The sequence below is a fragment of the Streptomyces sp. XY431 genome (assembly GCF_001279805.1).
Lineage (GTDB): Bacteria > Actinomycetota > Actinomycetes > Streptomycetales > Streptomycetaceae > Kitasatospora > Kitasatospora purpeofusca.
The window spans coordinates 1-56903 of record NZ_LGDO01000002.1 but is presented as its reverse complement, the minus strand read 5'-3'; the positions used below and the strand labels follow the sequence as shown (position 1 = coordinate 56903).

The 56903-nt window shown below is 73.2% G+C and carries 51 protein-coding genes (1 of these 51 running past the window's edge); 30 read left to right on the top strand and 21 right to left on the bottom strand.

Features of this window, described 5'->3' with window-relative positions:
- From ADK60_RS00990 to ADK60_RS44365, 6 genes are all read left to right on the top strand, one after another.
- Positions 1–81, top strand: partial view of an ABC transporter ATP-binding protein gene (locus tag ADK60_RS00990; RefSeq protein ID WP_079007946.1) — the 3' portion only. The gene continues 789 nt to the left of window position 1, outside the view; the window shows 81 of its 870 coding nt (coding positions 790–870); its start codon lies off the left edge, out of view; its stop codon occupies positions 79–81.
- Positions 78–1289 (top strand): ABC transporter permease, encoded by a 1212-nt coding sequence (locus ADK60_RS00985; RefSeq protein ID WP_053642395.1) that lies wholly within the window; start codon positions 78–80, stop codon positions 1287–1289. The genes ADK60_RS00990 and ADK60_RS00985 overlap by 4 nt, the downstream gene beginning before the upstream one ends.
- A gap of 16 nt (positions 1290–1305) precedes the next feature.
- Positions 1306–1953, top strand: coding sequence for a hypothetical protein (locus ADK60_RS00980; protein ID WP_053642393.1), 648 nt, complete (start codon positions 1306–1308; stop codon positions 1951–1953).
- A gap of 275 nt (positions 1954–2228) precedes the next feature.
- The gene (locus ADK60_RS00975) at positions 2229–2984 is read left to right on the top strand and encodes a response regulator transcription factor (RefSeq protein WP_045938611.1); all 756 of its coding nucleotides are present in this window, start codon (positions 2229–2231) and stop codon (positions 2982–2984) included.
- Positions 2985–3004: 20 nt separating this feature from the next.
- Positions 3005–4573 carry a sensor histidine kinase gene (locus ADK60_RS00970; protein WP_079007945.1) on the top strand — a complete coding sequence of 523 codons (1569 nt, stop codon included), beginning with the start codon at positions 3005–3007 and terminating at the stop codon, positions 4571–4573.
- Positions 4574–4585: 12 nt separating this feature from the next.
- Complete coding sequence (locus tag ADK60_RS44365) at positions 4586–4735, top strand: hypothetical protein (RefSeq protein WP_159400248.1); 150 nt, start codon at positions 4586–4588, stop codon at positions 4733–4735.
- Here the strand turns inward: ADK60_RS44365 and ADK60_RS00965 are convergent.
- Positions 4713–5393 (bottom strand): helix-turn-helix domain-containing protein, encoded by a 681-nt coding sequence (locus ADK60_RS00965; RefSeq protein ID WP_053642391.1) that lies wholly within the window; start codon positions 5391–5393, stop codon positions 4713–4715. The two genes, ADK60_RS44365 and ADK60_RS00965, sit on opposite strands and share 23 nt — an antisense overlap.
- A gap of 57 nt (positions 5394–5450) precedes the next feature.
- On the opposite strand from ADK60_RS00965, the gene ADK60_RS00960 reads away from it, so the two are divergent.
- Positions 5451–6344, top strand: coding sequence for an oxidoreductase (locus tag ADK60_RS00960; RefSeq protein WP_045938600.1), 894 nt, complete (start codon positions 5451–5453; stop codon positions 6342–6344).
- Between the two features lie 154 nt (positions 6345–6498).
- Positions 6499–7875 carry an EF-hand domain-containing protein gene (locus tag ADK60_RS00955; protein WP_053642389.1) on the top strand — a complete coding sequence of 459 codons (1377 nt, stop codon included), beginning with the start codon at positions 6499–6501 and terminating at the stop codon, positions 7873–7875.
- A 22-nt stretch (positions 7876–7897) separates the two neighbouring features.
- On the opposite strand, the gene ADK60_RS00950 is transcribed toward ADK60_RS00955, so the two are convergent.
- Positions 7898–8722, bottom strand: coding sequence for a nucleotidyltransferase domain-containing protein (locus ADK60_RS00950; RefSeq protein WP_234370880.1), 825 nt, complete (start codon positions 8720–8722; stop codon positions 7898–7900).
- 296 nt (positions 8723–9018) lie between these two features.
- Here ADK60_RS00950 and ADK60_RS00945 point away from each other — a divergent pair, with 296 nt between their 5' ends.
- From ADK60_RS00945 to ADK60_RS00930, 4 genes are all read left to right on the top strand, one after another.
- Positions 9019–10569, top strand: coding sequence for a cytochrome ubiquinol oxidase subunit I (locus ADK60_RS00945; RefSeq protein ID WP_053642387.1), 1551 nt, complete (start codon positions 9019–9021; stop codon positions 10567–10569).
- A 31-nt stretch (positions 10570–10600) separates the two neighbouring features.
- Positions 10601–11626 (top strand): cytochrome d ubiquinol oxidase subunit II, encoded by a 1026-nt coding sequence (gene cydB, locus ADK60_RS00940; protein ID WP_053642385.1) that lies wholly within the window; start codon positions 10601–10603, stop codon positions 11624–11626.
- A 4-nt stretch (positions 11627–11630) separates the two neighbouring features.
- Entirely contained in the window at positions 11631–15128 is a 3498-nt protein-coding gene (gene cydD / locus ADK60_RS00935) for a thiol reductant ABC exporter subunit CydD (protein ID WP_053642383.1), read from the top strand.
- Positions 15129–15198: 70 nt separating this feature from the next.
- On the top strand, positions 15199–16425 hold the full coding sequence (locus ADK60_RS00930) for an AAA family ATPase (RefSeq protein WP_053642381.1): 1227 nt from the start codon (positions 15199–15201) through the stop codon (positions 16423–16425).
- 89 nt (positions 16426–16514) lie between these two features.
- Here the strand turns inward: ADK60_RS00930 and ADK60_RS00925 are convergent, their stop codons facing one another.
- Complete coding sequence (locus tag ADK60_RS00925) at positions 16515–16736, bottom strand: DUF397 domain-containing protein (RefSeq protein ID WP_053642379.1); 222 nt, start codon at positions 16734–16736, stop codon at positions 16515–16517.
- Between the two features lie 357 nt (positions 16737–17093).
- Between ADK60_RS00925 and ADK60_RS00920 the strand changes: the two genes are divergently transcribed.
- From ADK60_RS00920 to ADK60_RS00870, 11 genes are all read left to right on the top strand, one after another.
- Positions 17094–18947, top strand: coding sequence for a sensor histidine kinase (locus tag ADK60_RS00920; protein ID WP_079007944.1), 1854 nt, complete (start codon positions 17094–17096; stop codon positions 18945–18947).
- 274 nt (positions 18948–19221) lie between these two features.
- A complete protein-coding gene (locus ADK60_RS00915; RefSeq protein WP_045938594.1) occupies positions 19222–19644 on the top strand; it encodes a DUF1508 domain-containing protein in 423 nt (140 codons plus the stop codon).
- A complete protein-coding gene (locus tag ADK60_RS00910; protein ID WP_053642377.1) occupies positions 19634–20041 on the top strand; it encodes a hypothetical protein in 408 nt (135 codons plus the stop codon). Before ADK60_RS00915 ends, ADK60_RS00910 begins: the two co-directional genes overlap by 11 nt.
- 376 nt (positions 20042–20417) lie before the next feature.
- Positions 20418–21485 carry a substrate-binding domain-containing protein gene (locus ADK60_RS00905; protein WP_052708863.1) on the top strand — a complete coding sequence of 356 codons (1068 nt, stop codon included), beginning with the start codon at positions 20418–20420 and terminating at the stop codon, positions 21483–21485.
- 230 nt (positions 21486–21715) lie between these two features.
- Positions 21716–22300: a hypothetical protein gene (locus tag ADK60_RS00900; RefSeq protein ID WP_045938592.1), complete on the top strand. Its 585-nt coding sequence runs from the start codon at positions 21716–21718 to the stop codon at positions 22298–22300.
- Between the two features lie 407 nt (positions 22301–22707).
- Positions 22708–25431: a hypothetical protein gene (locus ADK60_RS45550; protein WP_199839559.1), complete on the top strand. Its 2724-nt coding sequence runs from the start codon at positions 22708–22710 to the stop codon at positions 25429–25431.
- Positions 25432–25543: 112 nt separating this feature from the next.
- Positions 25544–26563, top strand: coding sequence for a phosphate ABC transporter permease subunit PstC (gene pstC / locus ADK60_RS00890; protein WP_045938591.1), 1020 nt, complete (start codon positions 25544–25546; stop codon positions 26561–26563).
- Between the two features lie 58 nt (positions 26564–26621).
- Positions 26622–27890, top strand: a complete 1269-nt coding sequence (gene pstA, locus ADK60_RS00885) for a phosphate ABC transporter permease PstA (RefSeq protein ID WP_079007943.1) — start codon at positions 26622–26624, stop codon at positions 27888–27890.
- A gap of 65 nt (positions 27891–27955) precedes the next feature.
- Positions 27956–29923 carry a substrate-binding domain-containing protein gene (locus ADK60_RS47375; RefSeq protein ID WP_286185238.1) on the top strand — a complete coding sequence of 656 codons (1968 nt, stop codon included), beginning with the start codon at positions 27956–27958 and terminating at the stop codon, positions 29921–29923.
- Positions 29920–30861 (top strand): sortase, encoded by a 942-nt coding sequence (locus ADK60_RS00875; protein ID WP_053642370.1) that lies wholly within the window; start codon positions 29920–29922, stop codon positions 30859–30861. The genes ADK60_RS47375 and ADK60_RS00875 overlap by 4 nt, the downstream gene beginning before the upstream one ends.
- A gap of 236 nt (positions 30862–31097) precedes the next feature.
- On the top strand, positions 31098–31874 hold the full coding sequence (locus tag ADK60_RS00870) for a phosphate ABC transporter ATP-binding protein (protein WP_199839560.1): 777 nt from the start codon (positions 31098–31100) through the stop codon (positions 31872–31874).
- Positions 31875–31924: 50 nt separating this feature from the next.
- On the opposite strand, the gene ADK60_RS00865 is transcribed toward ADK60_RS00870, so the two are convergent.
- Complete coding sequence (locus ADK60_RS00865) at positions 31925–32764, bottom strand: HAD family hydrolase (protein WP_234370879.1); 840 nt, start codon at positions 32762–32764, stop codon at positions 31925–31927.
- 185 nt (positions 32765–32949) lie between these two features.
- On the opposite strand from ADK60_RS00865, the gene ADK60_RS44355 reads away from it, so the two are divergent.
- On the top strand, positions 32950–33126 hold the full coding sequence (locus tag ADK60_RS44355; RefSeq protein ID WP_159400247.1) for a hypothetical protein: 177 nt from the start codon (positions 32950–32952) through the stop codon (positions 33124–33126).
- Positions 33127–33165: 39 nt separating this feature from the next.
- Here the strand turns inward: ADK60_RS44355 and ADK60_RS00860 are convergent, their stop codons facing one another.
- From ADK60_RS00860 to ADK60_RS00840, 5 genes are all read right to left on the bottom strand, one after another.
- Entirely contained in the window at positions 33166–33567 is a 402-nt protein-coding gene (locus ADK60_RS00860; protein ID WP_053642366.1) for a DNA-binding protein, read from the bottom strand.
- Positions 33564–33812: a type II toxin-antitoxin system CcdA family antitoxin gene (locus ADK60_RS00855; protein WP_053642364.1), complete on the bottom strand. Its 249-nt coding sequence runs from the start codon at positions 33810–33812 to the stop codon at positions 33564–33566. The genes ADK60_RS00860 and ADK60_RS00855 overlap by 4 nt, the downstream gene beginning before the upstream one ends.
- A gap of 87 nt (positions 33813–33899) precedes the next feature.
- Positions 33900–34604 (bottom strand): hypothetical protein, encoded by a 705-nt coding sequence (locus tag ADK60_RS00850; protein WP_053642362.1) that lies wholly within the window; start codon positions 34602–34604, stop codon positions 33900–33902.
- 94 nt (positions 34605–34698) lie between these two features.
- Positions 34699–35505, bottom strand: a complete 807-nt coding sequence (locus tag ADK60_RS00845; protein WP_053642360.1) for a hypothetical protein — start codon at positions 35503–35505, stop codon at positions 34699–34701.
- A complete protein-coding gene (locus ADK60_RS00840; protein ID WP_053642358.1) occupies positions 35502–36047 on the bottom strand; it encodes an RNA polymerase sigma factor in 546 nt (181 codons plus the stop codon). Before ADK60_RS00840 ends, ADK60_RS00845 begins: the two co-directional genes overlap by 4 nt.
- Positions 36048–36133: 86 nt before the next feature.
- Here ADK60_RS00840 and ADK60_RS00835 point away from each other — a divergent pair, with 86 nt between their 5' ends.
- Entirely contained in the window at positions 36134–37045 is a 912-nt protein-coding gene (locus ADK60_RS00835) for a serine/threonine-protein kinase (RefSeq protein ID WP_053642356.1), read from the top strand.
- A gap of 84 nt (positions 37046–37129) precedes the next feature.
- Here ADK60_RS00835 and ADK60_RS00830 read toward each other — a convergent pair whose 3' ends face one another.
- Both ADK60_RS00830 and ADK60_RS00825 read right to left on the bottom strand, forming a co-directional pair.
- The gene (locus ADK60_RS00830) at positions 37130–38017 is read right to left on the bottom strand and encodes an LLM class flavin-dependent oxidoreductase (RefSeq protein WP_053642354.1); all 888 of its coding nucleotides are present in this window, start codon (positions 38015–38017) and stop codon (positions 37130–37132) included.
- Positions 38018–38127: 110 nt separating this feature from the next.
- Complete coding sequence (locus ADK60_RS00825; protein ID WP_079007942.1) at positions 38128–38988, bottom strand: helix-turn-helix transcriptional regulator; 861 nt, start codon at positions 38986–38988, stop codon at positions 38128–38130.
- Between the two features lie 189 nt (positions 38989–39177).
- Here ADK60_RS00825 and ADK60_RS00820 point away from each other — a divergent pair, with 189 nt between their 5' ends.
- From ADK60_RS00820 to ADK60_RS00805, 4 genes are all read left to right on the top strand, one after another.
- Entirely contained in the window at positions 39178–40242 is a 1065-nt protein-coding gene (locus tag ADK60_RS00820; protein ID WP_053642352.1) for an ABC transporter ATP-binding protein, read from the top strand.
- Positions 40226–41137 carry an ABC transporter permease subunit gene (locus tag ADK60_RS00815; protein ID WP_053642350.1) on the top strand — a complete coding sequence of 304 codons (912 nt, stop codon included), beginning with the start codon at positions 40226–40228 and terminating at the stop codon, positions 41135–41137. Before ADK60_RS00820 ends, ADK60_RS00815 begins: the two co-directional genes overlap by 17 nt.
- Positions 41138–41146: 9 nt before the next feature.
- Complete coding sequence (locus tag ADK60_RS00810; RefSeq protein ID WP_053642348.1) at positions 41147–42064, top strand: ABC transporter ATP-binding protein; 918 nt, start codon at positions 41147–41149, stop codon at positions 42062–42064.
- 92 nt (positions 42065–42156) lie between these two features.
- The gene (locus ADK60_RS00805; protein ID WP_053642346.1) at positions 42157–42873 is read left to right on the top strand and encodes an ABC transporter permease; all 717 of its coding nucleotides are present in this window, start codon (positions 42157–42159) and stop codon (positions 42871–42873) included.
- 99 nt (positions 42874–42972) lie between these two features.
- Here ADK60_RS00805 and ADK60_RS00800 read toward each other — a convergent pair whose 3' ends face one another.
- Both ADK60_RS00800 and ADK60_RS00795 read right to left on the bottom strand, forming a co-directional pair.
- A complete protein-coding gene (locus tag ADK60_RS00800; RefSeq protein ID WP_053642344.1) occupies positions 42973–44229 on the bottom strand; it encodes a CynX/NimT family MFS transporter in 1257 nt (418 codons plus the stop codon).
- Positions 44230–44302: 73 nt separating this feature from the next.
- On the bottom strand, positions 44303–45043 hold the full coding sequence (locus ADK60_RS00795) for a FadR/GntR family transcriptional regulator (RefSeq protein ID WP_053642342.1): 741 nt from the start codon (positions 45041–45043) through the stop codon (positions 44303–44305).
- A 234-nt stretch (positions 45044–45277) separates the two neighbouring features.
- On the opposite strand from ADK60_RS00795, the gene ADK60_RS00790 reads away from it, so the two are divergent.
- On the top strand, positions 45278–46042 hold the full coding sequence (locus tag ADK60_RS00790) for a sporulation protein (RefSeq protein WP_045942072.1): 765 nt from the start codon (positions 45278–45280) through the stop codon (positions 46040–46042).
- Positions 46043–46074: 32 nt separating this feature from the next.
- On the opposite strand, the gene ADK60_RS00785 is transcribed toward ADK60_RS00790, so the two are convergent.
- The 8 genes from ADK60_RS00785 to ADK60_RS00750 form a co-directional block, all read right to left on the bottom strand.
- On the bottom strand, positions 46075–47901 hold the full coding sequence (locus ADK60_RS00785) for an LCP family protein (RefSeq protein WP_079007941.1): 1827 nt from the start codon (positions 47899–47901) through the stop codon (positions 46075–46077).
- Between the two features lie 282 nt (positions 47902–48183).
- The gene (locus ADK60_RS00780; RefSeq protein ID WP_045942068.1) at positions 48184–49032 is read right to left on the bottom strand and encodes an HAD family hydrolase; all 849 of its coding nucleotides are present in this window, start codon (positions 49030–49032) and stop codon (positions 48184–48186) included.
- Between the two features lie 54 nt (positions 49033–49086).
- The gene (gene serS / locus ADK60_RS00775) at positions 49087–50361 is read right to left on the bottom strand and encodes a serine--tRNA ligase (protein WP_053642341.1); all 1275 of its coding nucleotides are present in this window, start codon (positions 50359–50361) and stop codon (positions 49087–49089) included.
- A 538-nt stretch (positions 50362–50899) separates the two neighbouring features.
- A complete protein-coding gene (gene pheA, locus ADK60_RS00770) occupies positions 50900–51835 on the bottom strand; it encodes a prephenate dehydratase (RefSeq protein ID WP_045942066.1) in 936 nt (311 codons plus the stop codon).
- Positions 51836–51980: 145 nt separating this feature from the next.
- Positions 51981–53288, bottom strand: coding sequence for an iron uptake transporter deferrochelatase/peroxidase subunit (efeB, locus tag ADK60_RS00765; protein ID WP_079007940.1), 1308 nt, complete (start codon positions 53286–53288; stop codon positions 51981–51983).
- Positions 53289–53302: 14 nt separating this feature from the next.
- Positions 53303–55546, bottom strand: coding sequence for a FixH family protein (locus ADK60_RS00760; RefSeq protein WP_079007950.1), 2244 nt, complete (start codon positions 55544–55546; stop codon positions 53303–53305).
- Positions 55547–55563: 17 nt separating this feature from the next.
- Positions 55564–56070, bottom strand: a complete 507-nt coding sequence (locus ADK60_RS00755; protein WP_045942065.1) for a copper chaperone PCu(A)C — start codon at positions 56068–56070, stop codon at positions 55564–55566.
- Positions 56067–56747, bottom strand: a complete 681-nt coding sequence (locus ADK60_RS00750; protein ID WP_045942064.1) for an SCO family protein — start codon at positions 56745–56747, stop codon at positions 56067–56069. The genes ADK60_RS00755 and ADK60_RS00750 overlap by 4 nt, the downstream gene beginning before the upstream one ends.
- Between the last annotated feature and the right edge of the window lie 156 nt (positions 56748–56903).

Below are 56903 nucleotides of genomic sequence, written 5' to 3'. Positions count from 1 at the left end.
GGCACGATCGTCTCGGACGTCCGGCAGGCCCCGGTGGACGGGCCCCCGCCCGCCCTGCGCCCGGCGGGGGTGCCCGCGTGATCCTCTGGCAGACCCTCCGCTTCGCGGCCGGCGGCCTGGCCGCCAACAAGGTCCGCTCCGCCCTCACCATGCTGGGGGTGCTGATCGGCGTCGCCTCGGTGATCCTGCTGCTGGCGGTCGGCAACGGCTCCTCGGTCGCGGTCAAGGAGTCGATCACCTCGCTCGGCACCAACGCGCTCACCGTCACGTCCGGTTCCTCCTTCGGCGGCGCGCGCTCCGCGAGCGGCACCAAGAAGCTGACCGTCGCCGACGCCAAGGCGCTGGCCACCGAGGCGGACCCGCACGCCGTCCGCTCGGTGGCGCCGGTGGTGACCGCCAGCGGCACCGCGCTGAACGGGGACGTCCCGTACAGCCCCGGCTCGATCGTCGGCACCTACCCGGCCTACTTCGAGACCGCCAACCAGAAGGTCGAGCACGGCGAGTACTTCACCCAGGACGACGTGCTGGCCTCCCGCAAGGTGGCGGTGCTCGGGGCGACCACCGCGAAGCAGCTCTTCGCCACCGCGGACCCGGTGGGGAAGCCGATCGTCGTCGGCGGCACCCCGTTCACCGTGGTCGGTGTGCTCAAGGCCAAGGGCGGCAGCGGCTTCACCGACCCGGACGATGTGCTGATCGCACCGCTGCCGACCGTGCAGAACGCCTTCACCGGCTTCGGCTCGGTGAACCAGATCATGGTGCAGGCGGCCTCGGCGGACACCACCGCGCAGGCCCAGTCCGAGATCACCCGGATCCTGCTCGGCACCCACGCGATCGCCGACCCGGCCAGGGCGGACTTCCGGATCAGCAGCCAGACCTCGCTGCTCAGCGCCCGGGAGTCGACCACGAAGACCTTCACCGTGCTGCTCGGCGCGGTGGCCGCGATCTCGCTGCTGGTCGGCGGGATCGGCATCACCAACATCATGCTGGTCACCGTCACCGAGCGGACCAGGGAGATCGGCATCCGCAAGGCCCTCGGCGCCCCCCGCGGCGTCATCCTCGGGCAGTTCCTCACCGAGGCCACCCTGCTGTCGGTGGTGGGCGCCGGACTCGGCGTGCTGGCCGGGATCGCCGGCTCGCACTTCCGGATCGTCGGCATCGAGCCGGTGGTGATCCCCGAATCGGTGCTCGGCGCGTTCGGGACCGCCGTCGCCATCGGCCTGTTCTTCGGCAGCTACCCCGCCAACCGGGCCGCCTCGCTGCGCCCGATCGACGCCCTCCGGCACGAGTGACCAAGGACCGCAGACCATGAGCAACGAGACCGAGCCGTCCACCCCCGCCGAGCAGGTCGTCCTGCTCTCCACCGCGCCGGACGGCAGGGACGTCACCGCCGAGCTGGCCGCGCCGCCGCGGCGCCGGCTGCCCTGGGTGCCGCTGGTGCTGTCCGCCGCGGTGATCGCCACGGCGGCCTTCGCCGGCGGTGTCCAGTACCAGCGCGACCAGGCCCCCGAGCGGCCGTCCGGGGCCTCCGGCCGGACGGCCGCCGCCGGCGGCGCGCAGCAGCCGCGGCCGGGCGCGACCGGCGCCGGCCAGGGCAACCGCCGCAACGGCCAGGGGGCCCAGGGCGGGGGTCAGGGCGCCAGCGGCGGCCAGGGCGGCCAGGGCGGCTTCACCCGGGGCACGGTCAAGGCCGTGGACGGCACCACCGTCTACCTGACCGACGCCAACGGCAACACCGTCAAGGTGACCACCGGGGACTCCACCAAGGTGCAGCTCAACAAGGAGGGCAAGGTCGGCGACCTCCAGCCCGGCCAGAGCGTCACCGTGGTCGGCACCCCGAGCGACGGCGGCTACGCCGCGACCCAGCTGGTCGAGGGCGGCGCCGGATTCGGGGCCGCCGGCGGCTTCGGCGGCGGCCCCGGCGGAGGCGCCACCCGGAACCCGTCCGGCGGCTGACCGGCCGCCGTACGCCCGCGCGGCCCGGCCCGACCTCCTCCGGGGGCCGGGCCGCGCATCCCCCCGCCGACCTGCGCCGGAGTACCGTCGGGGCGGTACGCACACCACCGAGGGCCGACCTGGGGGTCCGTCCGTACAAAACCGCCCGATAAGGTGTTAATCCAACATTCATCGATGGCCCTTAGCCTCCCCGAGCTAGCCTCAAGCTGAACGCCATCGTCCGACCGGGAGGCGGAACCCCCGTGCAAGGCACTGTGTCGACAGGAACTTCGGCGGTGAACAACGGCGGCCAGGGGGAGGCCTACCTGCTCGTCGTCGACGACGAACCGAACATCCGCGAGCTGCTGTCCGCCTCGCTCCGCTTCTCCGGCTTCCGGGTGGCCTCCGCCGCCAGCGGCGCCGAGGCGCTGGAACTGATCGCCGTCGACCGCCCCGACCTGGTCGTCCTGGACGTGATGCTCCCCGACCTCGACGGCTTCACCGTCGTCGAGCGGCTCCGGGAGCAGACCAGCCGCGGCCTCATCGCCGGCCCCGGCCACGGCCACCCCGGCGACCACCTGCCGGTGCTCTTCCTCACCGCCAAGGACGGCGTCGGGGACAAGGTCCAGGGCCTCGCCGCGGGCGCCGACGACTACGTCACCAAGCCGTTCAGCCTGGAGGAGCTGATCGCCCGGATCCGCGCCATCCTGCGCCGCTCCGGCGGACCGGCCGAGGACGGCCGGCTGATGGTCGCCGACCTCGTGCTCGACCCGGTGGCCCACGAGGTCACCCGCGGCGGACTCGTGGTCGCGCTCTCCCCGACCGAGTTCAAACTGCTGCACTACCTGATGGCCAACGTCGGCCGGGTGGTCTCCAAGGCGCAGATCCTCGACCACGTCTGGGCCTACGACTTCGGCGGCGACCTCTCGATCGTCGAGTCCTACATCTCCTACCTGCGCCGCAAGCTCGACTCCGGACCCAGCCACGGGCCCAAGCTGATCCACACCGTGCGCGGCATCGGCTACGCCCTGCGCCGCCCCCCGCAGAGCTGACCCCGGACCCCGCCGCCCCGATGTCCCTCCCGCACCCCCGCCGCGCGTCCGCGCGCCCTTCCGCCCGGCCGCCCGGCCGCCGCCTCGGCGGCCCGCTCGGCCGGCTGTCGCTGCGCGCCCGGCTGCTGGTGCTGGTGCTCGCCCTGGTCACCACCGGCCTGGTGGTCAGCGACACGGTGGTGCTCGGCACCGTCCGCCACCAGCTGGTGCAGCGGCTCGACGAGCAGCTGGAACGCTTCGGCGAACCGCTGGCCCGCCGCGCGCCGACCCGCAACAGCTGGGCGGAGCCCAGGCAGCAGCCCTCGGTCACCGGCAAGCGGGCCGGCCAGTACCTGGCCGCGCTGCCCAGCCAGTACCTGGTCCAGTACCTGTCCGCCGACGGCAGGGTGCAGTTCGTGGTGCGCCAGCCGATGTCGGAGAACGACCCGGCGCCGCAGCTGGACGGCTTCGACCCGGCCGCGGTCGGCGCCGACACCCCCGTCGACCTGCCCGACCAGCGCGGCCGGGGCAGCTGGCGGGCGATCGTCCTGCCGGTGCAGCGGCAGAGTGCCCCGGTCAGCGTCTTCGCCGCGCCCGCGCCCAGCGCCGCCTATGTGATGGTCGCCGTCTCCCGCGAGGACATCGACGCCACCGTCAACCGGCTGCGCACCGCCTTCCTGGCGATCGGGGGCGTCGTCCTGCTGGTGATCGCGGCGCTCGGCTTCTTCGCCGTCCGCACCGGGCTGCGGCCGCTGCGCCGGATCGAGGAGGGCGCCCAGCTGATCGCCGCCGGTGAGCTCTCGCACCGGATGCCGGCCCTCCCGGCGAACACCGAGGTCGGCCGGCTCTCCGTCGCCCTCAACGGCATGCTGGCGCAGATCGAGGCCGCCTTCGCCGCCCGGGCGGAGTCCGAGGGCCGGATGCGGCGGTTCGTCGCGGACGCCTCGCACGAGCTGCGCACCCCGCTGGCCGGCATCCGCGGCTTCGCCGAGCTGTACCGGATGGGCGCCCTGCCCGCCGAGGCCGACGTCCGGCGCACCATGGGCCGGATCGAGAACGAGGCGATCCGGATGGGCACCCTGGTCGAGGACCTGCTGGTGCTCGCCCGGCTGGACGAGGAGCGCCCGCTCGACCTCGCGCCGATGGACCTGCGCACCCTCGCCGCGGACGCCCTGCACGACCTCACCGCCCTCGACCCGAGCCGCCCGGTCGCCCTCACCGGCCCGGCCGGCAGCGGCCCGCCCGGTCCGGCGCCCGTGCTCGGCGACGAGGCCCGGCTCCGCCAGGTGGTCACCAACCTGGTCGGCAACGCCGTCAAGCACACCCCGCCCGGCACCCCGGTCCGGATCGGGGTCGGCCACGAGGGCGGCCTCTGCCTGCTGGAGGTCGCCGACTCCGGCCCCGGCCTCACCGCCGACCAGGCCGCCCTGGTGTTCCACCGCTTCTACCGCGTCGACGCCTCCCGCAGCCGCCACGACCAGCGCGGCGGCGCCGGCCTCGGCCTCGCCATCGCCACCGCCCTCACCCACGCCCACGGCGGCGCCCTCACCCTCCACACCACCCCCGGCACCGGCGCCACCTTCCGCCTGGAACTCCCCCACCAGCGCTGAAACCCCGATCGGGTGGATCCCGTCCTCTCCGGGCCGGACCCCGAGCGCGGGGCCTACGCCCGGTCGGAGCGGACGCCGTACGGCGAGGACGCCGTGGTCCCCGAGGGCCCCGCCAAGGGGTTCGCGATCGGGCCCGGCATCACCGGGGAGCGGCGGGGCTGACCTCCTCCCGGAGGAGGTCCCGGGCAAGCAGGCCGGCCTGGAAGCGGGAGGAGGCGCCGAGGGCGGCCATCAGGTCGGCGACCCGGCGGCGGTAGGTGCGCAGGGAGACGCCGAGAAGGCGGGCGCCGGTCTCGTCGGTGTGGCCGGCGGCGAGGGAGCGCAGGGTGTCGCGGGCCTGCTCGGTCAGCGGGGGCGGCGGGGCGGCGCAGTCGGCGAGGTCGGTGGCGGTCTCCCAGGTGGCGCGGAACAGCGAGCGCACGCCGTCGACGACCTCCGGGGCCTGCACCACGGTGTACGTGTGCACGCCCCGTACCGGTGCGCCGGCCAGGATCGCGGTGCGCCGGTCGATGACGATCGCCTCCCGGGCTATCGGCCCGTCGGAGATCCGGATCTCGATGCCGGAGGCGGCGATCCGCCGCAGCCGCCGGAGCGACTCGGGGTCGGCGAGGGCCCGGCGGCTGTACAGCTTGCGCATGGTGAGGCCGGGGACGACGTGCGGCCGCTTCCCCTCGCGGAAGGCCGCGTTGACGCCCGCCGAGAAGGTCATCAGATCGGTGGCGGCGACCAGGAACTCCTCGTGGGAGGCGACGAAGAGGTGTCCGGCCCGCTGGACGAGCTCCTGCTCGCCGTGCAGGGTGATGATCCGATCGGTGCTCATGGCAGCAAACTGCCAGATCGGTCGGGGCCGCCGCGAGCCGGGCCGAGGCTTGGGGTCATGACGACGACTCCCGCACTTCCCGCGAACGCCGCCGGCACCTTCCTCCTCGGCGGCGACCTGCCGGTGTCCCGGATGGGCTTCGGCGCGATGAAGCTGCCCTCCCGCGACTGGCACGGGCCCGCCTGCGACCCCGAGCAGAGTGTCCGGGTGCTGCGCCGGGCCGTCGAGCTGGGCGTCGACCACATCGACACCGCCTGGTTCTACTTCTTCCGGGACGTCTCCGCCCACGGCCTGATCCGGCGGGCCCTGCACCCCTACCGGGACGACCTGGTGATCGCCACCAAGGTCGGCCCGGGCCGCGACCCGGAGGGCCGGTGGCTGGAGCCGGCCGACCGGGAGGCCCTGCGTGCCGCCGTCCACCGCGATCTGCGCGAGCTGGGGGTGGACCGGCTGGACGTGGTGCACCTGCGCCGGATGCCCAGTCAGTCCTCGATCGCCGAGCCCTTCGCCGCACTGGCGGAGCTGCGCGAGGAGGGCCTGATCCGGCACCTGGGCGTCAGCAATGTGAACGAGGCCCAGCTCGCCGAGGCCGAGGCGATCGCCCCGGTCGTGACGGTGCAGAACAAGTTCAGCGTGCTGGACCGCACGGCGGAGCAGGACCGGCTGCTGGCGGACTGCACGGCGCGGGGCATCGCCTTCGTCCCGTTCTACCCGCTCGGCGGCACCGGGGTGCCCGACCACCCGGCCCTGCGCGGGGTCGCCGAGCGGCACGGCGCCACCCGGGCCCAGGTGATGGTGGCCTGGCTGCTGGCGCTCTCGCCGTCGGTGCTCGCGATCCCGGGCACCTCCTCTCCGGCGCACCTGGAGGAGAACATCGCCGCCGCCGCGCTGCGGCTGGACGCGGCGGACCTCGCGGAGCTGGAGCTGCTGACGGTGTCCGAGCCCGCCTGACGCTGTCAGAGCCCGCCTGACGGTGTCCGGCGGGCGACGGCAGCGCCTGACAAGTACGACTGTCCGATGAGTTCTGCTCCTGGTTTCCCCGCCGGTCCGCCGGGAAGGGCCCCGCCCGTACCCGAAGGTTCCACAACTCCCAGGAGCGGTCAGGATGGCAGCGTCAGCAGCGGGTCCCGGGGGGTCCTTCCGGCGGGACCTCTCGGAGTGGCGGATCGTGCTCGTCGCCTGGCGGCTGGTGGTGCTGCAGGCCGCCCACCCGGTGGTCGCGGCCGGGATGGCCGAGCACTCCACCTACCGCGGCCACCCGTGGCGCCGGATCGAGCACACCATGGCCAGCGGGCGCCGGCTGTTCCAGGCCGACGAGGAGCAGCTCTGGCGCGAGGTCCAGCGGCTCGACCGGGCGCACCGGCGGATCCGCGGCACCGCCGAGGACGGGCGCGGCTACGACGCCCACGACCCGGCCACCCGGGCCTGGGTGCTGCTCACCCTGTTCGAGAGCGTCGTCGCGATGCGGGAGCTGAGCGGCGAGCCGTACCCGGCGGAGGAACTGGAGTCCTCGTACCGGGAGTTCGCCGGGATCGCGGCGGTGTTCGGGCTGTCCTCGGGGGAACTGCCCGCCACCGCCGCCGAGTTGCGCGGCCGGCTGCGCCGGACGGTCCTCGACGAGCTGGAGTTCACCGACACCGCCCGCACTCTGCTGTACGACGTGCTGCGCGAGGCGCCCTGTCCGCGCCGACTGCGCCTGCTCGGCCCGGTCGGCTGGCGGGTGCTGAGCGCGGTGGTCGCCCGGCTGGTCGCGGAACTGACCGTCGCGGACCTCCCGGCGGTCTTCCGCGAGCGCTTCGGCCTGGTGCCCACCCGCCGCGGGCGGCTGCTCTCGCTGCTGCTGCACCGCGGCGGCCGGGCGGTGGCCACCAGGCTGCCGGACCGCTACCGCTACCGCGTCCCCGGGGCGGACTCCTCGTCCCGGCCCCGGCGGCCGCCCCGGCAGGACACCCGGCCGCCGCGGCTGGACCGGTTCTTCCGGGAGGTGCTCGACCAGACCGGGGACGGCCACCTCACCGCCCACGACTTCCGGGCGATGGCGCACAACGTGTGCTGGCAGCTGGAGCTCTCCGAGGAGGGGGAGGGCCGGGTGTACGACGCCTTCGAGCGCTGGTGGGAGGAGCTGCGGGCGGGCATGGACGCCGACGACGACGGCCGGGTCAGCCGGGCCGAGTACATCGCCGCCACGCTGGCCGGCTGTGACCGCGACCCGGCGTACCTGGAGCGCGGACTGCTGCCCGCGCTCCGGGCGGTGTTCGCGGCCGCCGACACCGACGGGGACGGCCTGCTGGACTTCGCCGAGTACCGGGTGCTGTTCGGTGGCCGCCGGGTTCATCCGGCCGAACTCTCGCACGGCTTCCGGCAGTTGGACACCGACGGGGACGGTGTGATCACCTCGGCGGAGTTCCTGCGCGGCTTCGTGGACTACTTCACCGCCCGCGCCCCCTCCGCCCCGGGCACCCAACTGCTCGGCCGGGCCTGACCGGAGGGGCCGCCGGGGGACCCTACCCGGCGCGGCGGAGGGCGGCCTCGGTGTCCTCGACCAGGGCGCGGGCGGCGGCGACGGTGGCGGTGAGGGCCGCCGGGTCGCCGCCGGGGGCGGCGAGCAGGGCGCGGGCGCGCGGGCCGAAGCCGGGCGGGGCGGTCGGCAGGGTCTCGGCCACCGCCAGGGCGCCCTTCTCGTTGAGGCACCAGCGGCGGTCGGCCGCGTACAGCGCCTGTACCAGGACGCCCACGGCGCGGGCGAGGCAGAGCACCACGTACAGGGTGTCGCCGCGGGCCGCGCCCTTGGCGGCGCCGTCGAGCAGGAAGCCGGCCTCCCAGGTGCTGCCGGTCAGCGCGGCCCGCAGCGGCTCCGGGTAGTCCGCGTACGCGGCCCGGCGCTCCGTCAGCGCCCCGGACGGGTCGGCCAGGACCACGCCGAGCGCGAGCTCCCCGACGTAGCAGGGCGACCAGAAGCCGAGCGGGTGGCCGGCCTGGACGCCCACCTCGTAGCGCCCGGCGAGGCAGTCGGCGCGGACCCGGTCGACCCGGTCGAGGTCGCGCAGGATCCAGTCGACCCGGCCGAGCCCCTCGACGGTCAGCCAGGCGCCGCCGTCGACCCAGGGGCCCCAGCCGCCCGGTCCGGCCACCTCGGCCCCGGGGCCGGCGAGCTCGCGCAGGGCGTCGAGGTCGAGGTGGCCGGACCGGTAGTAGAGGCCGAGGTCCCAGTCGGAGCCGGGGGTGTGCTCGCCCCGGGCCCGGCTGCCCCCGAGTACGACACCGACCACACCCGGCACCCCGGCCAGCCGGCCGGCCATCGCTTCGACGATCGCTTGCACGGTGAACATGCCTTTCTGTCAGGGCAGTAGGTGTCAATGCTACGTACCGTCCACATTTCCCGCCCCACCTTCCCGGCTGCCCGTTGTGGCCCGGCGACCCGCTTCGCAGACTGTGCGCACGGCATCACCGCCGGTCGCACCCCACCCCGCCCGCTCTTTCCGCGTAAGGGTGGTGGATACTGAGCTTGTGAACGTGTTCACGTTCACAAGCGGACAAGCATGCGCACCTGGGCAGCGGGCCCCGGCTATAGATGAGGTTTGTCCGAAATGTGACCTCGAACGAGGTCGGTTGGAGAGAGGGCGACGTGGACCTGGCAATCGCTCACGAAACCATCGCGCGATGGCAATTCGGCATCACCACCGTCTACCACTTCCTCTTCGTACCGCTCACCATCAGCCTCGCCGCGATCGTGGCGGGGCTGGAGACCGCATGGGTGCGGACGGACAAGGAGAAGTACTTCCACGCCACGAAGTTCTGGGGGAAGCTCTTCCTGATCAACATCGCGATGGGCGTGGTCACCGGCATCGTGCAGGAGTTCCAGTTCGGCATGAACTGGTCCGACTACTCCCGCTTCGTCGGCGACGTCTTCGGCGCCCCGCTCGCGATGGAGGCGCTGATCGCCTTCTTCTTCGAGTCGACCTTCATCGGCCTGTGGATCTTCGGCTGGGACAAGCTGCCGCGGAAGCTGCACTGCGCCTGCATGTGGATGGTCGCGCTCGGCACCGTGCTCTCCGCCTACTTCATCCTGGCGGCCAACTCCTGGATGCAGCACCCGGTCGGCTACGCGATCGACCCGGTCACCGGCAAGGCCCAGCTGACCGACATCGCCAAGGTGCTGTTCCAGGACACCACCGTCACCGTCGTCCTGCACACCCTGACCGCGGCCTTCCTCACCGGCGCGGCGTTCATGGTCGGCATCGCCTCGTTCCACCTCTGGAAGGCCAAGCGCAAGCCGGGGAGCGCCGCCGCCGCCCCGGAGAAGGTCGCCGTGATGCGGACCTCGCTGCGGCTCGGCCTGGTGCTCGCGGTGATCTTCGGCGCGGGCACCGCGCTCAGCGGTGACTCGCTCGCCAAGGTCATGTTCCGCCAGCAGCCGATGAAGATGGCCGCCGCCGAGGCGCTCTGGGACACCAAGGCGCCGGCGCCGTTCTCGGTCTTCGCGGTCGGCGACGTCAGCAAGGGCCACAACTCGGTGGAGCTGGAGATCCCCGGGATACTGTCCTTCCTCGCCAACAGCGACTTCAGCTCCTCCGTCCCCGGCATCAACGACACCGCCGAGGCCGAGGCCGCCAAGTACGGCGGCGACCCCAAGGACTACATCCCGAGCATCTTCGTCACCTACTGGGGCTTCCGCCTCATGATCGGCTTCGGGATGACCTCCTTCGTGGCCGGGGTGATCGGACTCTGGACCACCAGGAAGAAGCGTTTCCTCCACCCGGAGTTCCGCACCGGGGACACCGAGGTGCCGAGGCTGATGCTCACCCCGAAGCGGGAGCTGGGCCCCTTCCTCACCAAGTGGAGCTGGCGGATCGGCATCCTCACCATGGGCTTCCCGCTGATCGCCAACAGCTTCGGCTGGATCTTCACCGAGATGGGCCGGCAGCCCTGGGCGGTCTTCGGACTGATGACCACCGCCAGCGCCGTCTCGCCCAACGTGGGCGTCGGCACCCAGATCGGCGCCCTGGCCACCTTCACCTCGCTGTACGCGGTCCTCGCCGTCGTCGAGGTCAAGCTGCTGGTCAAGTACGCCAAGGCCGGACCGGTCACCGACGAGCGGCCGCCCACCGAGGACCCGACCCTGCGCGGTCCCGCTTCCGGCGACGATGCCGACAAGCCGCTCGCCTTCGCCTACTGAGGCCACCCAGGATCGATAGGACCGACACACCATGGAACTTCACGACGTCTGGTTCGTCCTGATCGCCGTCCTCTGGATCGGCTACTTCTTCCTGGAGGGCTTCGACTTCGGCATCGGCATCCTCACCAAGCCGCTCGCCCGGAACACCGCCGAGCGCCGGGTGCTGATCAACACCATCGGCCCGGTCTGGGACGGCAACGAGGTCTGGCTGCTGACCGCCGGCGGCGCCACCTTCGCGGCCTTCCCGGACTGGTACGCGACCCTCTTCAGCGGCTTCTACATCCCGCTGCTGCTGATCCTGGTCTGCCTGATCGTGCGCGGCGTCGCCTTCGAGTACCGGGCCAAGCGGCCCGAACCGCGCTGGCAGCGGAACTGGGAGGAGGCGATCTTCTGGACCTCGCTGATCCCGGCCTTCCTCTGGGGCGTCGCCTTCGCCAACATCGTCCGCGGCGTCGACATCGACGCCGAGAAGAACTACGTCGGCGGCTTCTGGGACCTGCTCAACCCGTACGCGCTGCTCGGCGGCCTGGTGACGCTCAGCCTGTTCACCTTCCACGGCGCGGTGTTCGCCGCGCTCAAGACGGTCGGCGACATCCGCGACCGGGCCCGGGCCGCGGCCCTGAAGGCCGGTCTGGCGGCCGCCGCGCTGGCGGCGGTCTTCCTGATCTGGACCCAGGCCGACAACGGCAACGGCTGGAGCCTGGCCGCCCTGGTGATCGCGGTGCTCGCCCTGGTCGGCGCGCTCCTCGCCAACCGGGCCGGCCGCGAGGGCTGGGCCTTCGTCCTCTCCGGGGCGACGATCGTGGCCGCCGTCGCGATGCTCTTCCTCGCGCTCTTCCCCGACGTCATGCCGTCCACCCTGAACCCGGAGTGGAGCCTGACCGTGACCAACGCGGCCTCCTCGCCGTACACGCTCAAGCTGATGACGATCGTGGCCGCCGTGTTCACCCCGCTGGTGCTGCTCTACCAGAGCTGGACGTACTGGGTGTTCCGCAAGCGGATCGGCATCCAGCACATCCCCGGGCACGACCCGGCCGCCGCGCTCGACCAGGGCTGAGGCCATGAAGCCGGTCGACCCCCGACTCCTCCGCCACGCCCGCACCACCCGGGTCTTCCTCGCCGGATCCGTCCTGCTGGGGACGGCGAACGCGGCCCTGGTGGTGGCCCAGGCGGGCCTGATCGCCGAACTCGTGGTCCGCGGCTTCCAGCAGCGGGCCGGGCTCGGTGAACTCGGCACGCCGCTGGCGCTGCTGGTGCTCACCGCGGTCGGGCGCGGGCTGGTCGGCTGGCTCACCGAACTGGTCGCGCACCGGTCCGTCGCCCGGGTGAAGTCCACCCTGCGGCGCCGGCTGCTCGACCACGCCACCGCGCTCGGCCCGGCCTACCTGGCGGGCCGGCGCACCGGCGAGCTCACCACCCTGGCCACCCGGGGCGTCGACGCGCTCGACGACTACTTCGCCCGCTACCTGCCGCAGCTGGCGCTCGCCGTGACCGTCCCGGTCACGGTGCTGCTGCGGATCGTCGGCGCCGACGTCACCTCGGCCGCGATCATCGCCGGCACCCTGCCGCTGATCCCGCTGTTCATGGTGCTGATCGGGATGGCCACCCAGGCCAGGATGGACCGTCAGTGGGAGGGGCTCTCCCGGCTCTCGCACCACTTCCTGGACGTGGTCGCCGGACTGCCCACGCTCAAGGTGTTCAACCGGGCCCGCGCCCAGGCCGCCACCATCGCCCGGATCACCGCCGACTACCGCCGGGCCACCCTGCGCACCCTGCGGATCGCCTTCGTCTCCTCCTTCGCGCTGGAACTGCTCTCCACCCTCTCGGTCGCGCTGGTCGCCGTCACCATCGGCTTCCGGCTGGTCGACGGCACCCTCGACCTGGAGACCGGGCTGCTGATCCTGGTCCTCGCCCCCGAGGTCTACTTCCCGATCCGCCAGGTCGGCGCGCTCTACCACTCCAGCGTCGAGGGCCTCACCGCCGCCGACCGGATCTTCGAGGTGCTGGAGACGCCGCTGCCGCCGCGCGGCACCGTCCCCGCGCCCGACCTGACCGGGGCCGTGATCGCCGCCGAGGGCCTCGTGGTGGCCTTCCCCGGCCGGAGCACGCCCGCCCTGGACGGCGCCTCGGTGGTGCTGCACCCGGGCGGGACGGTGGCGCTCACCGGCCCGTCCGGCGCCGGCAAGTCCACCCTGCTCGGCGTCCTGCTGGGCCTCACCGCGCCCACCGCCGGGACGGTCCGGATCACCGCCGCCGACGGGCGGACCCACGACCTGGCCGAACTGGAGCCGGACAGCTGGCGGCGGCAGATCGCCTGGGTGCCGCAGCACCCGCACCTGTTCGCCGGGACCGTCGCCGACAACCTGACCCTGCACCGGCCCGGGGCCACCGAGGAGCAGCAGCGCGCGGCCCTGCGCTCCGCACACGCCCTCGACTTCGTCGACCGGCTGCCGCAGGGCCTCCGCACCCGCCTCGGCGAGGACGGCGCCGGGCTCTCCGCCGGGCAGCGCCAGCGGCTCGCGCTCGCCCGGGTGCTGCTCGCCGACGACCGCCCGCTGGTCCTGCTCGACGAGCCCACCGCCAACCTGGACGGCGCCTCCGAGGCGGCCGTCGTCGACGCCGTCCGGGCGCTGGCCGCCGACCCGGCGCGCACCGTGCTGATGGTCGCGCACCGGCCCGCGCTGCTGGCCGCCGCGGACCGGCAGGTCCGGCTGGCCGGCCCGGCCGCTCCCGCCGTCCCTCCGGCGGCCGTCCCGGTGCTCGCGCACCGGGGGCGTCCGACACCGCCGGCGCCGGACGAGGACGGGCCGACCCCCGCCGCGGGCGCCGTCCGCCCCCGGCTGGCGCTCTCGGTGCTGCTCGGCGCGCTCGCACTCGGCTGCGCCGTGGCGCTGATGGCCACCTCCGGCTGGCTGATCTCCCGGGCCTCCGAGATGCCGCCCGTCCTCCATCTGATGATGGCCGTCACCGCGGTGCGCGCCTTCGGCATCGGGCGCAGCGTCTTCCGCTACGCCGAGCGGCTGGTCTCGCACGACGCGGTGCTGCGCACCCTCGGCACCCTGCGCGCCGCCGTCTACCGCCGGCTCGCCGTGCTGGCCCCGGCGGGGCTGCCCGCGTTCCGGCGGGGCGACCTGCTCTCCCGGCTGGTCGCCGACGTCGACGCCGTCCAGGACCACTACCTGCGCTGGCGGCTCCCGGCCGCGGTGGCGGTGCTGGTCTCCACGGCCGCCGCGCTCGCCATGGGCGCCTTCCTGCCCGCCGCCGGGCTGGTGCTCGGGCTCGGCCTGCTGCTGGCCGGACTGGTGGTGCCGGTGCTGACGGCCCGTTGGTCGGCCGGCGCCGAGCGGCGGCAGGCCCCGGCGCGCGGGCGGCTCGCCACCGCCGTCCTGGACACCTTCAGCGGCACCGCCGAGCTCACCGTGGCCGGCGCGCTGCCGGGCCGGCTGGCCGCCGTCCGCGCCGCCGACGCCACCCTGACCGGGCTGGCCGCCCGCTCGGCCGCCACCGCGGCGCTCGGCACCGGGCTGATCACCCTGCTCACCGGCCTCACGGTGGCCGCCGCCGCGGCCGTCGGGCTGCGCGGCGTGGCGTCCGGGGCGCTCGCCCCGGTCTGTCTGGCCGTGGTCGTGCTGACCCCGCTGGCGGCCTTCGAGGCGGTCACCGGGATGCCGGCCGCCGTCCAGGCCCGCCGGCGCAGCCAGGCCGCCTCGGCGCGGCTCGCCGAGGTACTGGACGCGCCGGACGCCGTCGCCGAACCGGCCTCGGCGCGGGCCCTGCCCCCGCAGCCGCTGCCGATCGCCGTCCGCGGTCTGACCGCCCGCCACCCCGGGCAGACCGGGGACGCGCTGACCGGCGTCGACCTCGATCTCGGGCCCGGCCGGCGGATCGCCGTGGTCGGCCCGTCCGGCTCCGGCAAGACCACGCTCGCGCAGACGCTGCTCCGCTTCCTGGACCAGCGCGCGGGCAGCGTCGTCCTCGCCGCCGGCCGTCCACAGGCTGTGGACAGTCGCGCGCTCGCCGGGGACGACGTCCGCCGGGTGATCGGCCTCTGCGCCCAGGACGCCCATGTCTTCGACAGCTCGCTCCGGGAGAACCTGCGTCTCGCCCGGCCCGACGCCGAGGAGGACGAGCTGCGGGCCGCGCTCGCCGCCGCCCGGCTGCTGGACTTCACCGACTCGCTGCCGGAGGGCCTGGACACCATGGTCGGCGAGCACGGCGCCCGGCTCTCCGGCGGCCAGCGGCAGCGGCTCGCACTGGCCCGGGCACTGCTCGCCGACTTCCCGGTGCTGATCCTCGACGAGCCCGCCGAACACCTCGACCTGCCCACCGCCGACGCCCTCACCGCCGACCTCCTCGTCGCCACCGCCGGGCGCAGCACCGTACTGATCACCCACCGGCTGGCCGGCCTGGACGACAGCACGGTGGACGAGGTGCTGGTCCTGGACGCCGGCCGGGTGGCCGAGCGCGGCAGCTGGTCGGAGCTGCTGGCCCGGCCGGAGGGGCGGCTGCGCGCCATGCACGACCGCGAGCGGGAGACGGACGGCGTCCTGGTGGCCTGATCGGCTCGGCCGGTCCCTCGGGGGTCCGGTTTCCCCCAGCGCGTGAGGTCCGGGATGCCAGACTGACCGCATGCATGACAACGCCTTCTCTCTCACCCGCGTCCGGCTCAGGCACTACCGGAGCATCGCGGAGGCCGATGTCGAACTGGGTCGTCTGGTGCTGTTGGTAGGGCCCAACGGGTCCGGCAAAAGCAACTTCCTGGATGCGCTCCGCCTGGTGGCGGAGTCGCTGCAGACCTCGCTGGACCAGGCGTTCAGGAGCCGTGGCGGGGTGGGCGAGGTCCGGAGGAGGTCGACCGGACACCCGACTCGCTTCTCGATCGATCTCGACTTTCGGGGGATCGGTTACGAGGGAGAGTACGGATTCGAAGTCGCCGCGGTGCACGGCGGCGGCTTTCGGATCTCTCGTGAGAACTGCGGAGTCCGGTACGACTCGGGAGGCCGGGACGGCAATCGACACGCCGAATCCCGCTTCCGGGTCGAGAGCGGCCGGCTCGTGGACCAGAGCGAGTCGGTGATGCCGCCGGTCAGCGAGCAGCGCCTCTACCTGGTGTCTGCCGCGGGCCTCGAAGGATTCCGGCCGGTGTTCGACGGGCTCGCGGGAATCAGCGTGTTCAATGTGAATCCTGATGTCATGCGGCAACCGCAGACACCGGATTCCGGAGCGTTCCTGCACAGGGACGGATCCAATATCGCCAGTGTCCTGCACCGTCTGCAGCGCAGTCAGGGCGGCAGGGCGGACAAGTCCCGCATCGAGGACTACCTGCAGCTGATTGTTCCTGGAATGCATGGAGTTTCCCGCTCCGACTTGGGGAACTGGGAGACGCTGGAGTTCGCCCAGGAGGTGCCCGGGGCCAAGAGCCCGTGGTGCTTCCAGGCGCACTCGGTGTCCGACGGTACGTTGCGGGCCTTGGGTGTTCTGGTGTCGCTGTTCGCGGGAACCGGGCAGACCCTGAGCACGGTCGGGATCGAGGAGCCGGAGAGCGCGCTCCACCCGGCGGCGGCCGGCGTTCTGCTCGACGCTCTGCGGGACGCCGGCGAACGGCGTCAGGTGATCGTCACAAGCCACAGCCCGGATCTCCTGGACCGTAGCGACTTCGACCTGTCCGAGCTGCGGGCCGTCCGTTCGGTCGGGGGCGAGACGCACATCGGCGAGTTGGACGCGGCAGGAGCGCTCGCCGTGCGCGAAGGGCTCTGCACACCGGGCGAGTTGTTGCGGTCGGACCGACTACTGCCTACTGCCAGTCCCTGTCGCGGGGTCGGCGGCCAAGGCGGATCGATGAACTCTGTGGCCTGACCGGCTCGGCCGGTCGGCGCGGGATGCGGTACAACAGCGGGCACGGTCCGGCGCACTTCGTCTGCGCCGGACCGTGGTTGTGTCCGAGGTCAGACGAGGCCGAAGTCGAACTCGCCCTGGGCGACCGCCTCGATGAAGGCGGCGTGTCCCTCGGCGGTCAGGGCCAGGGCGGGCCCGTCGGGGTCCTTCGAGTCACGGATGAACGACCCCGGTGCGTCGGGGAAGGCGAACTCGACGCAGTTGTCGTTCTGGTTGCTGCGGCTGGACTTCCTCCAAGTCACGTGCAAGGAGGAAGCATTGGCGATGGTCATGTGAGTTCGTCCCTCTTTCGGGTGATGAAATCGAGGGAGTCGTCCACGTTCAGGGCCGCAGCCGTGATCTCGTGGAAGCCCTCTCGGTAGATACCCATCTCCGCCGGATCCTCGATTCAGCTGCTGCGGACCGTCGGCTGTGCGGACCACGGTGACGCCTTCGGCGAGGACGGCCACACCGGGCGCGGCATCGCTCACCCCTGCGTGGCCTCGGTGCCGTACGCGCAGGCCCTCGTCCCGGCGGTCTGAGCCCTGGGCGGGTGTCCCCGGGGACGTTTCCGACCGACCGCCGATCGCGTATCGGCGGTCGGTCGTGCCGTCCATCGGGAGAAATCAGCGCAAACTACGCTCATCAGCATGGACCCCACGCCAGACCTGCCCGAGCCCGCCGAGCCTGCCGGGACCGCCGCGTCCGCCGCTTCCGGCGACCCGGAGGCGGACCAGGCGCCGCACCGCGTTCCCGAGATCGCCTCGCTCGGCCTGGACACCCTGGTCACCGAGGTGGCCGAACGGCTGCAGTCCGCCGCCGCCGTCACCGACCGGATGCAGCGGCTGCTGGAGGCGGTCGTCTCGGTCGGGGCGGGTCTGGACCTGCACGCCACCCTGCACCGGATCGCCACCGGCGCCGCCGAGCTCGTCGACGCCCGGTACGCCGCCCTCGGCGTGATCGCCCCCAACGGGCACGGGCTCTCCGACTTCATCCACGTCGGGGTGGACGACGCGGTGGCGGCCCGGATCGGGGAGCTGCCGGTCGGCCGGGGCATCCTCGGGGCGCTGATCGACCGCCCCGAGCCGCTGCGCCTCACCGAGCTCGGCGCCGATCCCCGCTCGTACGGCTTCCCCCCGCACCACCCGGAGATGAAGACCTTCCTCGGTGAGCCGATCAGGATCCGCGACGAGGTGTTCGGCAACCTCTACCTGACCGAGAAGAAGGGCGGCGGCGCCTTCACCCCCGAGGACGAGCAGGTGGTGCACGCGCTGGCCGCCGCGGCCGGGGTCGCGATCGAGAACTCCCGCCTCTACGAGGAGGGCCGGCGCCGGGAGCGGTGGATCGCCGGTGCGGCCGCCGTCACCACGGCGCTGCTCTCCAGGGACGAGGCGGAGATCGCCCTCACCGTCGCCGCCGAACAGGTCAGGGAACTGGCGGACGCCGCGCTGGGCATGATCCTGCTGCCGGTCGCCGACGAGGACGCCGGCACCGTGCGGATGCGGGTCGCCCACGCCTCCGGGGAGGCGGCCGAGTTCGTGCGCGGCGAACTGCTGCCGCCGGACAGCTTCGCCGCCCGGCTGCTCGCCGGCGAGAGCGTCCACCTCGACGACATGTCCACCGACCCGACCGTGGTGATCCGGCTCGCCCGCAGCTTCGGCCCCTCGCTGGCCGTGCCGATGGTCGCCGCCCGCCGGGTGCTCGGCGGCCTCTGTGTCTGGCGTCCGCGCGGGGCGCTGCCGTTCACCGACGGCGAGAAGCAGCTGGCCGAGACCTTCGCCTCGCAGGCCGCGCTCGCGCTGCGGCTGGCCGAGGGCCAGCGCGACCAGCAGCGGCTCGCGGTCTTCCAGGACCGCGACCGGATCGCCCGCGACCTCCACGACCTGGTCATCCAACGGCTGTTCGCCACCGGGATGATGCTGGAGGGGGCCGCCCGGCGGGCCGTCGTCCCCGAGGTGAAGGTCCGCATCGGCGAGGCCGTCGACGAACTGGACGCCACCATCCAAGAGGTCCGCACCACCATCTACGCGCTCCAGCACGACGACCACGGCGACGCGCCCGACACCCTGCGGACCCGGGTGCTGCGCGAGTGCAGCCAGACCGCGGCGGCGCTCGGCTTCAAGCCCTCGGTCTCCTTCATCGGTCCGGTGGAGAGCCTGGTCGGCGAGAAGACCGGCCGTCAACTGCTGGCCGCCCTGCGGGAGATGCTGTCCAATGCGGCGCGGCACGCCCGGGCCTCCCGGGTCGGCGTCGAGGTCGACTCGACCGTGCACCTGGACGACGACGGCCGGCCCGTCGGCGGCGACCCGGAGTCGCTCGACCGGGGCGGGCGTCCCGGCGTCCTGCTGACCGTCACCGACGACGGCGTCGGCATCCCCGAGGGCGGGCGGCGCAGCGGCCTGCGCAATCTGACCCGGCGGGCGGAGGCGCTCGGCGGGGACGCCTGGCACGAGCCGGGACCGTACGCCCGGGGCACCCGGGTGCGCTGGACGGCCCGGCTCTGAGGGCTCGCCGGAGGGGTCCGGACGCTCCTCGGAAGGCCCTGGGCGCTCGTCGGAATGGTCGGGGCGACTCGGGACATTCTCGAACGGTTGGTGAACGACGCGCAGCGGCGGCGGGAGTGCTTGGCGCGCGGAAGGTGTGCAGTCGGTGAAAGTTTAACGAGAGAGAACTTCGCGGCCAACGGAGAAAGTTGTGCATTTCGTGGCCTTCCGGTGCTCTCGTGTGCACACATAGCTTTACTCCCGTCTCGGAGAGAAACCGGACCGTGGGGGAGCAGTGGACGCGTCTGGCCGCGGTCACACCGCAGCAGGGGCAGGTCGAGGGGGATTCCGGGCCGAACGGGCACCGGACGGACGGTACCGCTGGCAACTGAAGGCGCCGAACGGGCGCGTTGTCGCGGTCACCGCGGCCGCGTACGAGACGGCTGCGGAGGCGGAGCGCGGCTTCGACGGCTTACGGGTCGTCGCGGACGGGCTCACCGCCCGGATCACGCACGTCCGGGACGGCATCGGGTGGGTCTGGGTCGTCCCGGGCACCCGCAATCTCCCGGAGGTGCGGTCCAGCCGTGCCTACGAGCGGTACGCCACCTGTCAGAACGCCTTCCGGCGTTTCGTGGTGCTGCTGGCGAAACAGCCGGCCCTCGAACGTCCCGAACCGATGGAGCGGGGGCCGTCGTTGAGAACATCCGATGTCCGCTGAGCGACGCGGGCCGCGCCTGCTCTCCGTCCCGATCGGCGACCGTTCGCTGTCCTGGGCGCTGCGCGCGGCGAACGGCAGACAGCTCGGCGTCGGCGTGCGCACCTATCGCAACGAGCAGGAACTCACCGATGCCGTCCGTGAGTTGATCATCGAGCGGACCGCGCTGCGGTGCACCGTCGGTCAGTCCGAGGCCCGGCTCTGGGTGTGGACGGCGTACCTGCCGGTCCGCACCACCCGTCGGGGCGCCGCCGAGGCGGCCGGGCCGGTGGCCCGCAGCGCCCGGGGCTACCTCCGGCGCGACCAGTGCCAGGCCGGCGTGACCGGATTCCTGTCCGGGCTCCAGCGCCTGGGGCAGGAGTCGCGCCGCCCCGACCGGGAGGACAGCTGGCCGTTCTGACGGCCCGTCCGCCGTCCCGCAGCCGCCTTCGGGCGGCTACTCGTGCTGGCCCCGCACCAGAACCGCCTTTCCCCCTCTTCCGGTGAAGCCCAGGTATCCGGCAACCCCCCGAGTCGCCACCTGGAGAAGAACGTCACCGGCCTCCCACCTGCGACTTTCCCACCCTCCGCGGCCGGGCTGACCTGTCGCTAAACCTCTCCGAACCGAGAAATCGACAATCGGGGGCGGCTTCGGTCGGCCCTTCCGACGGAACCGGGCCGACCGACAGGATCGGCACTGCCGGAGCGGCCACCGCGGACGTGGCCACCGGTCCTGGGACTGACCACCAGTACCCGGGCTCAGCGATGTACTGCTCTCCCACCGGAGGAAGAGGAACATGCGCAAGACCGCTGCCAAGCTGCTCGCCGCCGCCGCCATCGCCACCTCGGTCGCCACCGTCGCCGCCGGCACCGCCGTCGCCGACCCGGCGTCCCTGCCGGCCGCCCAGGACATCGTGGGTGTCGGTTCCGACACCACCCAGGCTGTCCTGAACCAGTTCTCCACCGACTACAACGCGTTCCTGGGTGCGAGCAGCACCCTGCCGCGTCTGTACAGCTGGGACGCGACCGGCACCTCGCCGATCGTCACCAAGACCGGCGCCACCACGCCGTTCAACCGTCCGAACGGCTCGAGCGCCGGCATCTCCGCGCTGGACGCCACCTCCAAGACCACGGTCGACTTCGCCCGCTCCTCGCGTGGCCCGAAGAACAGCACCCCGACCGTCCCGGGTGACCCGACCACCGACCTGTTCGTGGCCTTCGCCAAGGACGCGGTCTCCGTCGCCACCACCACCACGGGCAGCAACGCTCCGACCAACCTGTCCAAGAACGACCTGATCAACATCTACAACTGCACCTACACCAACTGGAACCAGATCCCGGGTTACACGGGCGCCGGCGGCACCATCAAGGCGTTCCTCCCGCAGGTCGGCTCCGGCACCCGCTCCTTCTTCCTGTCGGCTCTCGGCCTGGCCAACGGTGGCGCCTGCGTCCTCGCCAACCCGACCGTCCAGGAGAACCAGGGCACCGACACGATCCTGAACGACCCGAACGCGATCGTTCCCTACTCCGCCGCCCACTACATCGGCCAGGTCTACAACGGCCACAGCAGCGGCAGCGACGCCGCGGGCTACCTGACCATCCGTTCGATCGACGGCATCTCCCCGGTCGACGGCACCAACGCCCTGGCGGCGACCTTCGCCAACACCTCGTTCGGCCGCGTGGTCTACAACGTGGTCCGCGAGGCCAACTGGAACGCCACCGACACCCAGGGCACCGCGCTGCGCGCGATCTTCGGCACCAACGGCTGGGTCTGCAAGAACGCCACCGCCGCCGCCGACATCAAGAGCTACGGCTTCCGCACGCTGCCGGTCGGCGCCTGCGGCAGCACCACCCACGCGATCTGATCGCACCCCGTACTTCCGGCGGCCAGGGGCTTCCGCCCCTGGCCGCCGGGCCACGCCGGGCCGTCCGGAGCGACTCCGGGCGGGGCCGGCGGCACCACCGCACCGCCCGCACGGCAGCACCACCACGTGAAAGCTCCGCCGCACCACCGCGCGAAAGCTCCGCCGCACGAACGCACCAACCCACGGCCTGATGGCCGGACCGTTCCATGTTGCACACCAAGGAGAGCAGTATGTCCCGCACCAGCGCCCGTCTCGCCGCCGTTGCCACCGCTGTTGTGCTCGCCACCACCGGCGCGGCCACCTCGGCCACCGCCGCCACCCCGGCCACCGGCAGTGCCGTGGTGAACGAGAGCAACACCTTCCTGATCAACTCCCTCTCGGCGGGCGTCATGGTCTTTGCCCTCCCGACGGCCACGGGCTCCTACGACAGCGCCACGGGCCTGTCCGCCGCGTTCCCGGTGACCGGCGGTTCCGCCAACCTCCCCGGCTACTACGGTGACGTCCAGCTGGGCGGCGGGCTGCTCTTCATCAACCTGCGCACCGGCAAGACCGCCGTCTTCAAGAACCTGTCCTTCAGCGTGGGCACCTGGCAGATCACCGGTGTCCCGCAGGGCGGCACCACCCCGGTCGCGCTGCTCGACCCGGCCGGCGACACCACGGTCGCCGGCAACGCCGCCGCCAGCACGCTGACCGCCAGCGACCTCCAGGTGGACGAGGAGGGTGCGAAGTACCTCGACACCAAGCTGAACACCTCCTTCTTCACCGCGGGTCAGTCGGTGGGTTCGCTGAACCTCACCTTCAAGGCCGGCAGCTGACACGCACCAGGTAACGGCGGCGGGGTCCGGATGTCCGGGCCCCGCTGTTCCGCGCGCTCCGGGGAACGGGTCGCCGATGTGATCAAAGAGGGTTGTTCGCAGGCGAGTTGTGGCCTCGTACACCCTGGCGATCCACGGCGTCCATGTACGGCTGGCCGAATGGTGACTGACCATCGGCGGCATCTGGCCAACTCGCGCCGGGGTCCGGCCGGTTCCCCGTCTACGCGCGAAGCGCGGTCCTGGAGGTGCACGTCATGAGAGTCCGTCCACCGGGTTCGAGAGCCCTGGGGAGGTGGAGGAGAGGACTGCTGGCACTGGGGACGGCCTGGGCGGTCGTGGGGGTCACGGCGATCCTGCCACTGGGTGCCGGAACGGTTCCGCAGGCGGCGGCAGCCACTGCGACGACCGTGGACGGGCCGGCCATCTGGCGTCCCGCCACCCAGGATTACGGCCCCAAGGGAAAGATCACCGTCTCCTCCACCACCAACCTCACCAACGAGGTCGTCCACGTCTCCTGGGAGGGCTTCACCCCGACCGTGGACCCGCTGGGCGCCCCGGTGAAGTTCGTCAAGCTCAACAGCTCCACCGGCCAGGAGCTCTACCCCGTCCGGGTCTACCAGTGCCGGGGCACCAACCCCACCGTGCACGACTGCTACGGCAGCACCAAGTTCAACCAGGACCCGGCCAAGGGCTTCCTCCAGCCGGCGCCCCCGCCGGGCACCGTCGCGCCGGAGTTCCCCTTCAACGGCGCGGTCCGGGTCACCGGCCCCGACGGCCGCGGCGAGGCGGACATCGAGGTGTGGACCTCCCAGGAGAGCCAGACCCTCGGTTGCGACTCCACCCACCCGTGCTCGCTGGTGGTGGAGGCCAACTACGGCGGTGACGCGCTCGGTTGGACCACCGAGAACTACCAGCTCGACTGCGCGAACCACACCCTCGACAATCCGGTCGAGAGCGGGTACTTCGCGATGGCGTCGGAGTCGATCTTCGCCATGAGCGGTGCGGAGAACGACACCTGGAACCCGGGCGAGAGCTGTGCCTGGGCGAACCGGGTCGTCGTCCCGCTCTCCTTCGCGCCGACCGCCGGCGACTGCCCCAACGCGGCGCAGGACCTGCTGGTCGGCGGCCTGGCGATGGCCAACCGTGCGATGCAGCAGTGGCGCGCGGGCCTGTGCCAGGGCTCGAAGCCGCTCGGGGTGGACTACATCTCGAACACCGGCGAGCCGCAGGTCCGGGCGAACTTCCGGAACAAGTCGGGGCCGGACGTCGCCCTGACCGCGCTCCCGGAGACCGAGCCGGCGAACCGGCCGTACGTCTACGCGCCCCTCGCGACCTCGGCGATCTCGGTCGCCTACGTGGTCGACGACGTGGCGAACTCCGGCCAGATCAAGACGCTGAACCTGACGCCGCGCCTGCTGGCGAAGATGCTGACCCAGTCCTACGCGATGGTGAAGGGCGTCACGATCGAATCGGTCGGGAACAACCCGGTCTGCATCTTCGAGGACAAGGACTTCCTCGACCTCAACCAGCTCGACCCGGCGAGCGGCCAGCGCTGGCCCAAGTGTACCGACCAGGCCTGGCTGGCCGACTCGGCGCCGATCGTGCTCGGCGGCACCACCGACCTGATCTACCAGCTGACCTCGTGGATCGCCGCGGACCCGGAGGCCGCGGCCTTCATGCGGGGCGAGCCGGACCCGAACGGCATGCGGATCAACACCTTCTACCGGCAGCCGGCCTTCGCCGGTTACCCGGTGGACGCCATCCGGGTGCAGGACTACTCCGGTCCTGACGGCTGGAAGATGTACGAGATCAACCCGCTCAACAACGGTCTGGCCCAGGTCGCGCGCAACCTCCTGATGGCCAAGCCGACCTGCCAGTCCCCGTACGCCGACGTGGACGGCAAGCACCCCGGCTGCGCGCCGGTCGACCCCGGCCGCCGCGGGCTGTTCGCGATCATGGACAGCGGCCAGGCCAAGGCCTACGGCATGCCGGAGGCCGCGCTCCGCAACCCGGCCGGGCAGTTCGTGAAGCCGACCCAGGACACCCTCCGGGCCGCCGTCGCGACCATGCCCGTCGACCCCGCCACCGGCACCCAGAAGCTGCCGTACGGCGTGGCCGGGGCCGAGTTCGCGAGCTCGGCGCAGGCGTACCCGCTGTCGGTCGTGCAGTACGCGATGACGCCGACCGGCGGCCTCTCCACGGAGAAGGCGAAGGCGGCGTCGGAGTTCCTGCGACGGGTGACCGACCCGGCCGAGGGCCAGCGCTACGGCAACGAGCCCGGTCAGCTGTCCCCCGGGTTCCTCGCCCTGACGGACGACCAGCTGGCGCAGGCGCGGTCCGCCGTCACGCACGTCGCGGCGCAGGACGGCAAGTACCCCGGCAACCAGCCCGGCCCCGAGCCGACCGGGCCCGAGGGCGGGAACGGCGGCCAGACCGGCGGCAACGGCGAGAACGGCGGCCAGACCGGCGGCAACGGCGAGAACGGCGGAACCACGGGCGGTACCGACGGTGGAACCACCGGCGGCACCGACGGCGGTACGACCGGCGGGACCACCGGTGGGACGACGGGTGGAACCACCGGCGGGACCACGGGCGGCAGCGACGGTGGGACCACCGGCGCTACCACGGGCGGGACCACCGGCGGTTCGACCGGTGGCACGACCGGCTCCACAGGCTCCACGGACACGACCGGCTCCACCGGCTCGACCGGCTCCACCGGCTCGACCGGCTCCACCGGTTCGACCGGTAGCTCGGGCTCGACCGGCGGCAGGACGTCCACCGGCTCGGGCACGACGGGCGCGGGCACGACCGGTGCGGCCGGTACCGGATCGGGCGCCGCCGCTCCCGCCGCCGCCGCACCTGCGGCCCCGGTCAAGGCGAACGCCGCTCCGGCGGCCACCCCGGCCGCCACCACCGGGCCGCTCGCCGCCGCCCCGGTCGCCGCCGGAACGCCGGCCGCCGACCGCTCCGGCGGAGCCAGGCTGCTGCTCCCGATCGCGCTGATCGCCGGCGCGGTCCTGCTGGTGGGAGGCCCGTTGGCGCTCGTCCTGGCCGGTACTCCGGCCGGCGCGAGGATCGCCGCCGGGGCGTCCGGGGTCTGGGCGCGCCTGCGTCCGGGCCGCCGCGTCTGACGACGCACGTTCCGACTCGGCGGGGCCGCTGTCCCGGCCCCGCCGAGTTCCTTCCCCCTCCCCGCCCGTCCCCCTGCACCTGTCCCGTACCGAGCGCGCCGGAGAGCAGACCATGACAGCCGCCGCCGAGCCCGCGACACCGTTCGCCGAGACTCCAGGCCAGCCGGACCACGATGTACCCCGCACCATCACCGCCCCGTCCACACCCGGTGACCGGGTGTTCCGCGGTTTCCTGCGGGCGGCCGGGTTCTCAGTCTTCGCGATCATGGGCCTGATCGCCTTCTTCCTCGTCCTGCGCGGCGCCGACGCGCTCCGCGCGGTCGGCTTCTCCTTCTTCACCGAGCAGAAGTGGCTGACCCAGGCGCACAACTTCGGCATCGCCGCGGTGCTGCCGAACGGCCTGCTGATCGCCGTCATCGCCCTGGTGATCGCGGTCCCGGTGGCGCTGGCCTCGGCCGTGTTCATCTCCGAGTACGTACCGGTCCGGCTCCGGGCGACCCTGATCTCGCTGGTCGACCTGATGGCCGCGATCCCCAGCATCGTCTACGGCCTCTGGGGCCTGTTCTTCCTCCAGCCGCGGATCATCGGCTTCGTCCGCTGGATGTCGAACCACCTCGGCGACACGCTTCCCTTCCTCAAGGTGCGCACCGGCGACATCGCCAGCTCCTACACCTCGTCGACCTTCATCGCCGGCGTCGTCGTCTCGCTGATGATCATTCCGATCGTCACCTCGCTCAGCCGCGAGGTGTTCTCCCAGGCGCCGCAGGGCGAGCGGGAGGGCGCCTACGCGCTCGGCTCGACCCGCTGGGGCATGGTGCGCACCGTGGTGCTGCCGTTCGGCAAGGGCGGGGTGATCGGTTCCGTGATGCTCGGCTTCGGGCGGGCGATGGGCGAGACCATCGCCGTCGCGCTGATCATCTCGCCCAACTTCGAGCGGATCAGCCACGTGCTGGAGAACGGCGCCAACTCGATCTCCGCACTGATCGCCCTGCGCTTCGGCGAGTCGGACCCGCTCTCGCTCTCGGCGCTGATGGCGGCCGGCCTGGTGCTGTTCGGGCTCACCCTGCTGGTCAACGTGGCGGCCGGGTTCGTGATCAACCGGTCCCGTTCCGGCTCGGCTACGGCGGACTGACCGTGGACCGTACATCCCGCCCCCGCCTGCTGCCGCCCCGTCGTGAAGGGACGACCCGATGACCACACTCGATCTGCCGGCCGAAACCACTGCGGCCCCGGCCCCGGACCGGGCCCCGGCCTCGCCGAGGACCGCGCCACCGCCCGAGCGCCGGATCAGGATCGGCGGGGTGACCCGTGAGGACGTGCTGACGATCCTCGGCGCCGCGACCGGATCACTGGCGCTGGACTGGATCCTCTACGAGCGCGTCATGCCGTTCAGCGGCGCGTTCGGCTTCGTGCTCTGCTGGTACCTGCTGTTCCTCGTCGGCTACACCGTGCTCGGCCGGCTCCAGTGGGGCGCGCTGCTGGTGCGCGAGCGGCTGGTGTCGGTGCTCGCCTGGAGCGCGGGTCTGGCGGTGGTGGGGCTGATCTTCGACCAGATCGGCTATGTCGCGATGCGCGGCTACGAGGCCGCCCAGCACCTCAACTTCTTCACCCAGTCGATGGAGACGACCTCCGCGCTCTCCCCGATCACCTCGGGCGGCGCGCTCCACGCGATCGTCGGCTCGCTCGAACAGCTGGGCCTGGCCACGCTGTTCGCGGTGCCGCTGGGCATCTCGGCGGCGGTCTTCATGTCCGAGGTCGGGGGCCGGATGGCCCGCCCGGTGCGGACCCTGGTGGAGGCGATGACGGCGCTGCCGTCCATCGTGGCCGGTCTCTTCATCCTCGGCGTTGTGATCATCACCCTGGGCTTCGAGAAGAGCGGCTTCGCCGCCTCGCTGGCCCTGACGGTGATGATGATGCCGATCGTCACCCGCGCCGCCGAGGTGGTGATCCGGCTGGTGCCGGGCACGCTGCGGGAGGCCTCCTTCGCCCTCGGCGCCAGTCAGTGGCGCACGGTCTGGAACGTCGTGCTGCCGACCGCCCGGCCCGGTCTGGTGACCGCGGTCGTGCTCGGCATGGCGCGCGGTGTCGGCGAGACCTCGCCGGTGCTGCTCACCGCGGGTTTCACCACCCAGATGAACGCCAACCCGTTCCACGACCGCCAGGTGTCGCTGCCGCTCTACATCTGGAACTACGTCAAGCAGCCGTACCCGGACATGGTCGCGCGGGCCTTCGCGGCGGCGCTGACCCTGATGGTCATCGTGCTGGTCCTCTTCGTCACCGCGCGTGTGCTCGGCGGCCGCCGCCCCGGTCAGCTGACCCGGCGCCAGCGCCGCCGGATCGAACGGGGGGCCCGGGCCGCCGAGCGCGCCGCCCTTGAGCGCCGGACGGTCGTGGCCGCCGGACCCGCCGTGGCCGGTACGCACCGCACTTCCGGAACCGCCGCGGCAGGAGCGAGCTGATGTCCGAAACAACCACCCACCGTACCCGAGGAGTTCCCATGTCGTGGGAGGCTGTTCGCCGACCCGTGGCACGTACCGCCGCCATGCTGCTCACCCTGTGCCTCACCGCGGCGGCACTGCTGCTGGGACAGGCCGTCCCGGCGTTCGCGGCCACCTCGCTGAACGCCGACGGGTCGAGCTGGGCCGGTCCGGCCATCGACCAGTGGCGCAATGACGTCAACCCGCTGGGCATCAAGATCAACTTCAGTCCGTCCGGCTCCGCCGCCGGCCGCAACCAGTGGGCGATCGGCCAGAACGACTTCACCGCCTCCGACGTGCCCTTCCGTACCCAGGAGGACACCGGCCTCGGCCAGGGCGGCCACAGCGGCGGAGCGGGCAACGTCGAGAACCCGGTCTACGGGTACTCCTACGTCCCGATCACCGCGGGCGGCACCGCGTTCATGTACAAGCTGACCGTCGGCGGCAAGCAGGTCCGCGACCTGCGGCTCTCGCCCAAGACCATCGTCGAGATCTTCACCGGCAAGATCAACAACTGGAACGACCCGAAGATCACCGCCGACTACGGCAGGGCGCTGCCCTCGATCCAGATCACCCCGATCGTCCGCTCGGACGGCTCGGGCGCCACCGCCCAGTTCACCCGGTGGATGCAGCACACCTACCCGGCGGACTGGGAGGGCTACTGCAAGGGCATCAACAACGTCCCCTGCGGCGACTACACGGAGTTCTTCCCGAGGTCCGGCCGGATGATGGCGCTGAACGGCTCCGACGTCGTCGCCAACTACATCATGGGCTCCGCGGGCGAGGGCACCATCGGCTACGACGAGTACGCCTTCGCCAAGGGCAGCAACTGGCCGGTCGTCAAGGTGCTGAACCCGGCCGGGTACTACACCCTGCCCACCGCCTCCAACGTCGCCGTCGCCCTGACCGCCGCCAGGATCCGCGGCGTCGACGACAACACCCCGGCGAGCGACCCGAACTTCCTGCAGCAGAACCTCGACGGCGTCTACACCAACAACGACCCGCGGTCCTACCCGGTCTCCAGCTACAGCTACCTGATCGTCCCGCGCAAGGACGCCGCGCTCCCGCCGCCGCCGCGCTTCAACGACGAGAAGGGCAGCGCGCTCAGCCGCTTCATCTCCTACGTGCTCTGCGCCGGCCAGGGGAAGGCCGACGAGCTGGGGTACTCGCCGATCCCCCGCAACCTGGTCCGCGGCGGCATCCTGCAGACCACGCACATCCCGGGCAACGCCAGCTCGGTCGACCCCAACTCGCTCGCCAACTGCCCCAACCCGACCTTCACCGGTGAGGAGCTGACCGTTCTGAAGAACGCCCCGCAGCCCAGCCCCTGCGACGCCAAGGGCACCCCGCTGGACTGCAAGGTGGAGAACGGCAAGCCGGTGTCGGGCGGAACCACCTCGGGCGGCTCCGCCTCCACCGGTGGCGCGGCAGCGGGCGGCTCCGGCTCGGGGTCCGGTTCGGGCTCGGGCGGCGCGGCCGCCGGCGGAGCCGGCGCGGCGGGCGGCGCGGCCACCGGCGGCGGCGGGAACACCGGCGGCGCGGCCACGGGCGGCGCGACCGGCGGTGCGGCCGCGACGGGCGGCGCCGGGAACACCGGCAAGGCCACCACCACCAAGTCCCCCGGCTCCACCGGCACCGGCACCACCGGCGGCGCGGGCACCACCGGCGGCGCCGGCACCACGGGCGGCACCGGCGGTGACACCGGCGGCGGGGCGGCGGCCGACCCCAACGCCGCGGCCGCCGAGACCGGCGACCCGAACGCGGCGGCCGACGGGGGCGACGGCCAGGGCGTCGAGGAGGTCGTCGACCCGCAGACCGGCCAGGTGGTCGCGCGCGGCCGCGGCAGCGGTACCGCCACCGAGGTGGCCGCGGACGTGGTCGAGGTCGCGGGCCGTCCGGAGGACTGGACCCTGAGCACGCTCACCGCGCTCGAACTGCTCGCCGTCGTCATCGTCCCGCCGCTGCTCGGCCGTCGGCTGCTGCGCCGCCGCTCGCAGACGGGCGGCCGGTCATGACGGCGCCCGCCCTGGAGAAGCCCGCCGGGACGGCGCCGTCCGCGCCGGCCCCGGCGGACGCGGCGCCGCCCGCCGCCCCGGCCCCGGAGACCGCTCCGGCCGGGTCCGACGGCTCCGGCCGGACGGCCAAGCGGGTCAGGTTCCTTCAGGCGGCCTGGGCGGTGAGCCTGCTCGCGGTGCTCACCATGGGCTTCGTCGGCTACCTGTTCACGCTGTCGCACATCCAGCAGAAGCACTTCCAGTCCACCGCCTACAAGTCCTTCCGGGACCAGCTCGGCAAGGCGACCGCCCCGACCGGCAAGGCCGCCGACGGCTCCCCCGTCGCGCTGCTGGACATCCCGGCGATCGGGCTGCACCAGGTGGTCGTGGTGGAGGGCACCACCGGCCGGGACCTCATGCGCGGCCCCGGCCACCGCCGGGACACCGCGCTGCCCGGGCAGACCGGGGTGGCGGTGCTGTTCGGCCGGGGGGCGACCTTCGGGGCGCCGTTCGGCGAGCTGAACAAGCTGCGGGTCGGCGACAAGATCGAGGCCACCACCGGCCAGGGCAGGTTCACCTACACCGTCAATGTGTACGGCGACGAGGACCACCCGGTCGTCGACCCGGTCCGCAACCGGCTGGTGCTGGTGACCAGCGACTCCGACTGGATCCCGGAGTCGACGGTGATGATCGGGGCCCGGCTGGACGGCGACCCGGTGGCCAACCCCGGCGGGCGTCCCGCCACCGTGCCGTACGACAAGGCGCTGGCCGCCGACAAGGGCGCGCTGGCCGCGCTGCAGCTGTGGACGCTGGGACTGCTCGGTGCGGTGGTCGCCGTCCTGGTGCTGGCCCGGTACTGGCACCGCTCGGCCGCCTACCTCAGCCTCGCGCCGGTCGTCGGCGCGCTGCTCTGGGCGGTCTACGAGAACGCCGCCGCCCTGCTGCCCAATCTCTACTGACGCGCGCCCGGAGGACCGTACCGATGACGGATGCACCGATGACCCACGTACCGCCCAGCCACGGGCCGGGCGACCCGGCCGAGACCACGATCACCCTGCCCGCCGTCCCGGCGGGCGCCGACGGCGGCTACGCCGGACAGGCCGGACACGCCGGTCAGGCCGGACACGCCGGAAGCGACGGGCAGCAGCTGCTCTACCCGCAGGACGCGCACTTCCAGGGCTACCCCGAGGAGCCCGTGCTGGCCGGGCTGGAGACCCGCGAGGTCTCCGCCTGGTTCGGCGCCCGCAAGGTGCTGGAGCGGGTCTCGCTCGCCATGCCGGCCGGCGAGGTGACGGCCCTGATCGGACCGTCCGGCTGCGGCAAGTCCACCTACCTGCGGATCCTCAACCGGATGCACGAGATGGTCCGCGGCGCCGCGCTCTCCGGCGAGGTGCTGCTGGACGGCGACGACGTCTACCGCCCCGGCCGCCGCCCGGCCGAGGTGCGCCGCCGGATCGGCATGGTGTTCCAGCGGCCCAACCCGTTCCCGGCGATGTCCATCAAGGACAACGTCGCCAGCGGGCTCAAGCTCGCCGGCATCAAGGTCACCAGGGACGAGCGCGAGCACCTGGTGGAGACCAGCCTGCGCCAGGCCGGCCTCTGGGACGAGGTGGCCGGCCGGCTGGAGGCCCCGGGCGGCTCGCTCTCCGGCGGCCAGCAGCAGCGCCTGTGCATCGCGCGGTCGCTCGCTGTCTCGCCGGACATCCTGCTGATGGACGAGCCGTGCTCGGCGCTCGACCCGACCTCCACCCGCCGGGTCGAGGAGACCATCGCGGAGCTGCGCGGGCAGCTCACCATCGTGATCGTCACCCACAACATGCAGCAGGCCCAGCGTGTCTCGCAGACCTGCGCGTTCTTCCTGGCCACCCACGACACCCCGGGCCGGATCGTCGAGCACGGGCCGACCGAGCAGGTCTTCCACCACCCGCGCGACCAGCGGACCTCGGACTACGTCAACGGCCGCTTCGGGTAACCGGACCCGCCCCCGTCCCCGCCCGCCGCGTCCCTGCTCGCCTGCCCGCCCTACTCGCCGCGGTGCCGGAGGATCTCCTCCAGCACCGCGGCGACGCCGTCCTGCTCGTTGCTCACGGTGTGCAGCTCCACCGCCGCCAGCACCTGCGGGTGGGCGTTGGCGACGGCGTACGCGGTACCCGCCCAGTCCAGCATCTCCAGGTCGTTCGGCATGTCGCCGAAGGCCACCACCTCGCTCGGGCCGATGCCCCGCCCGGCGCACCAACGGGCCAGCGTGCTGGCCTTGGTGACGCCGGGCGCGCTGATCTCCAGCAGCGGGATCGGAGCCGAGCGGGTGATCTCGGCGAGGTCCCCGGCGGCCTCCCTGGCCTCGCCGAGCAGCTTGTCCGGGTCCAGGTCCGGGTGCTTGGCGAGCAGCTTGAACAGCCCGCGCACCGGCCCGCCGGTGCCGAGCAGCTCCTCCGCCGGACCGATCGGGTGGTTCTCGTCCTGCCCCCACATCCGGACCTCGTAGCCGGGCTCGCGGGCGAACCCGGCCGGGTACTCGAAGGCGAACGCGATGCCCGGCAGCTTGGCCCGCAACCGCCCGACCACGGCGAGCGCCTCCGCCTCCCCCAGCGGGAACGACTCCAGCAGCTCGCCGCGGTGCACGTCCACCACGGCGCCGCCGTTCGAGCAGATCGCCACCCCGTGGCCGCCGATGTGCGCGCTCACCTGTTGCATCCAGCGCGGCGGACGGCCGGTCACGAACACCACCTGGATCCCGGCCGCCTCGGCGGCGGCCAGGGCGGCGGCGGTGCGCCCGGTGACGGTGCCGCCGGAGCAGAGCAGGGTGCCGTCCAGGTCGGTGGCGATCAGCCGGATCGGGGGAGCGGTGCGCGGTGTGGTCACCGACCCATCTTCGCCCACCGCCGCCGGGAGGTCACCGGGGCGGGTGGTCCGGCCGCCGGATCGATCTTTGCGGCACCTTTCGGCCCCGGCCGCACCGGTTTCCGGCCGATCACCCCGCCCCCGGGGTGTCCCACCGCCCCGACCGGGCAGGACTCCCCTCGGCCACCCCGTCGGCAGGAAGAGCCATGCCAACTCGCCAGGTCCGAGACGAGAGCCCCCCGACCGCCCCCGAGGACGCCCCGCCGCCCTCCCGCGAGCCGGTCCTGATCGGCGACATCCTCTTCGACACCCTCGCCGACCTCGCCCGCCGCACCACCCCGACGCACCCCCTCCAGCTCCCCGCCCAACGGCCCCACCCCTGAAGGAGGGGGCGGGAGGCGGTGCGGTCGGCGTCGCTGGGCTCAGATAGCGATGAGCCGGACCCGGTCGCCGCAGAGCCTGGCCATGTCGTCGACGTCCGAGGTGAGCATGGCCACCGGCCCTGGCTGGCGGAGGGCCGTCTCGGCGACGGTAGCGTCGATGGCGTACTTGTGGCCGTGCAGACCGGCCTGCTTGAGCAGTGCCGCGGAGGCCCTGGCGGCATGCTCGGTCACCGGCTCGATCCGGACCTGGGAGAGGACCCAGTTCATTCGGGCGGTGTTCGCCTTGGCGTGCGAGATCTCCACGATGGTGTTGGCGCCGATCACCAGACCGGCCGCCATCGCATGGAACGCCTTGATCAGTGCGAGGACGCCACGGTCCTGCGAGATCCAGGCGGACATCCCCTGGGAGTCCAGGACGACGGTCTCGATGCGCTCACTCACGCGGCGGCCGCTCCGCTGCCGGGTTCGGACGGACCGAAGATCCTCGCGTGCGCGGAAGTGAGCTCCTCCTCCGTGAAGGCGCCGTGCTCCTCCTCGTAGCGGCGGAGTTCCTCGCCGAGCAGTTGGTGCCTGATCTGCCGGGCTACGGCCTCGGCCACGTAGCCGGAGACGTTGTCCGTGAGCTTCTTCAGCTCGACGACCTGCTCGGTGGGCAGGGTGACGGTGATCCGCGTGGTGGCTGCCATGAGGCAAGCATACCGCCAGTATGCGCGGTCCTGTTCCGGATCACGGAAGAAGGCGGCCCCGCCCGCCGGCGCGGGCGGGGCCACCGCTCAGGAGGCGAGGCGCTTCAGGGCCGCCGTGGTGATGCCTTCGACCGAGGCCGCAGCGCCGGTGACCTCGACGAGGGCGACCCTGGTACCGCTGCGCAGGACGGCGACCCCGCCACTGGCGGCGCCGTCGCCGTTGTAGGACGGGTACCAGCGGGCGGTGCCGCCGGCGGCGGTCAGGGTGTGGGCCGCGCCGTAGTGCCAGTGTCCGGCGGGCTCGTCCTGGCAGTCCTGGACGAGCGCGACGAGCTGCTGCTCCCAGGCGGTGGCCGCCGTCCCGGTGGGGGCGCTCGCGGCCGACTCGATCAGCAGGCCGTTCGTGTCGAGGGTCCAGGTCACGGATGCGTAGGCGGTGGCCGAGCCCTTGGTCAGGTCGCGCATCGTCGTCTCGCCGGAGCAGGCGGACAGCCCCTGGCGTCCGGTCAGGGCGACGGTCGCGCCGACCGGGTTCAGGCCCTGCCGGAAGTAGTCCTCGCTCTGGACGAGGGCGGCGGAGCCGAGTCCGGGCCCAGGTGCGGGGACGGCGGCCGCGGCCGGCTGGGCGGTCGTCGCGGCGCGGTGCGCGGGCTCGTCGGCGGTGGCCGACCGGGTGCCGACGACGCTGACCGCGATCAGTGCGGCGGCGACGCAGGCCGCGGCGGCGACCCGGTTGCGGCGAACGGACTTCTGCTGGACGGCCTGGTGCTGGACGGCCCGGTTCTCGGTCATCTGGTCCCCCTGCTGGTCGGGACGCCTGCTGCGTCCTCGTACAACCGGGGAGATGCCGCCGGGGGAGGGAAAGTCGGAGCCCCGACCGGCTGTTTCACAGCTGTGACAGAGCGGTCCTGACGACGCGGTCCATCGCGGCCGTCCCCAGGCAGGCATGGACCTCCAGCACCCCGTAGTGGCTGCCGTTGCGCAGTACGGCGATGCCGCCGCAGGGCTCCTCGCCCTCCGGCGCCCTGCCGGTGGTGTTGAGGAGTCCCTCGTAGGTGCCCATCCAGCTCGCGGTGACGTCCGGGGCGAGCCGCAGCGTCGTGGTCCTTCCGTAGACCCAGTGCCCCGCTGGTGCCTCCTGGCAGGGCAGCTGCTCCAGCAGCAGGCGCTCGGTGAAGTTCTGCGCCAGGGAAGGGCTCGGGGCCTCGGCGGCGACCTCGCGGGCGACCTGGTCGACCTGGTCGGTGGCCCGGGTGGGGTCGTCCGGGTCGGTGCGGAGGCTGGTCGTCAGTCCGCGGAAGTGGGCACCGGGCCCGCCGAGGGTCTGCGTGAGGGTCTTCTCGCCGGTGCAGGCCGGGTTGGCGTAGAACCCGTCGCCGTACCGGTCGGTGACGTGGATCCGCCCGACGGCGACCTCCGGGCGGAACGCCACGGGTTCCAGCAGGTTCGCGGTCGTCACCGGCCCGGTCGCCCCGGTCGCCCCGGACGCACCGGTCGGCGAGGCGGAGGCGGAGGCGGGCGCCGTCGTCGCGGGAGCGGACCGCCCTGCCGGGTGCGCGGTGGCGCCGGCGGGCGGCGGCAGGACGAACCGGCCGGTCGCCAGCCCGAGCGCGGCGGCCACGACCAGGGCGGCGACGGCGGACCGGACCCGGACGACGGCGTGGCCGCCGCCCGCCGCGGGACCGCCGTTCACTGACCGGTGACCAGGCGCTCGCGCATGAAGCGGCGGGCCTTCTGGATCCGGTCCTTGACCGTGCCCATCGGGGTGTCCAGCTCCTCGGCCACCTGGGCGTAGGTCAGGTCGCCCAGGTCGCGCAGCACGAAGGACTCCACCAGCGCGGGGTGCTGCTGCTCCAGCGCGGCCAGCGCCTCCATCACGTCGAGCCGGGTCCCGGCGATGACGCTGGTGGTGCGCGGGTCGACGGACTCGGGGAGGTCGGCGTGGCTGTCCTCGGCGCGCCGGCGCATCGAGCGGTAGGTGGACCGGGCGGCGTTCGAGGCGATCACCGTCACCCAGCCCAGGAAGGAGCCGCGGCCGCCGTACTCGCCCAGGTGCCTGCTGATGGACAGCAGCGCGTCCTGAGCGGCCTCCTCCGCGTCGGCGTGGTGGGGCAGGAAGCGCGAGCAGCGGCGCAGCACCACCGGCCGCAGCTTGGCCAGCAGGTACTCCATCGCCCCCGGGTCGCCCGCCCGAGCGGCGGCCACGAGCCGTTCCAGCTCACCTTCCTCGAACATCCGGATCCCCCGTTCCGTCCCGCCCGGTATCGCGTCCGCCGAAGAGGAGTTCCGCACTCCACCCGACTCCGGCAGAATGCTGCCACATGCGCAAGCTCGGCCGTTACCTCCTTCTGGAGCGGCTCGGCGCCGGCTCCTTCGCCACGGTCTGGAAGGCCTACGACCCGGAGCTCGACACCGAGGTCGCGGTGAAGGTGCTGGCCGAGAACTGGGCCGCCAACGCCGATGTGCGCGAGCGGTTCCTGGCGGAGGCGAGGCTGCTGCGCCGGATCGCCAGCCCGCGGGTGGTCCGGGTGCACGACGTCGGGGTGCAGGAGGACCGGCCCTACTTCGTCATGGACCTCGTACGCGGCGGCACCCTGGCGGACCGGGTCGGGCAGTGCGACCCGCAGGAGGCGCTGCGGCTGGCCGCGGAGGCCGGCCACGCGGTCCAGGTCCTGCACGAGGCCGGCGTGGTGCACCGCGACGTCAAGCCGTCCAACCTGCTGCTCGCCACCGACCCCGCGCCCGCCGCGGTGCTGGTGGCGGATCTGGGCAGCGCCAAGCAGCTGGCCGACGCGTCCGGGCTGACGGTGACCACCGGCACGCCCGCGTACATGGCACCGGAACAGGCCTTCCAGACCGGCGGGTTCGACGGGCGGGCCGACGTGTACGCGCTGGCCGTGGTGGCCTACGAGCTGCTGACCGGGCAGAAGCCGTTCGGCCCGGGCGGGCGCGCCACGGCCATGATGACCGACCGGCCGACCGCCTCGACGCTGCCGGAGCTCCCGGCCGGGGCGGAGCTGCCCCCGCACGTCGCCCTGCTGCTGCGGGCCGCGATGTCCGTCGAGCCGGCGGACCGCCCGCCGACCGCCCGGGCCTTCGCGGACGCGCTGCTGGCTCCGGCCCCGCAGCCCCGGCCCTCGGAAGGCCCCGGGTGGCTGACCCCGCGCGCGGTCCTTCTGGCCTCGGGCACGGTGTTCACGGCGGCGACCCTGCTGAGCTGGCTGCGGCGTTGAACCCGACCGGGGCCCGGTCCGCGCCGGCGGGCACGAGCGGCCTTCAGGGCGTACCGGGTACCGAGGACGCGTCGGCTGTACCGCTCAGCCCAGCCTGGCCAGGCCCTCGGTGGCGATCTTCTCGAAGACGGCCAGGTCGTTCTCGAAGATCGAGTCCGGGACCGGCCAGTGGATCACCAGCTCGGTGATGCCCAGCTCCCGGTACCGTCCCGCCCAGTCCACGAAGGCGTCCACCGACTGCAGCGGCTTCTCCGCGGTCGAGCCCTGGAGCAGCACCTTCTCCAGCTCGCCGACGTCCCGTCCCCGTGCCTCGCAGGCCGCCGTCAGCTTCTCGATCTGCTTGGCGATCACCTCGGGCGCCTGCTCCACCGGCACGTCCGCCGGCCCGCGCGGGTCCCCGTACGTCACCCAGCCCTGCCCGTACTCCGCCGCCAGCCCCAGTCCGCGCGGACCGGTCGCCGCGACGTAGAACGGCACCCGCGGCGTCTGCACGCAGCCGGGGATGTTCCGCGCCTCCACCGCCGAGTAGTACTCACCCTCGCGGGTCGTGGCGTCGCTGGTCAGCAGCTCGTCCAGCAGCGGCAGGAACTCCCCGAACCGGTCCGCCCGCTCCTTCGGCGACCAGGCCTCCTGCCCCGTCGCCGTCGCGTCGTACCCCGTCCCCCCGGCCCCGATCCCCAGCGTCAGCCGCCCGCCGGACACGTCGTCCAGCGTGATCAGCTCCTTCGCCAGCGTCACCGGGTGGCGAAAGTTCGGCGAGGTCACGAGCGTTCCCAGCCGGATCCGCTCGGTCGCGGTGGCCGCTGCCGTCAGGGTCGGGACAGACCCGAACCACGGCTCGTCCCGGAACGACCGCCAGGACAGGTGGTCGTAGGTGTAGGCGGCATGGAAGCCGAGTTCCTCGGCTCGTCGCCAGATCTTCTGTCCCTCGCCCCATCGGTGGATGGGGAGGATCACGGTACTCAGACGCATGTCGTCGACCCTAGTCGGACGTGCTTGCGGACGCCGAGTACGCGGGCCTCAGGTGGCGGCGTGTGCGCCGTCCACCAGCCGTCGTGGAGCGCAGGGCCCTGACACGTGCGTCAGTGGTCCGGGGGAGTGGAGCGGGTGTAGCGCGAGGCGAGTCGGCGCAGGTGTGCGACCAGCTCCGGCGGCTCGGTGACGTCGAAGTCGAGGTCGAGCATGCCCAGGTGGACGGCGAGGCTCTGCACCGTGTCGGCGCCGGTGGTCAACAGGCACCTGCTCGCGTCGACGGCCTCCACCGACCCGACCGCGGGGTTGATCCGTTCGATCACCGCCGCCGCCGGCGCGTGGACCTCCACCCGCGCGTGGTAGCGCCAGGCCGCGCCCGACACCCGGCGGGCGACGTACGAGGCCGCGTCGCCGCCGGGCAGCTCGCGCGGGGCGAAGCGCGGCCCGGCCGGGGTGCGGGGCCGGATCCGGTCGACCCTGAACGTTCGCCAGTCCTCGCGTTCGACGTCCCATGCCACCAGGTACCAGCGCCGTCCCCAGTTCACCGCCCGGTAGGGCTCCACGATCCGGAGGGTGGAGGAGCCGCCGTGGTCCAGGTAGTCGAAGCGCAGCCGTTCCCGGTCGCGGCAGGCGGACACCAGCGTGGTCAGCACCTCCGCCGAGACGGCCGGCGCGGGACGGTCGGCGGGCACGGTCACGGTGTACGCCTGGAGCGCCCGCACCCGTCGGCGCAGCCGCGAGGGCAGCACCTGCTCCAGCTTCGCCAGCGCTCGCAGCGCGTCCTCCTCCTCATCATGGCAACAGGCAACATCGGCCTCGTTCTCACGGGATTCGGCCTGTCGCAACGCATACCGTCCGCCCTGCGACAGGGCTCCACCGCACTGGGAGCCACCGCCCTCGCCGCCCTGGGGCTGTTCCTCTCCCACCAGTACGCCGGCCTCGGCATGGGGGTACGGAACGGGCCGCCGCATTCCCCCTCCTGCTCTGGGCACTGATGGCCGGCGTGCGCGGCCTGGTCACCGGCCGGACGGACGGATCGCAGACGACACCAACAGCGCAGCTCGGCCGCGCCGGTCGGTCGGCCCGAGCGCGGTGATCCCTTAGGGGACGGGCGGGGCGGCGTCATACCGCAGGTGCAGGCGGGCTCGTCATCGCAGCCCATGTTCACAAGGGCACACGCGCACTACGTTGAGCCTGTGTCCACTGTCATCAAGACGGACGGCCTCACCAAGAGGTTCCCCCGGGTGACTGCCCTCGATCAGCTGACCGTTGAGGTCGAGCCCGGGGTGGTCGGCCTGGTGGGAGCGAATGGCGCCGGCAAGTCCACACTCATCAAGATCCTGCTCGGGCTCTCCCCGGCGACCTCCGGGACCGGGCGGGTGCTCGGGCTGGACATCGCCACCCAGGGGTCGGCGATCCGCGAGCAGGTCGGCTACATGCCGGAGCACGACTGCCTGCCGCCGGACGTCTCGGCCACCGAGTTCGTGGTCCACATGGCGCGGATGGCCGGGCTGCCGGCCGCCGCCGCCCGGGAGCGGACGGCCGACACGCTGCGGCACGTCGGCCTGTACGAGGAGCGGTACCGCCCGATGGGCGGCTACTCGACCGGTATGAAGCAGCGGGTGAAGCTGGCGCAGGCGCTGGTGCACGACCCGAAGCTGGTGCTGCTCGACGAGCCCACCAACGGTCTGGACCCGGTCGGCCGGGACGACATGCTGGCGCTGATCCGCCGCGTGTACAGCGATTTCGGCATCTCGGTGCTGGTCACCACCCACCTGCTGGGCGAGCTGGAGCGCACCTGCGACCACCTGGTCGTCATCGACGGCGGAAAGCTGCTGCGCTCCTCCTCGACCGCCTCCTTCACCGGTACGACGGCCACCCTGGCGGTCGAGGTGACGGACCATCCGGAGGACCACGGCCTGGACGCGAGCGCCGCGGTGCGCGCGCGGCTGGTGGCGGCGGGCCTGTCGGTGGAGACGGAGGGGACGCGGATCCTGCTGGTCCGGCTGACGGGCGACGAGACCTACGACGCCATCCGGGACGCGGTCGCGGGGCTCGGGCTCGGCCTGGTCCGGCTGGAGGAGCGGCGGCACCGGGTCGCGGAACTGTTCACCGCGAGCGCGGACGGCACCGACAGCAGTGACGGCACCGAGAGCAGTGACAGCACCGACAGCACCCGGACGACGGAGAACGAGGGGAGTACCGCAGATGTCGCTTCCTCCTGAGTTCCGCCCGGCCGACACCGGCGTCATCCACGACATCGGCTACCGCGGCTACACCGGGCCCCGGCTCGGCCGGGGCTACGCCACCCGCTCGCTGTTCACCCAGAGCCTGCGCGCCGCGTACGGCCTCGGGCGTTCCGGCAAGTCCAAGGTGCTGCCGATGCTGGTGCTGGGCGTGGCCACCGTGCCCGCCCTGATCATCGTCGCGGTCGCCGTGGCCACCGGGGTCGACAAGCTGCCGGTGGACTACGCCCAGTACCTGAGCTCGATCGGGCTGGTCATCTCGATCTTCCTGGCCTCGCAGGCACCGGTGCTGTTCTCCCGGGACCTGCGCCACCACACCGTGCCGCTGTACTTCTCCCGGCCGATCACCCGCACCGACTACGTCCGGGCCAAGTTCGGGGCGATGGCCTGCGCCCAGCTGCTGCTGATGCTCGCGCCGCTGCTGGTGCTCTACATCGGCTCGCTGCTGGTCGGGCTGAAGTTCGGGGACCAGACCGCGCACTTCTTCTACGGCCTGACGGCCGCCGTGCTGTACGCCCTGGTGCCGACCTCGGTCGCGGTGGTGATCGCCGCCACCACGCCGCGGCGGGGCTTCGGGGTGGCCGCGATCATGGGCTACCTGGCGGTGAGCACCGCGGTGGTCGGGGTCGTGATCGGGCTGGCGAGCACCACGGTCGGCTTCGACGAGCCGCTGCCGACCTACCCGCAGTGGGCCGTGCTGCTGTCGCCGGGCGGGCTGGTGGAGAGCCTGACCAACGAGCTGTTCGACCTCGGCTCCGGCTCGCAGCGGATGCACGCGCCGGGCGGGCTCGGCCTGCTGGTGTTCACCCTGGTCGCCGTCGCGATGGTGGCCGGCTCGTACCGGCTGCTGCTGCGCCGCTATCGGAACGTTTGAGAGGGCGTCATGGCCACCATCACCATCGACAAGGTCTCCCGCTGGTTCGGGAACGTGGTCGCCGTCAACGACGTCAGCATGACGATCGGCCCCGGCATCACGGGTCTGCTCGGTCCGAACGGTGCCGGCAAGTCGACCCTCATCCACATGATGAGCGGCTTCCTGGCGCCGTCCACCGGCACGGTCACCCTGGACGGCGCGCCGATCTGGCGCAACCAGGAGGTGTACCGGCAGATCGGCCTGGTCCCCGAGCGGGAGTCGATGTACGACTACCTGACCGGCTGGGAGTTCGTCCTCGCCAACGCCGAGCTGCACGGACTGCCCCACCCGGGCGCCGCCGCCCGCAAGGCGCTCGCCCTGGTCGAGATGGAGTACGCCCAGGAACGGCGCACCGGCACCTACTCCAAGGGCATGAAGCAGCGGGTCAAGATGGCCTCGGCGCTGGTCCACGACCCGGCGGTGCTGCTGCTCGACGAGCCGTTCAACGGCATGGACCCGCGCCAGCGGCTCCAGCTGATGGACCTGCTGCGGCGGTTCGGCTCGGACGGCCGGACGGTGCTGTTCTCCTCGCACATCCTGGAGGAGGTCGAGCAGCTGGCCCGGCACATCGAGGTGGTGGTGGCCGGCCGGCACGCGGCCTCCGGGGACTTCCGCAAGATCCGCCGGCTGATGACCGACCGCCCGCACCGCTACCTGGTCCGCTCCAGCGACGACCGGCAGCTCGCGGCGGCGCTGATCGCCGACCCGTCGACGGCCGGTATCGAGCTGGACTGGCAGGAGAAGGCGCTGCGGATCCAGGCGGTGAACTTCCAGGGCTTCACCACCCTGCTGCCGCAGGTCGCCCAGCGGGCCGGTATCCGGCTGTACACCGTGGCCCCGGCGGACGAGTCGCTGGAGAGCGTGTTCTCCTACCTCGTCTCCGCGTAGTCCCGGCCCCCGGCCCCCCGGGCCACCGATACCGCCGCCCGCCGACCGGCACCCCTCACCAGGACCAGGAACCCCAGGAAGGCCGACCCACCATGAACCCGACCGTCGCCAGGCTGACGCTGCGCGGCCTGCTCGGCCGCCGCCGCGGCTTGCTGCTGCTGGTGGTCCCCGTCCTGCTGCTGCTCGTCTCGGCGTTCGCCGCCGCGTCCAGCGGGAACCACCACGACCTGGTCGTCGACGTCCTCGGCAAGCTCGGTCTGGGGACCCTGCTGCCGATCCTCGGACTGGTCGTCGGCACCGGTGCCATCGCCACCGAGATCGACGACGGCTCGATCGTCTACCTGCTGGCCAAGCCCCTGCCGCGCTGGAAGATCATCACCACCAAGCTGACGGTGGCGATCGGCATCACCTGGGCCTTCTCGGCGGTGCCGATGCTGCTGTCCGGGCTGCTGATGTACGGCACCAAGGAGGGGCTGGCACTCGCCTACACGGTCGCCGCGCTGGTCGCCGGCGCCGCGTACAGCGCGCTGTTCCTGCTGCTCGGCGTGGTGACCCGGCACGCGGTGGTGGCCGGACTGGCGTACGCGCTGCTGTGGGAGGCGGTGATCGGCAACTTCGTCGAGGGCGCCCGCAAGCTGAGCATCCAGCAGTGGGGGATGGCGGTGGCCGAGTCGGTGGCCGCCGAGGGCTCGATCACCTCGGTGGTCTCGCTCGGCGCGGCCGTCGCGCTGCTGCTGGTGGTCGCGGTGGCGGCGACCGTGCTCGCCTCGGTGAAGCTGGCCGGGCTCACCCTGGCCTCGGAGGAGTAGGACGCGGCACGGAACGTACGGACCGCACGGCTCACCGAGCCGTGCGGTCCGCGTGTGTCCGCGTGTGTCCGCGTGCGGTCCGCGTGCGGTCCGCGTGCGTCAGAGCGTGCGGTCCCGCCCGGCGCCCCAGCCGGCGACGGCGACCACGCTGACCAGGACCAGCATCAGCGCCAGCGGAGTGGTCCAACCGCCGGTCGCCTGGCGCAGCGCCCCGGCCCCGACCGGTCCGGCCGCCGCGACCAGATAGCCGACCGCCTGCGACATCCCGCCCAGCTGGGCGGCGCCGGCGGCGCTGTCGGTCCGCAGCACGATGAAGGCCAGGCCGAGGCCGAGCGAACCGCCCTGGGCGACGCCGAGGATGACGGCCGCCACCCAGGCGCCGGGCACCGGCGCGATCAGCAGGACGGCGATGCCGACCGCGTTGAGCAGGGCCATCGAGACGGCGAGCGCCCGCTGGTTGGTCATCCGCCCGGCGAACAGCGGCACCAGGAAGGCGCCGGCCACCTGGACCAGGTTGGAGAAGGCGAAGACCAGGCCGGCCTCGCCGCGGTCCATCCCGTGGTCGGCCAGGATGGTCGGCATCCACGCGACCAGGGTGTAGACCAGCAGCGACGAGATGCCCATGAACAGGCTGATCTGCCAGGCCAGCGGCGAGCGCCAGATCCCCTGGACCGGCCGGACCGGGGTGACCGGCGGCTTGGTGACACTGACGACACCCGCGCCGTCCCGGGCCGCCCTGGCCCGCAGCACCTGCGGCAGCCAGGCCACCGCCGCGACCAGCGCGAGCAGCGACCAGGCACCGAGCGAGGCCTCCCAGCCGCCGCCGAGCGCGTGCTCCAGCGGCACCGACAGACCGGCCGCCATGGTCGCGCCGACCAGCATGGTGGTCGAGTAGACGCCGGTCATCGCGGCGGCCCGGTCCGGGAACTCGCGCTTGACCAGGCCGGGCATCGAGACGTTCAGCACGGCGATCGCGACCCCGATCACCACGCACCCGGCGTACAGCGCCGCCACCGAGGGCAGCACCCGCAGCAGCACCCCGGCACCGAGCACCAGCACCGCGCCCAGCACCACCCGCTCGGTGCCGAAGCGCCGGGTCAGCCGGGGGGTGAGCGGCGCGCCGACGCCCTGGAAGAGCACCGGCACGGTGGTGATCAGTCCGCTCGCGGTGGCGGAGAGACCGAAGGAGCGCTGGATCTCGCCCACCATCGGCGACACCGCCGCCAGGCAGGCGCGCATGTTCAGGGCGACCAGCAGGATGCCGGTCAGCAGCAGCGCGGGGTGCGCGAGCCGGGAGCGGACGGGGAACGGGACGGAGGTGGTGACAACCGGCTGCTGGGCACGGGTGACGGCCATGGGTGGTGCTCTTTCGTGGGATTCGGAGTGCGTCCGGGCAGGCGGACGGAACGGAAGGGGGGCCTCGGCCCGCTCACTTCCGGGCGGCGATGGCGGCGAGGAGCTGCTCGACGGCCGCGGTGGGTTCGGCGAGCAGCGCGCGACAGGCCCGTTCGGCCCGGTCCGGGTCGCCGCTCTCGATCGCGTCGACCAGGGCCGCGTGGGTCGCCACGACCACCTCGGGCATGTCGTGGTCGCCGAACGCCGTCCGCATCGACTCGCGCACCGAGGCGCCGAAGTAGCGGTACACCTCGGTCAGCGCCGGGTTGTGCGCGGCCTCCACGACGGCCGTGTGGAACTCCAGGTCGTGCTCGACGGTGGCCTCGCGACCGGCCCGCTCGGGGTGCGAGGCGATCACCTCGGCCTCGCGGGCCAGCGCGGCCCGCATCCGGACGATGTCCTCGGGGGTGTGCCGCAGCGCCGCCAGCCGGGCGGCCTCGGCCTCCAGGGCGGCCCGGACCTCCAGGACGTCCCGCACACCGGAGCGCTGCACCCCGCGCAGTACGGCGGCCGGGTCGCTGGTGGAGCGGACGAAGGTGCCCTCGCCCTGCCGGGAGACCAGCATCCCCGCGTGCACCAGCACCCGGATCGCCTCGCGGACGGTGTTCCGTCCGATCCCGAGGCGTTCGGCGAGCTCGTGCTCGGTCGGGATCCGCGAGCCGACCGGCCAGACGCCGCTGCTCAGCTGCTCCCGCAGCTGGTCGATCGCGGTGTCCACCAGGGAGCGCCGCCCGGCGGTCTGCAGCGTGTCGTTGCCGCTGTGCGCGCTGCTCATGGCGGGCTCCTCCCGGTCGGTCGGGCTCGGTGTGTCGAGGCTCGGTCGTCGGTCATCCTACAACTGCTTGCCCGGTCATCCTACAACTGGGGGTTGAACGGCCCGGGAACCGTCCGCGGCGGCCTGGCGTTCCTCCGGACGACCGGCGCTCCCGACCGCCCCGGAAGGATCCGGACGGACGGGCCCGGTCCACCACCCCTGATTCCACCCCCCTGATGCGAGGAGAACGTCCGCATGGTGTTCAAGAAGCTGCTCGGTGCCCTGGGCGTCGGCGGTCCCGGCGTCGACACCGTCCTGAGCACGCCGGTCGTGCGGCCCGGCGGGACGATGGCCGGCACGGTCGAGCTGACCGGGGGGACGGTGGAGGCGGACATCCGGGGGATCACGCTGACCCTGGTCGCCCGGGTGGAGGTCGAGCACGAGGAGGGCGAGAGCACCGGCCTGTACCCGTTCGCGCGGTTCTCGGTCACCGCGCCGCTGAAGCTGGCGCCGGGCGAGAACCGCTCGATCCCGTTCTCCGTCCAGGTGCCGTGGGAGACCCCGGTCACCACCGTCGCCGGGCAGCGCCTGCACGGCATGCAGCTCGGTGTGCGCACCGAGGTCGACATCGCGGGCGCGCTCGACAAGGGCGACTCGGACCCGCTGGAGGTCGAGCCGCTGCCGGTGCAGCACCGGATCCTGGAGACCCTGCTCCAGCTGGGCTTCCGGTTCCGCTCGGCCGACCTGGAGGCCGGGCACATCCGCGGCACCGGGCAGACCCTGCCGTTCTACCAGGAGATCGAGTACTCGGCGGCGCCGCAGTACGCGCACTCCTGCAACTCGCTGGAGGTCAGCTTCGTGACCACCCCGGACAAGGTCGAGGTGGTGCTGGAGGCGGACCGCCGGGGCGGCCTGTTCGGCGGCGGCGGGGACGTGATCCGCACCCATGTGGTCGGCCACGGCCAGGCGGACGAGGACCTCACGGCGCTGGTGGACGGCTGGATCCGCGCCGCGCTCTGAGGCCGGGCGGCCGCCGCGCTCCGGGACCGGGATCAGCCGTAGGAGACGTTGCTGCAGATGTCGTCGTCACCCGACCTGGCCTCGCTGACCACCTCGGTGGGCAGCGCGGCCGGGCCGGTGGCGGTCGGGGAGGGGGAGCCGCTCGCGCCGCCGCCCGCCGCGTAGTCCCGGCCGAGCCGCAGACTGATCCCCGCCGTCTGCCCCGGAGCCACCGCGGCGCCCGGGAACAGCGCGGCGACCTTCTCCGCGGCGGCCCGCTGCCCGGTGCCGTACTCGACCGTGGTGGTCGCCCGCGCGGTGCCGCGGCTGGACGTCCCGGCGACGGTGACCCGGGCCGCCCGCAGGGTCTCGGCGGCCCTGGCGGCCAGGCCGGCGGCATTGGTGGCGTTGTAGACGGTGACCCGGATCGGCGCGCCGTCGGCGCCGACCGCCGGGGAGGGCTCGGCGCTCGGCGTGGGCGTGGGCGTCGGCTCGGCCGTCGGCGCGCCCGCCGCCTCCTGCTGGCCGGTGGCGTCCTGGCCGTCGATGGTCCGGTCCGCCTGGAGGGTCCGCCACAGGGTGTCGACCGCCGGGTGCACCAGATCGATCCGGGCACCGGAGTAACGCCAGGGCGTGGTCAGGAACTTGACCTCGTGCAGGTCGATGCCCTTCAGCGTCAGCGCGAAGTCCACCAGCTTGGCGGCCGAGTCGAGGCCGGGGTCGACGGTCATCGAACGGGTCGCGGCGTCGGCCAGCGGCAGCAGGGTGCCGGGGCTCAGGCCCTTGCTCTTGATCTTCGCCAGCAGGGAGGAGAGGAAGGCCTGCTGACGCTTCATCCGGCCGACGTCCGAGTCGTCGCCGATGCCGTGCCGCAGTCGCACGTAGTCCAGTGCCTGCTGGCCGGAGACCCGCTGGCGGCCCTTGGCGAGCACCACCTTGCCCTTCCGGCCGAGATTGGGGTTGATGTTCCCCTCGTGGATGTCGTTCGGCAGGCAGACGTCGACCCCGCCGACGGCGCCGGTCATCGCGGCGAAGCCCTCGAAGTTGACCTCGATGGTGTGGTCCACCCGGATGCCGGTGAGCCGCTCCACCGTGTTCAGCGTGCAGGCCGGGTTCCCGGTCTCGGAATTTCCCACCGAGAAAGCCGAGTTGAACATCTGAGCAGGCTGCTCCCGGGTCCACTTGCCGTTCGGCAGCTTGCACCGGGGCACGGTCACCAGGGCGTCGCGCGGGATCGAGATGCCGACCGCGTGCCGGTGGTCCGCGTACACGTGCAGCAGGATCGTGGTGTCCGAGCGGGCGCCGGCCTCGTCGCCGCCGCCCAGGTCGCTGTTCTTCCCGGAGCGTGAATCGGAGCCGATCAGCAGCAGGTTGACGGGCCGGTGGCCGTGCGCGTCGGCCGCCGATTCGGGCGGTCGGTCGGGGGCGATGGCATCCGCGTCGAAGGACCGGAGATTGCCGTTCAGCTTGTAGTACACCGCGCCGCCGGCGCCGGCCAGCACCACCAGCACCCCGGCCACGGACCAGGCGATCAGCCGCCGGGCGCCGCTCCTGCCGCCCCGTTCGGGGCTCCGGGCGGCGCTCCGCCGCCCGCTCCCGCCCCGGCCGTCGGCGCGGGGCTCCCTGGGGGCGTCCCGGCGGCCGGCCCGGGTGGTCGTCCGACCGCCCTCGCCGGTCCCGCCCCGGCCCGGGCGGACCGGGACGGCGCTCCCCCGGGCGGCTCTGCGGGCCTCGGCCCGGCCGCCGGGGCGCGGCGCCGGGAGCCGGCCGGGGCCGTCCTCGGGCCACTCGGTCCGGACCGGGTCGTCGGTCCGGACACCGCCGTCGGCGCGCCCCCGCCCCGCCGGATCCGGCGGGCTCCCGTCCCACTGGACTGACATGGCGCGCACCTCTCAGTGACCGAAGCGGGCAACCCTGGGAGCATACAAACTCTTCCGCCGCCGCCCGGCCGCCGAACCGGGCCGCACCCCCGCCGACCCGGGCATTCGCCGCGCCGGGCCGCCGTACGGTCACTCCAACGGCTGAACCGGCGGGCGGCGCGGGCGGGTTCACCCCGGCGTGCGGCGGACGCGCCGCGACCCCGGTGCGGGCACCGGGGTCGCGGGGAGTTCGGGTCGGGCGGGGCCGGGTCGGGCGTGGCTGGTCGGGCGGAGCGCCTGGGTTCAGAGCGCGGGGTAGAGGCGCTCCAGCACGGCGGCGACGCCGTCCTCGTCATTGCTCAGGGTGACCTCGTCGGCCACCGCGAGCAGCTCCCGGTGCGCGTTGGCCATCGCGACGCCGTGCCGGGCCCAGCCGAACATCGGTACGTCGTTGGGCATGTCGCCGAAGGCGATGGTGTCGGCCGCCGTCACCCCGAGCCGACGGGCGGCGACGGCCAGCCCGGTGGCCTTGGAGAGGCCGAGCGGCAGCAGTTCGACCACACCGGCGCCGGCCATCACCACGCCGACCAGGTCGCCGGCCGCGTTGCGGGCGGCCTCGGCGAGGGCGTCGTCGCTGAGTTCGCGGTGCTGTATGTAGAGCTTGCTGATCGGGGAGGTGAGCAGCTCGGACGCCGGGACCTCGACCACCGGCAGCTCGGAGCCGATCTGCAGCCGGTAGCCGGGGCCGGCCAGGACGTCGCCCTCCAGGCCGTCCTGGTTGGCGGCGATCGCCAGCGGGCCGACCTCGGCCTCGATCTTCTCGATCGCGAGCGCGGCCACCCGGCGGTCCAGGGTGAGCGAGGTGAGCAGCTTGTGCGCGCCGGCGTCGTAGACCTGGGCGCCCTGGCCGCAGACCGCTATGCCCCGGTAGCCGATCTCGTCGAAGACCGGGCGGGCCCAGGTGGCCGAGCGGCCGGTGACGATGATGTGCAGCGCCCCGGCCGCGGTGGCGGTGGCCAGCGCGGCGCGGGTGCGTGCGGAGACGGTCTCGGAGCTGCTCAGCAGCGTGCCGTCGAGGTCGGTGGCGACCAGCTTGAAGGGCAGGCCGCCACCGTCCGAGGGGGAGACGGGGCTGGGGCTGGTGGTGCTCATGGGCCGTGCGTCTCCCGGGAGTTGCTTCTTCACTGCGGACCGGCGGGGCCGGTGCTACTTGACCGGCTCCAGCACGGTGCGGCCGCCGAGGTAGGGGCGGAGCGCCTCGGGGACGACGACCGAGCCGTCGGGCTGCTGGTGGTTCTCCAGGATCGCCACGATGGTGCGCGGAACGGCGACCAGGGTGCCGTTCAGCGTGGCCAGCGGGCGGACCTTGCCGTCCTCGCGCATCCGGATGGAGAGGCGGCGGGCCTGGTACTCGGTGGTGTTCGAGGTCGAGGTGACCTCGCGGTACTTGCCCTGGGTGGGGACCCAGGCCTCGATGTCGAACTTGCGCGCGGCCGAGGCGCCGAGGTCGCCGGAGGCGACGTCGATGACCCGGTAGGGCAGTTCGAGCGCGTTGAGGAAGTCCTTCTCCCACTGGAGCAGGCGGCGGTGCTCGTTCTCGGCGTCCTCGGGGGTGGTGAAGACGAACATCTCCACCTTCTCGAACTGGTGGACGCGGATGATGCCGCGGGTGTCCTTGCCGTAGGTGCCGGCCTCGCGGCGGAAGCAGGACGAGTAGCCGGCGTAGCGCAGCGGCAGCTTGTCGGCGTCGAGGATCTCGTCCATGTGGTACGCCGCGAGCGGGACCTCGCTGGTGCCGACGAGGTAGCGCTCGTCGTCCTCCAGGTAGTACACGTTCTCCGCGGCCTGGCCGAGGAAGCCGGTGCCGTCCATGGCGGCGGCGCGGACCAGGGCCGGGGTGATCATCGGCACGAAGCCGGCGGCGGTGGCCTGGGCGATCGCCATGTTGACCAGGGCGAGCTCCAGCAGCGCGCCGACGCCGGTCAGGTAGTAGGACCGGGCACCGGCGACCTTGGCGCCGCGCTCGGTGTCGATCGCGCCGAGCAGCTGGCCCAGCTCGACGTGGTCGCGGGGCTCGAAGCCCTCGGCGGCGAAGTCGCGCGGGGTGCCGATCTCCTCCAGCGTGACGAAGTCCTCCTCGCCGCCGACCGGGGCGGCCGGGTCGATGAGGTTCGCCAGCGAGCGGAGCAGGCGCTCGGCCTCGTCCTTGGCCCCGCCCTGCTCGGAGTCGGCGGCCTTGACCTCGGCGGCCAGCTCCTTGGTGCGCTGGAGCAGGGCGGCCTTCTCGTCGCCCTGGGCCTTGGCGACGAGCTTGCCGAGCGACTTCTGCTCGGCGCGGAGTTCGTCGAAGCGCGTGCCCGAGGACCGGCGGCGTTCGTCGGCGGAGAGGAGGGCGTCGACCAGGTCGACGTCCTCGCCACGGACGCGCTGCGAGGCGCGCACTCGGTCAGGGTCCTCACGGAGCAGGCGAAGGTCAATCACGGGGCCCAGCCTACCGGGCGGAGGCCCGTCCACCGGTACCGGTTTTCCCCTGGGGATAACTCGCCCCAGCCTGTGGATAACTCTTGTGGGAAACGATCCGCGGGCCGGTTATCCACAGGCTCGGGGCCGGGGCTGTGGATCGTGGGGCGGGACCGGTGGGCTGCGGAACGAACCATGGAATTCGAGTTTGAAACCTTATTTGACCTTCCCGGGTGAGGGAATTGAAGCACTCGGACGGGTGATTTGCCGACACCCGGGTGACTCTGGTCCGATTAGTCATCTCTGCGACGCAAACCGATGATCCGACCGATGTGCGCAGTGGCTATACCGGTTTGTCGACTCGTCCCCAAGCCTGTGGATAACTCGGGCCTGTGGACAGTGGATGCCCCTGTGGACAAGCCGGGGGCCGGGGCGGCCGCCCTGTGGACGACCGCCCGGCGCTGCAGAAAACGGTTCTAAAAGGACATGTGGACGGGGAATGTCCCCCGGATGTCCTCAGATGTCCTCGCGCCTGCTCTCGCGCCCGCCCTCGCGTCCGTCAGATGTCCCCGCGCCCGTCGAGGCAACGGGAGAGCCAGTCCGCGGCGGCGCCGAAATCCGCGTCCGAGGTGCCGGGCCGCTGGTGCCCGGACACCTGCCGGTCGGCGCGCGGATAGGAACCGAGGAAGCGCACCTGCGGGCAGATCCGCTTGAGGCCCATCAGCGCCTCGCCGACCCGGCGGTCGCTGAGGTGCCCCTCGCAGTCGATGAGGAAGCAGTAGTTGCCGAGCCCCTCCCCGGTCGGCCGGGACTCGATCCGCATCAGGTTGACCCCGCGCACCGCGAACTCCTGGAGCAGCTCCAGCAGCGCGCCCGGGTGGTCGTCCGGCAGCCAGGCCACCATCGAGGTCTTGTCCGCCCCGGTCGGCGAGGACACCCGCCCCGGGCGGCCCACCAGGACGAACCGGGTGGTCGCGCTCTGCACGTCCACGATGTCCTTGACCAGCGGGTCCAGCCCGTAGATCGGGGCCGCGAACTCGCCCGCGAACGCCCCGTCGTACCGGCCCTCGGCGACCAGCCGGGCGCCGTCGGCGTTCGAGGCGGCCGACTCCCAGTGCGCGTCCGGGAGGTTGGCGGCGAGCCAGCGGCGGACCTGGGCCTGCGCCACCGGGTGGCTGGTGACGGTCTTGACGTCCGCCAGCCCGGTGCCCGGCCGCACCAGCAGCGCGAAGGTGATCGGCAGCAGCACCTCGCGGTAGATCATCAGCGGGGCGCCGGAGGCGAGTTCGTCGTTGGTGGCCGTGACGGCGCCCTCGACCGAGTTCTCGATCGGCACGAACGCGCCCGAGGCCTCGCCGCCACGTACCGCGTCCAGCACCAGCTGCACCGAGGACATCGGCACCAGCTCCCGGGTCGCCGCCTCCGGCAGGGTGCGCAGGGCCGCCTCGGTAAAGGTCCCCGCCGGCCCGAGGTACGTGTAGCGGGTGGCCGACATGACGCCTCCAAGGGGAACGGGACCGACGGGAGTTCGGCGGACCGCCGAAAGGAGCCACCTTAGTCACTCCCGGCGCCGCCCACGATCGCGTCCCGCTCCGTGGGCGGAGTCCGCACGACGGGTGGACGGCGGGCCTACGGGTCGGTCACTCGAACAGGGTCTGCCCGACGTACCCGTCCGGCGACGCCCCCGGCGGGACGGCGTACAGCCCGCTCGCCTCGTGCCGCAGGAAGCGGGACAGCCCGTCGCCCCGGGCCAGCTTGCGCTGCACCGGGGTGAACCCCTTGCGCGGGTCGGCCTGGAAGGCCAGGAAGAGCAGCCCGGCGTCCGGCGACCCGTCGGCCAGCAGTCCGTCGTGGTACGAGAACCCGCGCCGCAGCATGGCCGCCCCGCCGTTGGCGGCCGGCGCCGCGACCCGGATGTGCGCGTCCGCGGGCACGGCCAGCGACCCGTCCGCCGCCTGGGCGGCGAGGTCCACCGGCGTGCGCTCGCCCGCGTCGGCGGCCGCGCCGAGCGGTGCGCCGTCCGACTTGCGCCGTCCGATCACCCGCTCCTGGCGCTCCACCGGCAGCGCCTCCCAGTTGTCCAGCAGCATCCGGATCCGCCGGAACACCAGGAACGAGCCGCCCGCCAGCCAGGCCGGCTGCTCGCCCCCGGCGGCGACGAACACCTTGGCCGCGAAGCCGTCCTCGTCCGGCCGGGGGTTGTTGGTGCCGTCGACCTGGCCCATCAGATTGCGCCCGGTCATGGGGCCGGCGGTGGCGCCGGGCGTCCGGGCGAAGCCGGACATCTGCCAGCGCAGCGCCGCGGTGCCGGCCGCCTGGCGCTGGAGCACCCGCAGCGCGTGCACGGCGACCAGGGCGTCGTCGGCGCCGATCTGCACGAACAGGTCGCCGTCGCCGCGGGCCGGGTCCAGCGCGTCGGCCGGGAAGTCGGGCAGCGGCTCCAGTCCGGCCGGGCGGTGGTCGGCCAGCCCGGTCCGGTCGAACAGGGACGCGCCGAAGCCGAAGGTGACGGTGAGCGAGCAGGGACCGGCGTCCAGGGCGATCTGGTTCTCGAACTCGTCGGCCGGCTCGCCCACCGCCATCCGGCCGGCGGTGCGCGACCAGCGCCGGAGCAGCGCCCGCACGCCGTCCCGGCCGACCCCGCCGGCCAGGTCGAAGGCGGCCAGCTGGACCCGGGCCTGCTGGGGTTCGAGGATCCCGGCCTGGTGCTCGCCGTGGAATCGCACCGCGGCGACCCCCAGCCGGGGGCCCGCCCCGGCCGCCGGCCGCGGCGGGCCCGGGTCGCGCCGCTCCACGGCCAGGGCCGTCGCGGCCCCGGCGCCGGCGCCGACCACCAGGCCGGCCCCGGCGGTTCCCAGCAGCGTCCGCCGGGTCAGGCCGGGGGCACGACCGTCGGGGGTGGCGCCGTCGGTGCTGGTGCTGTCGCTGGTACTGGTGCTGGTCTCCATGGGGATGGTCCGCCCTATCCGATCTTCAGCTGCTTGATCTCCGTGGTCTGGTCGATGTCGGAGGATCTGATCACCACCGACACCACCCAGTTCCCGGCGAGCGGCAGCTGCGCGGTCCCGGTCCAGCGCCCGGTGCCCTCGGCGGCGAGCGGCACGGTGAGCGGGCCGAGGTCGCGGTCCGGCAGGGTGAAGGCGAGCTCGACCTCGGGCACCTCGACGGGCGAGCCGTCCGCGCCGTCCAGCTTCAGGTGCACCTCGTTCGACCCGGTACCGGCCGGGTTGAGGGTGACGGTCGCGGTGCCCTTGGCGTTCGGCGTCCGGCCCTTGGTGTCGTACGGGAGCTTGAGCTCCACGGTCCGGCCGGGCACCGTCTGCGGGGCGGGTGCCCCACCGGTGGTCCCGCCGTTCGTGCCGCCGTTCGTGCCGCCGGTCGTCGTGGCGGCGCCGTTCGCCGCGGCGGCCGCGACCTCGCCCGCCACCCGTCCGGGCGGGGAGTTGGTGAGCAGGGTGGTGACCACCAGGACGGCCACCGCGACCGCCGCCTCGACCAGCACCGAGCGGCGCAGCCCGGCCCGGGTCGGGGTGAGCCCGCGGTCCCGGTCGGCGTTCGCCCGGGCCGCCCGCTGACGGGCCAGCTGGGCCTGCCGGACCGGGTCCCCGGTGTCCGCGCCAGGGCCGGAGGCGGTGTCGGAAGCGGTGTCGGAGGCGGCAACGGGAGCGTCGGCGGCCGCGGCGACCGCGACCGGCTCCGGCACGACCTCGGCCGCCTCCTCCGGGGTGGCGCGCAGCCGGGCGAGCCAGCTGCGGGACATCCAGGCGACGCCGAGCATGGCGACCACACAGCCGGTCTTGACCAGCAGCAGCCGCCCGTAGTCGGTGCCGGTCAGCGCTCCCCAGCTGCCGAGGCCGCGCCAGGACTGGTAGACGCCGGTGCCGGCCAGCACCAGGACGGCGCCGAAGGCGATCTTCGAGAAGCGGTCCGCGACCTCCGCGCCGATCCCCTCGCGCAGCCCGACCAGCATCGCGGCCAGGCCGCCCAGCCAGAGCGCCATGGCGACCAGGTGGAGCATGCCGAGCGGCAGCGCCAGCCAGACCTGGATGCCCACCGAGGCGTGGTCCGCGCCGACCCAGGTCGCCGAGAGCGCGACGGCCAGCACCAGTCCGGCCACCCCGAGGCCCAGCCGGGCCTCGCGCTGCGGGCGCTCGGCGGCGCGCCGCTCCAGCTCCCGCAGCTCGGCCTCCTCCGGATCGCCGTCCGCCCCGGCCGTAGCGGACCCGGCCGTACCGGACCCGGCCGTACCGGACCCGGCCGTACCGGACCCGGGCCTGCCGGACCCGGCCGCACCGTTCCCGCCGCTCGCGGCGGCCTTCGCGGTGCCGCCCTGCGGCAGCCCGAGCTGACCGACCAGCAGGGAGAGGAACACCCCGCTCGCCGCGAGCAGCAGCAGCCGGGCCGCCAGCGCGGTGCCGATCCGCTCGTCCAGCGTGGCCCTGATCAGCGACAGGTCGAAGGCCTTGCCGATCCCCGAGCCCCGCTCGTACGGTCCGCGCAGCATCAGCACGGCGACGGTGGACACCAGCAGGGCCACCCAACCGGTCATCAGCAGTCGCTGCACCGGGCGCCGGGAGGCCCCGGCCGGCCAGCAGAGCAGCACGAAGCCGGCCGCGCCGGCGAGCAGCGCGAACGCCGCGTAGGCGACCGTCCGGCCGGTGCCGTAGAGCGCGGCGACCAGGCTGTCGGCCTCGGCGTTCTGCAGGGCGGTGGTGGAGACGGTGGTGGCCGAGGGCGCGCCGATCGAGAAGGTGAAGGCCCCGCCGATCGGGTGCGAGTCCTCCGAGACGGCCCGCCAGGCGACGGTGTAGGTGCCGTTGGCGAGCCCGGAGCCGAGCCCGACCCGGGCGGTGTTGTCCTTGCCGTCGGCGTGCGTGGGGCTGCCCGAGTCCACCGCCCGGCCGGTCGGGTCGAGCACCCGCACCGAGTCCGAGGAGAGCGAGACGGCCTCGCTGAAGGTCAGGGTGACGGCCTGCGGCGCGGTGGGCAGGACGGCGTTCTGCGCCGGGTCGGCGGACTGCAGGGCGGCGTGCGCGGCGGCCGGTCCGGCGCCGGCGAGCAGCAGCGCGAGGACCGCGCCGAGTACGCCGAGCAGCCCGGTGATCCGCCGTCCCAGCAGCCCTGTCGTCGTCGTCCGTACTGTCGTCGCCGCCCGCGTTGTCGCCGCCCGCGCCGTTGCCGGCCGTGCCTTCGGCGTCCGTCCCATCAGCATCCTGCGATCCCTTACTGCTGGCCGGGCCGGTAGGTGAGCTCCTTGACCGGCACCTTGACCGAGATGGTGCCGGTGCGGGTGAAGGTCAGGTCGAGTTCGAGTTCGTCACCCAGGACCGGGGCCTTCTGCCACCCCATGATCATCAGATGGGTGCCGCCCCGGGCGAGCTGCAGCGCGCCGTGCGCGGGGACGTCGAGTTTCTCGACCTGCTCCATGGTGCTGGCGGTGGAGCGGTGCATGGTGACCGAGGAGGCGCCGGGGCTGGAGACCTTGACCAGCTCGTCGCCCTCGCCGCCCTCGTTGCGCACCGTCAGGTAGCCGGCCGCCATGCCACCGGCCGGCGGCATCGGGATGTAGGAGTCGGCGACGCTGAGTCGGGCCGCCCCTCCGCCGGCGGAGGCTCCGCCGCCGTCCTGGCCACCGGCCCCGCAGGCCACCAGGAAGGCGCCGCCGCCCAGTGCCGTCGCCAGCACCGCCCCTGCCAGCGCCGTCCGGCGGAAGCCGAGGGCGCCCTTCATGCGGCGACCCCCCTGGCGAGCAGCGGCAGGTCGTGCTCGAAGGTCTTCACCTCGGTGCCGCTCAGGTAGAGCACGTGCGCCTTGTCGTCGGAGGGCAGGAAGGCCAGCACCTGGGCGCCGTGGGTGGAGGTGACGGTGCCGTCGGCGTTGGTCACCGGGTCCTCGATCAGGATGCCGAGCGCCTTGGCGGCCGCCTTCACCTTGGTCAGGTCCCCGGTCAGGCCTATGAAGTCGCTGCCCATCGAGTCCAGCCAGGCGCGCAGCACCTGCGGGGTGTCGCGCTGCGGGTCGGTGGAGACGAACACGACGTCGACCTTCTGCCGCTCCTCCGGGGAGAGCTTCTTCATCGCCACGCCGATGTCGCCCATGGTGGTCGGGCAGACGTCCGGGCAGCTGGTGTAGCCGAAGAACAGCAGGGTGGTCCGGCCGCCGGTCTTCTGCCGCAGGTCGTAGGGCTGGCCGGAGGTGTCGGTCAGCTGGAGGTCGGGCTTGTCGAAGTGCTTGCCGAGCACGGTGCCCTCGTAGGGCGAGTCGGACTTCTGCTGGACGACCTTGGCGGGGCCGGCGGCGTCGGAGCCGGAGGAGCCGCAGGCCGTCAGCGCGAGCGCGGCGGCCAGCGCGACGGCGGTGGCCCCGGCCAGGCGGGCGGCGCGGGGGGTACGGGCGGAGCGGGGCATGGGAGGGTCCGATCGTGTGCGGTGGATCACCGGCGGGGGCGCGCCCGGGGGGGGGGGGGGGGGGGGGAGGGGGGGGGGGGGGGGCCCCCCGGGCCCGCCCCACCCGCCGTCGCTCCGGCCGACTGTTCAGCGCGGTGCTGCGGACCTGTCCCGGCC

Bases quoted from the DNA above. Each gene is read 5' to 3' on its own strand.
- ADK60_RS00980 (WP_053642393.1), top strand. From the start codon at position 1,306: ATGAGCAACGAGACCGAGCCGTCCACCCCCGCCGAGCAGGTCGTCCTG.
- ADK60_RS00970 (WP_079007945.1), top strand. From the start codon at position 3,005: ATGTCCCTCCCGCACCCCCGCCGCGCGTCCGCGCGCCCTTCCGCCCGG.
- ADK60_RS00965 (WP_053642391.1), bottom strand. From the start codon at position 5,393: ATGAGCACCGATCGGATCATCACCCTGCACGGCGAGCAGGAGCTCGTC.
- ADK60_RS00960 (WP_045938600.1), top strand. From the start codon at position 5,451: ATGACGACGACTCCCGCACTTCCCGCGAACGCCGCCGGCACCTTCCTC.
- ADK60_RS00955 (WP_053642389.1), top strand. From the start codon at position 6,499: ATGGCAGCGTCAGCAGCGGGTCCCGGGGGGTCCTTCCGGCGGGACCTC.
- ADK60_RS00950 (WP_234370880.1), bottom strand. From the start codon at position 8,722: ATGTTCACCGTGCAAGCGATCGTCGAAGCGATGGCCGGCCGGCTGGCC.
- cydB (WP_053642385.1), top strand. From the start codon at position 10,601: ATGGAACTTCACGACGTCTGGTTCGTCCTGATCGCCGTCCTCTGGATC.
- cydD (WP_053642383.1), top strand. From the start codon at position 11,631: ATGAAGCCGGTCGACCCCCGACTCCTCCGCCACGCCCGCACCACCCGG.
- ADK60_RS00930 (WP_053642381.1), top strand. From the start codon at position 15,199: ATGCATGACAACGCCTTCTCTCTCACCCGCGTCCGGCTCAGGCACTAC.
- ADK60_RS00925 (WP_053642379.1), bottom strand. From the start codon at position 16,736: ATGACCATCGCCAATGCTTCCTCCTTGCACGTGACTTGGAGGAAGTCC.
- ADK60_RS00920 (WP_079007944.1), top strand. From the start codon at position 17,094: ATGGACCCCACGCCAGACCTGCCCGAGCCCGCCGAGCCTGCCGGGACC.
- ADK60_RS00910 (WP_053642377.1), top strand. From the start codon at position 19,634: ATGTCCGCTGAGCGACGCGGGCCGCGCCTGCTCTCCGTCCCGATCGGC.
- ADK60_RS00905 (WP_052708863.1), top strand. From the start codon at position 20,418: ATGCGCAAGACCGCTGCCAAGCTGCTCGCCGCCGCCGCCATCGCCACC.
- ADK60_RS00900 (WP_045938592.1), top strand. From the start codon at position 21,716: ATGTCCCGCACCAGCGCCCGTCTCGCCGCCGTTGCCACCGCTGTTGTG.
- pstC (WP_045938591.1), top strand. From the start codon at position 25,544: ATGACAGCCGCCGCCGAGCCCGCGACACCGTTCGCCGAGACTCCAGGC.
- pstA (WP_079007943.1), top strand. From the start codon at position 26,622: ATGACCACACTCGATCTGCCGGCCGAAACCACTGCGGCCCCGGCCCCG.
- ADK60_RS00875 (WP_053642370.1), top strand. From the start codon at position 29,920: ATGACGGCGCCCGCCCTGGAGAAGCCCGCCGGGACGGCGCCGTCCGCG.
- ADK60_RS44355 (WP_159400247.1), top strand. From the start codon at position 32,950: ATGCCAACTCGCCAGGTCCGAGACGAGAGCCCCCCGACCGCCCCCGAG.
- ADK60_RS00855 (WP_053642364.1), bottom strand. From the start codon at position 33,812: ATGGCAGCCACCACGCGGATCACCGTCACCCTGCCCACCGAGCAGGTC.
- ADK60_RS00850 (WP_053642362.1), bottom strand. From the start codon at position 34,604: ATGACCGAGAACCGGGCCGTCCAGCACCAGGCCGTCCAGCAGAAGTCC.
- ADK60_RS00840 (WP_053642358.1), bottom strand. From the start codon at position 36,047: ATGTTCGAGGAAGGTGAGCTGGAACGGCTCGTGGCCGCCGCTCGGGCG.
- ADK60_RS00835 (WP_053642356.1), top strand. From the start codon at position 36,134: ATGCGCAAGCTCGGCCGTTACCTCCTTCTGGAGCGGCTCGGCGCCGGC.
- ADK60_RS00830 (WP_053642354.1), bottom strand. From the start codon at position 38,017: ATGCGTCTGAGTACCGTGATCCTCCCCATCCACCGATGGGGCGAGGGA.
- ADK60_RS00825 (WP_079007942.1), bottom strand. From the start codon at position 38,988: ATGCGGCGGCCCGTTCCGTACCCCCATGCCGAGGCCGGCGTACTGGTG.
- ADK60_RS00820 (WP_053642352.1), top strand. From the start codon at position 39,178: ATGTTCACAAGGGCACACGCGCACTACGTTGAGCCTGTGTCCACTGTC.
- ADK60_RS00815 (WP_053642350.1), top strand. From the start codon at position 40,226: ATGTCGCTTCCTCCTGAGTTCCGCCCGGCCGACACCGGCGTCATCCAC.
- ADK60_RS00810 (WP_053642348.1), top strand. From the start codon at position 41,147: ATGGCCACCATCACCATCGACAAGGTCTCCCGCTGGTTCGGGAACGTG.
- ADK60_RS00805 (WP_053642346.1), top strand. From the start codon at position 42,157: ATGAACCCGACCGTCGCCAGGCTGACGCTGCGCGGCCTGCTCGGCCGC.
- ADK60_RS00800 (WP_053642344.1), bottom strand. From the start codon at position 44,229: ATGGCCGTCACCCGTGCCCAGCAGCCGGTTGTCACCACCTCCGTCCCG.
- ADK60_RS00795 (WP_053642342.1), bottom strand. From the start codon at position 45,043: ATGAGCAGCGCGCACAGCGGCAACGACACGCTGCAGACCGCCGGGCGG.
- ADK60_RS00790 (WP_045942072.1), top strand. From the start codon at position 45,278: ATGGTGTTCAAGAAGCTGCTCGGTGCCCTGGGCGTCGGCGGTCCCGGC.
- ADK60_RS00785 (WP_079007941.1), bottom strand. From the start codon at position 47,901: ATGTCAGTCCAGTGGGACGGGAGCCCGCCGGATCCGGCGGGGCGGGGG.
- ADK60_RS00780 (WP_045942068.1), bottom strand. From the start codon at position 49,032: ATGAGCACCACCAGCCCCAGCCCCGTCTCCCCCTCGGACGGTGGCGGC.
- pheA (WP_045942066.1), bottom strand. From the start codon at position 51,835: ATGTCGGCCACCCGCTACACGTACCTCGGGCCGGCGGGGACCTTTACC.
- efeB (WP_079007940.1), bottom strand. From the start codon at position 53,288: ATGGAGACCAGCACCAGTACCAGCGACAGCACCAGCACCGACGGCGCC.
- ADK60_RS00760 (WP_079007950.1), bottom strand. From the start codon at position 55,546: ATGGGACGGACGCCGAAGGCACGGCCGGCAACGGCGCGGGCGGCGACA.
- ADK60_RS00755 (WP_045942065.1), bottom strand. From the start codon at position 56,070: ATGAAGGGCGCCCTCGGCTTCCGCCGGACGGCGCTGGCAGGGGCGGTG.
- ADK60_RS00750 (WP_045942064.1), bottom strand. From the start codon at position 56,747: ATGCCCCGCTCCGCCCGTACCCCCCGCGCCGCCCGCCTGGCCGGGGCC.